Below are 55,918 nucleotides of genomic sequence, written 5' to 3' on the forward strand. Positions count from 1 at the left end.
CGGCTCGCCACCGTGACCGTCGCGGCCCGTGAGCCGCTCGAAGGGCGCGGCCAGCACGGCCCGTCGCACGTCGGGGTTGCGGGCCATGCCCGCGACGGCCGACGCGGTGCCGACGATCCGTGCGGCGCGACGACGGACTGACTTCTTCTCATTCGTGCCCATGGCAACTTTCCGTACGATCGGACTGTTTGTGTCGTGAGCAGTCTGGTCGAGGCCCGGCGGTCTGGCAAGGTGTGGGTCATGCCCGACAGGACCGTGCGCCGATCGCAGCACGAGCGCACCGCCGCCACCCGGGCCCGCGTGCTCGACGCGACGGTCGCCTCGCTCGTCGAGGACGGGTACGCCGCGACGACGATCTCGCGCATCCAGGAGCGGGCCGGCGTCGCGCGCGGCACCCTGCTGCACCACTTCCCGCACCGCGCCGGCCTGCTCGTCGCGGTCGTCGAGGACGTCGCCGCCCGGCGCCTGCACGTGCTCGAGGACGACGCCGGCCGGCGTGGGTCCGGCCGGTGGGACGACGCCGTCGACCTCGTGTGGGCCGATCTGCAGAGCCCGGTCTTCCTCGCCGTCCTCGAGCTGTGGGTCGCCGCCCGCACCGACGACGACCTGCGGGCGGCGCTCGTACCGGTCGAGCGGACGGTGTTCGACGCCGTGCACCGCGCCGTCTCCGCCCTCGTCGACGACGACGACCCGCGCGTGCCGACGCTCGTGCAGTTCACGATCGACCTGCTGACCGGCTCGACCATGACGACCCTGCTGGTCGACGAGCGGCGGGCGCAGCAGGTGCTCCTCGACCGCTGGCGCCGGGCGATCCCCGTGCTGCTCGGACGGGCCGAGGCGTCCGACTGGGCCTAGCGTGGGCCCATGGCGACACCAGCGGTCGAGATCGAGGTCGGCGGCCGGACGGTGCGCGTCTCCAACCCCGATCGCGTGTACTTCCCCGAGCACGGCTGGACCAAGCTCGACCTCGTCGAGTACTACCTCGCGGTCGGCGAGCCGCTCGTCAACGCGCTGTACGAGCGGCCGTGCATGCTGCACAGGTTCCCCAAGGGCGTCGGTGGCGAGAAGGTGCACCAGAAGAAGGTGCCGAACGGCGCTCCCCCGTGGCTCGAGACCGTCAGCATCCACTTCCCGCGGTTCGACCGCGACGTCGACGAGGTGTGCGTCACCGAGGTCGCGGCCGTCATCTGGGCCGTGCAGATGTCGACCGTCGAGTTCCACCCGTGGAACAGCCGGCGCGGGCACGTCGAGCAGCCCGACGAGTGGCGCATCGACCTCGACCCCGGGCCGGAGGGTGACTTCGCGACGGTGCAGCGCGTCGCGCACGTCGTCCACGAGGTGCTCGACGAGCTGGGGGCGACGGGCTTCCCGAAGACGTCCGGCGGCTCGGGGATGCACGTCTACGTGCGCATCCCGCCCGAGCACGGCTTCGACGACGTCCGCCGGGCGGCACTCGCGTTCGCGCACGAGGTCGAGCGACGCACCGACGAGGTGACGACCGCGTGGTGGCGCAAGGACCGCGACCCGGCGAAGCTGTTCGTCGACTACAACCAGAACGCGCGCGACCACACGATCGCCGCCGCGTACTCGGTGCGGGGCTTCGCCGACGGGCGCGTGTCGGCGCCGGTGCGGTGGGAGGAGATCGACGACCTCGACCCCCACGACTTCACGATCGCGACGATGCCGGAGCGACTCGCGCGCATCGGCGACCTGCACGCGGCGATCGACGACGCGCCGTTCGACATCCGGCCGCTGCTGGAGTGGGCCGACCGCGACGGGGCCGGCGAACCGGCCCCGTGACGGGCGTCAGGCGACCTCGACCTCGAGCTTCACGTCGACGTTGCCGCGCGTGGCGTTCGAGTACGGGCACACCTGGTGCGCGACCTCGACGGCCTTCTCGGCGTCCTCCTGCGACACGCCGCCACCCAGCTCGACGTGCAGCGTGATGTCGAGCTCGAAGCCGCCCTTGCCGTCGGGGCCGATGCCGACCTCGGCGGTCACGGCGGAGTCGACGATCTGGACGCCGTGCACCTTGCTGCTGGCCTTGAGCGCCGAGTGGAAGCACGCGGCGTAGCCCGCGGCGAACAGCTGCTCGGGGTTGGTCGCGCCGCCGGCGCCGCCCATCTCCTTGGGGGTGCGGACGTCCGCGTCGATCAGCCCGTCGTTCGAGCGGACGTGGCCGTTGCGGCCGTCACCGTCGGACGTGGCGACAGCGGTGTAGGCGATGGACTCGGGCATGGCAGGCTCCTTGATGTAGACTGACTAGTACGTCTACATCATGGCACGGCGCTCCCAGCCGCCCGCCGCCGCCACTCCCACACCCCCTCCCGCCCAGGAGCAGCATGAGCGTCATCGAGATGAAGCCCGTCCGCGACCGCATCCTCGACGCGGCCGTCGAGCACTACTACGCCGAGGGCATCCGCGCCGTCAGCGCCGACAAGCTCATCGCCGCGGCACACGTCTCGAAGGTCACGTTCTACCGCCACTTCCCGAGCAAGAACGACCTCATCGCCGCCTACCTCGAGGTGCGGGCAGAGGACGAGAGGGCGTCGGTGACGGCCAAGCGCGCCGAGCTCGACGGCGACCCGGCCGCCGTCCTCGAGTGGTACGCCCAGGTGGTGGGCACCGCGAGCTGCACGCCGGGCTTCCGCGGCTGCCCCTTCATCAACGCCGCGGCCGAGATCGCCGACGTCGACCACCCGGGCCACGCGATCATCACGCGCCACCGCGCCTGGCTGACCGAGCAGGCGCGCCAGCTGCTCGACGAGCTCGGCGTCGCGCACGCCGCCGCCCGCGCCGAGCAGGTCATGATGCTGCGCGACGGCGCGATGGTCTCGGGCTACATCGGCAACGACGCGGCCCAGGTCGCCGCCGACCTCACCCGGGGAGCCCGGGCGATCATCGGCCGCTGACGGGCGCCGTCAGACCTGCTTCTGCGAGCGGTCACGACTGGGGTCGTAGAGGTACGACTCCGATCCGCGCACGTCCGGCGCGAGGGCCCGGCCGACCATGATCACGGCGGCCTGGCGCAGGCCCGCGGCCTCGACCTGGTCGGCGATGTCGGCGAGCGTGCCGCGCAGCACGACCTGGCCGGGCCGGCTCGCGTCGGCCACGACGGCCACGGGGCAGTCGTCGCCGTACGACTCGGCGAGCTCGGCCGCGAGCACGCGGGTGCGGGTGATGGCCAGGTGCAGCACGAGCGTCGCCCCGGACGCGGCGAAGTGCGACAACGACTCGCCCTCGGGCATCGCCGTCGAACGCGCCTGCGTGCGCGTCAGCACGACCGACTGGACGACCTCGGGCACCGTCAGCTCGGCCCCCAGCAGCGCGGCCGCGGCGGCGTACGCCGGCACGCCGGGGGTGACGTCCCACGGCACGCCGTGGGCGTCGAGCCGCCGGGTCATCTCGTGGATCGCCGAGTAGATCGACGGGTCACCCGAGCACAGCCGGACGACGTCGAGCCCGGCCGCGTGGGCGTCGACCAGCCGGGCCGTGATCTGGTCGAGGTCCAGGTGCTGCGTGTCGACGAGCTCGACGCCGTCGCGGCAGTGGCCCAGCACGGCCTCGTCGAGGTACGTGCCGGCGTAGACGCACACGTCCGTCGCGGCGAGCATCGCGACGGCCCTCAGCGTCAGCAGGTCGGCCGCACCCGGGCCCGCACCGACGAAGTGGACGGTCACGCTTCCTCGTCCTTCGTGACGGCCCACTGCATGATGGCGCGCGAGGGCGTCCAGCCCGTGAAGGTGCCGATCGGCGCCGCGTGCTCGACGTGCAGGCGGGTCAGCTCGCCACCGAGCTCGGCGTAGCGGTGGGCCAGCACCGCCTCCGTCTCGAGCGTCACGCCGTGGACGACGAGGCGTCCCCCGGGCCGCAGCGCGTCCCAGCAGGCGTCGACCAGCCCCTCCTCGGTGGCACCGCCGCCGACGAAGATCGCGTCGGGACGCTCGAGGCCCTCGAGCGCCTCGGGCGCCCGCCCCGTCACGACCTGCAGCACCGGCACGCCGAGCGTCGAGGCGTTGCGCGCGATCCGGGCGGCGCGGTCCTCGCGCGCCTCGATCGCGACGGCGCGGCACGTGGGGTGGGCGCGGAGCCACTCGATGCCGACCGAGCCGGCACCGGCGCCGACGTCCCACAGCGTCTGGCCGGGCACGGGCGCCAGGCGCGCCAGGGCGGACGCGCGGACGTCGCGCTTGGTGATCTGGCCGTCGTGCTCGAACGCGTCGTCGGGCAGACCGGCCACGAAGCCCAGCGGGCGCGCGCCCGAGCTGGCCAGCTCGACCGCGACGACGTTGAGGGCCGGCACGGCCTGGTCGCGCCACGACGCGGCGACCCCGTCGATGCGGGCCTCCTCGGGCGCGCCGAGGTCGGACAGCACCGTCATGGGGCTCGCGCCGTAGCCGGCCGCCGTCAGCAGGGCCGCGACCTCCGCGGGCGTCGAGCCGTCCGACGACAGCACGAGCAGGCGCAGACCGGGGGCCAGCGACCGGGCGACGAGGTGGGGGTCGCGACCGACGAGCGTCACGACCTCGGTCGACTCGGCCGACCAGCGCAGGCGGGCCCGGGCCAGGGCGACCGACGACAGCGCCGGCACGACCGTCACGGCGTCCTTGCCGAGCATCTCGACCAGCGTCGTCGCGATGCCCGACACGAGGGGGTCGCCCGAGGCGAGGGCCACGACCTCGTAGCCGTCGAACGTCGCGAGCAGGCTCGGCAGCTGCTCGAGCAACGGCGACGGCCAGGCCTGACGGATCTGCTCGGGCACGTCGGGCAGCATCGCGAGGTGCCGCTCACCGCCGAGGACGACCGCGGCGCCGTCGACCATCTCGCGCGCCGCCTCGCTCAGACCCGTCCAGCCGTCCGCGCCGATGCCGACGACCGTCACCCGTGTGCTCACGAGCGTCGACGATATCCCGCCTCCCCCGACCCGGCCCCGCGAGTGGTGCGGTGTGGTCTTTCCGGGACGGCGTGTCTGACCGGGGCGCACCACTGGGGGACGGGTTCGCACCGCTCGGCGCACCGCCAGGCCCTAGCCTGCTCGGATGCAGCCGAACAGGGCCACCACCCACTGGGGCGCGATGGCGACGGTCGTGACGATCGCACTGGTCCTCGCGACGATCGTCGTGGCACTCGGCCTGCTGTCCCTCACGAGCCTCGACGGCGGGACGGACGACGGCGCGCTGGAGGATCATGCCTGCGTCACGGTCGACCGGGCTTCGCCCGCCGACGACGACTTCGCCGAGGACGGCCAGCTCCGGCGCGCGACGGTGCGCGAGGTCGTCTGCCGTCCACACGACGAGCTCGACCGCCCCCTCGCCGTGCAGGCCCTCGTCGACCTGCGGGCGCTGCCCATCGTCCTGGCGGTGCTCGGCAGCCTGGTCGCCGTGCACCGGGTCATCGAGCGCACGCGCGACGACGGCCCCTTCAGCAACGAGGCCGTCCGCCTGATCAGGCGGCTGCGCTGGTGGGCGGCCGCCTTCGTGCTCGTCGGCGTGACCGCCTCGTGGGTTCTCACCGGCGTCGCGAACGACCTCGTGGCGAACGAGAGCTGGCCCGAGTACGGAGCCTTCTGGCCGGTCGTCGGCACCTTCGTCGGTCTGTCGGTCGCGGCGGGCCTGTGCGAGTTCGGCACGACGCAGCGCATGACGGCGTACGAGCGCGGCGCGGCAGCCGCGGAGGACGCCTGACGCCGACGCAGGAGGTGTCGTGACGCATCGACCAGCGGCGCCCCGACCACGACCGTTACCCTAGGCAGGAGAAGGCTCGAGGTGCCCCGCGAGGGGAGAATCGGGAAGCCGGTGAGAATCCGGCACAGGGCCCGCTGCGGTGACCCGGACGCTCCGAGAGGGGCTGGGCCGGGAAGTCCGAAGACCGGCCTCGCGCCTGACCGACGGACGCAACCGCGTCCGGCGGACGTCGGCAGACGAGCGGGAGCCCCACATGCCACAGCACTACCCCTTCAGCGCCGTCGTCGGATCCGACGACATGGCGCTGGCCCTGACCCTCTCCACGATCTCGCCGGCGATCGGCGGCGTCCTCGTGCGCGGCGAGAAGGGCACCGCGAAGTCGACGATGGTGCGCGCCCTCGCCTCGATCCTCCCGCCGATCGACGTCGTCGCGGGCGACCGCTTCTCGTCCGACCCGCGCGAGGCCAGACCCCTGTCGCCCGACGGTCCCTTCGCCCCCGACGCCGACGTCGAGACGCGGGCCGTGCGGCTCGTCGAGCTGCCGGTCGGTGCGACGGAGGACCGCGTGCTGGGCTCGCTGCACCTCGAGAAGGCGCTCTCGGAGGGCGTCACCGAGTACGAGCCCGGCCTGCTGGCCCGCGCGCACCGCGGAATCCTCTACGTCGACGAGGTCAACCTGCTGCACGACCACCTCGTCGACCTGCTGCTCGACGCCGCGGCGATGGGACGCTCGACGGTCGAGCGCGACGGCGTCTCGATCGAGCACGCCGCCCGCTTCGTGCTCGTCGGCACGATGAACCCCGAGGAGGGCGAGCTGCGTCCGCAGCTGCTCGACCGGTTCGGCCTGACGGTCGAGGTCGCCGCGCCGCGCGACCCGGCCACGCGCGTCGAGGTCGTCCGCCGGCGCCTGGCCTACGAGACCGACCCCGAGGGGTTCGCGGCGCGGTTCGCCGACGACGAGGCCTCGCTGACCGATCGCATCCAGGCGGCGCAGAAGCTCGTCGAGCAGGTCGACCTCAGCGACTGGGCCCTGCTCAAGATCGCCGAGGTGTGTGCCGCCTTCGAGGTCGACGGCATGCGCGCCGACATCGTCACGGCCCGCGCTGCGGCGGCGCACGCGGCGTGGAACGGGCGCACGGGCGTCGGGCGCGACGACATCCGCGCCGCGGCCCGCCTCGCGCTGCCGCACCGCCGTCGGCGCAACCCGTTCGACGCCCCGGGCATCGACGAGGACCTGCTCGACCAGATCCTCGGCGACGACGAACCCGAGCCCGAGCCGCCGACGCCCGACCAGCTCGGCGACGACGACGGTGACGGTGACTCCGGTGACTCGGACGGCACCGACGCTCCGGAGCAGTCCGGGGGCGCCGACGGCGACTCGTCGCAGGGCGGGAGTGACTCGTCAGCGGGCCAGAGTGACTCGTCGGCGGGCCAGAGTGACTCGTCGCAGGGCGGGAGTGACTCGTCGGCGGGTGGGGGTGAGGTGACGGTCGCGTCGCCGCAGCAGCCCTACCGGCCCAGGCTGTTCACGGTCGGCGGCACGGGCGCGGGCGAGTCCGGACGTCGGTCGCGCGCCATCACCGAGACCGGCCGCCGCATCGGCGCGGCCCCCCGGGCCGGCCAGGGCGGCTCGATCCACCTCACCGAGACGATCCGTGCCGCGGCGCCGCACCAGCTCGCCCGCGGACGCGCGACGGGTGACGCCGGCCTGTCGTTCCGCGCGTCCGACCTGCGCCTCGCGATCAAGGAGGGCCACGAGTCCAACCTGATCCTGTTCTGCGTCGACGCGTCCGGCTCGATGGCCGCCCGCCGGCGCATGGAGCAGGTCAAGACCGCGATCCTGTCGCTGCTGATGGACGCCTACCAGCGCCGCGACAAGGTCGGCCTGATCACGTTCCGCGCCGACGGGGCCGAGCTCGCGCTGCCGCCGACCGGCTCGATCGACATCGCCGCGGCCCGGCTCTCCGACCTGCCCGCGGGCGGGCGCACCCCCTTGGCCGAGGCCCTGCTCAAGACCGCGGACGTCCTGCGGCTCGAGCGCGTCCGCGACCCCCGCCGTCGCCCCCTGCTCGTCGTCATCACCGACGGCCGCGCGACCCACGGCGACCGCGCGCTCGACCGCGCGCACCAGGTCGCGGCCCACCTCGGCGCCACCGGCGTGGCGAGCCTCGTGATCGACTGCGAGACCGGCAAGTTCCGGATGGGCCTGGCCCGTCAGCTGGCCGACCACCTGATGGCCGAGTACGTCCCCCTCGGCGAGGTCAGCGCGTCGGCCCTGACCGAGGTCGTCCGTGGCGGCCTGCCCGAGACGGGAGCCGCCTGATGCCCCAAGGCGTCCCCCTCACCGTCCCCGACGACGGACTGACGACCAAGCAGCGCCGCAACCGGCCGCTCGTGATGGTCCACACCGGCGCGGGCAAGGGCAAGTCCACCGCCGCGTTCGGCATGGCGATGCGCGCCTGGAACCAGGGCTGGGACATCGGCGTCTTCCAGTTCGTCAAGTCGGCCAAGTGGCGCATCGGCGAGCAGACCGTGCTCGAGCGCCTCGCCGAGCTGCACGACACGACCGGCGTCGGCGGCCCCGTCGAGTGGCACAAGATGGGCTCGGGCTGGAGCTGGTCGCGCAAGGAGGGCTCCGACGACGACCACGCCGCCGACGCCGCCGAGGGCTGGGCCGAGGTCAAGCGCCGCATCGCCGAGGAGCGCCACGACCTCTACGTGCTCGACGAGTTCACGTACCCCATGAAGTGGGGCTGGGTCGACGTCGACGACGTCGTCGAGACGCTCCGCGACCGCCCCGGACGCCAGTACGTCGTCATCACCGGACGGCACGCCGACCCCAGGCTCGTCGAGATCGCCGACCTCGTGACCGAGATGCAGCACGTCAAGCACCCGTTCGACAACGGCCAGAAGGGTCAGCGAGGCATCGAATGGTGAGCTCGCTGCCCCGCCTCGTCGTCGCCGCCCCCGCCTCGGGGCACGGCAAGACCACGATCGCGACGGGCCTGATGGCCGCGCTGACCCGCGCCGGCCACGACGTCTCGTGCCACAAGGTCGGCCCCGACTACATCGACCCCGGCTACCACGCGCTCGCCACGGGCAAGCCCGGACGCAACCTCGACCCGCACATGGTCGGCGAGCAGCGGCTCGTCCCGCTGCTGCTGCACGGTGCGGGCGTCGGCAGCGACCACCCCGCCGACATCGCGGTCGTCGAGGGCGTCATGGGCCTGTACGACGGGCAGATCGGCGGCAACGGCTTCTCGTCGACGGCGCACGTCGCGACCGTCACCAGGACGCCGGTCGTCCTGGTCGTCGACATCTCGCACGCCTCGCGCTCGATCGCGGCCGTCGTGCAGGGCATGGTCGCGTTCGACCCGTCGGTGCGCATCGTCGGCGTCATCGTCAACAAGGCCGGCTCGGCCCGCCACGCGAACGAGGTCGTCAGCGCCCTCGAGTCGACCGGCGTCCCGGTGCTCGGCGTGCTGCAGCGCGACGACGGCATCGTCGCACCGTCGCGCCACCTCGGCCTCGTGCCCGCCGACGAGCGGGACGACGCGGCCCACGCGCTCGACCGTCTCGCCGACCAGATCGCCGAGCGCATCGACCTCGACCACCTGCTGGCGCTGGCCCGCACGGCGCCCGATCTCGACGAGGAGCCGTGGGACCCGTCGCACGAGGTGCACGCGGCGAGCGAGCGCCGTCCGGTCGTCGCGATGGCGGGCGGCCGCGCGTTCACGTTCCGCTACGCCGAGACCGAAGAGCTGCTGCGCGCCGCGGGCTGCGACGTCGTGACGTTCGACCCGCTCGCCGACGAGTCCCTGCCCGAGGGCACCGCGGGCCTGTACCTGGGCGGCGGGTTCCCCGAGGTGCACGCGGCCGGCCTGGCCGCCAACGCGCCGCTGCGCGAGTCGCTGCGCGCGGCCGTCAGCTCGGGCATGCCGACCGTGGCCGAGTGCGCGGGCCTGCTCTACCTGTGCCGCTCGGTCGACGGCGTCCCGATGGTCGGTGCGGTCGACGCCGACGCCGTCATGAGCCCCCGGCTGACGCTGTCGTACCGCTCGGTGGTCGTGCCGACCGATCAGCTCATGGGCGTCGCCGGCACGCGGGTGACGGGCCACGAGTTCCACCGCACGAAGCTCGTCGACGCCGTCGACCAGGACACCGCGGCGTGGCTGCTGGACGGCGAGGGGCACGGCATCGGCTCCGACTCCCTGCACGCGTCGTACCTGCACACGCACTGGGCGGGCCACCCGCGCATCGCCCAGCGCTTCGCCGACGCCGTCCACGCGTTCGACGGTTTACCACGGGACCGTGGTAAACCCCGTCCGCCCGCGGCAAGCCTCCCCCGGGAGGACGCGGTTCACCACGGGACCGTGGTAAACCGCGTCGCGGACGGTCTTGCGTTCCACGGCGACCGCGAGCTCGGCGACGGGCTCGTCGACTTCGCGGTCAACGTGCACGACGACGTCCGGCCCGCGTGGCTCGACGACGCCCTGCACGCGAGCCTGTCGACGGTCGGCGCCTACCCGGACGCCCGCGACGCCGAGCACGCCGTCGCGCGCCGCCACGGCCGCGCGACCGAGGAGGTGCTGGCGACCGCCGGTGCCGCCGAGGCGTTCAGCCTGGTCGCCCGCATGCGTGCGTGGAAGCGCCCCGTCGTCGTGCACCCGCAGTTCACCGAGCCCGACGCCGCCCTGCTGGCCGCCGGTCACACGCCGCACCACGTGCTGTGCGACCCGTCCAACGGCTTCGCCCTCGACCCGACCCTGGTGCCGAGCGACGCCGACCTCGTCGTGATCGGCAACCCCACCAACCCGACCAGCGTGCTGCACCCCGCGCAGACCATCCGGATGCTGCTGCGCCCCGACCGCGTGGTGGTCGTCGACGAGGCCTTCATGGACTCCGTCCCCGGCGAGCAGCACTCCCTCGCGGGCACGCACCTGCCGGGCCTCCTGGTCGTCCGCAGCCTGACCAAGCTCTGGTCGATCCCGGGCGTCCGGGCCGGCTACGTCCTCGGCCAGCCGCACCTGCTGGCCGAGCTGCGCGCGCACCAGTCGCCGTGGTCGGTGTCGTCGCAGGCCGGCGCGGCGATGGTCGCCACGGCGTCCGAGCAGGCGCTGGCCGAGGCGGCCCGCCGCGTCACGCGCATCGCGCAGCACCGCGCCGTGCTGACCGACGGGCTCACCGAGCTGGGCATCGCCTTCGTCGCGCCCGCGGCGCCCTTCGTGCTGGCCAAGGTGTCGCGCGGCTCGCACGAGCGCCTGCGGTCGGCCGGCTACGCGCTGCGCCGGGCCGACACGTTCCCGGGGCTGGACGACTCGTGGGTGCGCATCGCCGTCCGCCGCCCCGACACCACGCGCAAGCTGCTCGCGACGCTGAGGGTGGAGGGGCCGTGGACCTGAACGTCACCGGCCTGAGCGCGGCCGTGGTGGGCGGCGACATCCGGGCGGCCGCCCACGTCGCGGCCCTGCTCGAGGGCGGAGCCGTCGTCACGGTCCTCGCCCCCGACGTCACCGCGACGATCGACGACCTCGCGGCCCGCGGGCTCGTCACGTGGGCGCCGCGCGACCCCGGGCCCGGCGAGCTCGACGCCTTCGACCTGGTGCTGCGGGGCCACCCCCGCGCAGCCGAGACCGACCGCATCCTCGACACCGGCTCCGTCACGCTCGTCGGCGGCGGTCCCGGCGATCCCGGCCTGGTCACGGTCGCCGGCCGCGCCGCGATCGAGCGGGCCGACGTCATCGTGACCGACCGGCTCGCCCCGCTCGCCGCCCTCGGCTGGGCCCGCGCGGACGTCGAGGTCGTCGACGTCGCCAAGATCCCCGGCGGCCGGTCGACCAGCCAGGACGACATCAACCAGCTGCTCGTCGAGCACGCCAAGGCCGGACGGCACGTCGTCCGCTTCAAGGGCGGCGACAACTTCGTCTTCGGCCGAGGCGGCGAGGAGCTGCTGGCGTGCCACGAGGCCGGCATCGCGACCCACGTCGTCCCGGGCGTCAGCTCGGCGATCGCCGCCCCCGCGCTGGCCGGCATCCCCGTGACGCACCGCGGCCTGACGCAGGGGTTCACCGTCGTGTCGGGGCACGTCCCGCCGGGCCACCCCGACAGCACGCTCGACTACGCGGCGCTGGCCCACGCGGGCACGTCGATCGTGGTGCTGATGGGCGTCCGGACGCTCGAGGCGATCTGCGCGGCGCTCGTCGAGGGCGGCCTCGACCCCACCACGCCCGCCGCGGTCGTCGCCGACGGGAGCCTGCCGAGCCAGCACGTCGTGCGTGCCACGGTGGCCACGATCGCCGGGGCGGCCGCCGACGTGCGGCCGCCCGCCGTCGCGGTGATCGGCGACGTCGCCGACGTCGAGGGCCTCGCATGATCCTGTGGGTGCGCCACGGCCAGTCGACGTGGAACGTCCTCGACCGCCTGCAGGGCCACGAGCTCAGCCCGCCGCTGACCGATCTCGGTCGCGAGCAGGCGCAGCACGCCGCCGAGACGCTCGCCGGCCGGGGCGTCGTCCGGCTGCTGAGCTCCCCGGCGACCCGCGCGCTCGAGACCGCGCAGGTCATCGGCGCCCACCTGGGCCTCGAGGTCGAGGTCGAGCCGATGCTGCTCGAGAAGGGCCTCGACGAGTCGTACCCCGAGCTCCTGACGCGGGTGCAGCACGTCCTCGATCGGCGCGACCCCGACCACACGGTGGCCGTGAGCCACGGCGACACGATCGGCCTGGCCGTGGGCCTGCTGAGCGGACGTCGCCCCGAGCCGGCTGCCAACGGCTCCGTCACGTCCGTCGACCCCTCGACGCGCGAGATCTCGGTCGAGCTGCCCCCTCGGTGACCGGGATCCCTTCGTCCCGGGCGACGGCTGTGCCACACTGAATCAGCTCACGGCAACGGTGCAAGGAACCCGGTGGAACTCCGGGACGGTCGCGCCACTGTGACCGGGTCACCCGACCCGGGAGTCAGAGACTTCTCCGTTGCCTCCACTCATATGGACGCGTCATCCAAGGAGAGTTCGATGCACATCGCCGAAGGCTTCCTGCCCCCGGTCCATGCTGCGGCGTGGACCGTCGCGGCAGCCCCGTTCGTCATCCACGGCGGTCGATCCGTCGTCCGACAGGTGCGAGACCACCCCGAGACCAAGCTGCTGCTCGGCGCCTCGGGCGCGTTCACCTTCGTCCTGTCGGCCATCAAGCTGCCGTCCGTCACGGGCAGCTCCAGCCACCCCACCGGCACCGGCCTCGGCGCGGTGCTGTTCCGCCCGCCGGTCATGGCCTTCCTCGGCACGGTCGTGCTGCTGTTCCAGGCGCTGCTGCTGGCGCACGGTGGCATCACGACGCTGGGCGCCAACGCCTTCTCGATGGCCATCGTCGGCCCGTGGGTCGGGTACGCCGCCTACCGCGTCGTCGGACGTCTCGGCGGGGGGATCTCGCTGTCGGTGTTCTTCGCCATGGCGCTGGCCGACCTGTCGACGTACTGCGTCACCTCGATGCAGCTCGCCCTCGCCTTCCCCGACCCCAGCAGCGGCGTCGTCGGGGCGGCCTCGAAGTTCCTCTCGATCTTCGCGGTGACGCAGATCCCCCTGGCGATCGCCGAGGGCCTGCTCGGCGTCCTGGTGTTCCGGGTGCTGCGCGACGTCGCGGCCCCCGAGCTGATCCGCCTGGGCGTCCTGCCCGATCCCACGCCCGACCCGCCCCACCGGGCACCGTCCGGCACGCCCACCGAGACGACGGAGGCCTGACGTGCGCAAGTCAGCCATCACGATGCTCCTGGTCGCCGGGATCGTCGCCATCGTCGGCGTCGCCCTGGTCGTCGACTCGCACCGCACGACCGACGGCGAGCGGTTCGTCGGCACCGACAGTGCCGCCACCTCCCAGATCGAGCGCGACAACCCCGACTACGAGCCGTGGTTCAGCTCGATCTACGCCCCGACGTCCGGCGAGGTCGAGTCCGGTCTCTTCGCCCTGCAGGCCGCGCTCGGCGGTCTCGTGCTGGGCTACTGCATCGGCGCCCTGCGGGGACGCCGGCGCCACGACCCGGCACCGGGCGTCACCCCGGCACCGGCGCCCGACCACGCATGAGGGGGCTCGCGATCGACGACGCCGCGTGGTCGAGCCGCTGGCGCGACCACGCGGTGCGCGACAAGGCGTGCCTGAGCCTCGGCCTGCTGCTGGCCGCGGCGCTGCTCCCGCCGTGGCCGACCAGCGCGGTCGTCGCCGTGGTGGCCCTCGGGCTGCTGGTGGGCCGGGCCGGCACGTCCCCGGCGCTCGTCGCGCGCGCCGTGCGGGGTCCGCTGGCGTTCGTCGCGATCGGCTCCGTCTCGGTCGCGGTGGTCGTCTCGACGTCGGGCGGGCCGTTCCTCTCGGTGACGCCCGACAGCGCCGCGCGCGCGGCGGGCGTCGCCGGGCACGCCGTCGCGGGCTGCTCGGCGATGCTGCTGCTCGCGATGACCACGCCGATGGTCGACCTGCTGGCGGGGCTGCGACGCCTCCGCCTGCCCGCGGCGTGCGTCGAGGTCGCGGGCCTGGTCTACCGGATGCTGTTCGTCCTGCTCGAGTCGGTCGGCACGATCCGCGAGTCGCAGGCGGCGCGCCTCGGCTACAGCTCGCCGTCCCGGTCGCTGCGGTCGGCCGGCATGCTGACGGCCGCGACGCTGACGCGGTCGTGGTCGCGCGCGCGCCGGCTCGAGCAGGGACTCGCCGGCCGCGAGCTCACCGGCTCGTTGCAGACCCTCGACGAGCCCGTGCCGGGGTCCACGGCCTTCCTGGCCGCCACCGTGTCGGCCCTGGTCGCGATCGTCGCGGTGGCCGCGCTCAGCGCGGGGGTCCTCCCATGAGCCATCGCAGCCTGCGCGCCGACGGCCTGACCGTCACCTACACCGGCGGTCCCCCCGTCCTCGAGGGCGCGAGCATCGAGGTCGCCCCCGCCACCCGGCTGGCGGTGCTCGGCGCCAACGGCTCGGGCAAGACCACGCTCCTGCGGTGCCTGGCCGGCAGCCTGGTGCCGACGTCCGGCCACGTCCTGCTCGACGACGTGCCGATCCGTCACGACCGCAAGGGTCTGCGGCGCCACCGCCAGGAGGTGCAGCTCGTCCTGCAGGACCCGGACGACCAACTGTTCTCCGCCGACGTCTTCCAGGACGTGTCGTTCGGGCCGGTCAACCTCGGCCTCGACGTCGCCGAGGTGCGCGCGCGGGTCGACGAGGCCCTGGCGCTGCTGGGCATCGAGCACCTGCGCCGCCGACCGACGCACCAGCTGTCGTACGGCGAGCGCAAGCGGGTCGCGACGGCCGGTGCCGTCGCGATGCGTCCGTGCGTCCTGCTGCTCGACGAGCCCACGGCGGGTCTCGACCCCGTCGCGGTCGACGAGCTGATGGCGGCGCTGACGCGTCTGGAGGAGCACGAGACGACCGTCGTCCTCTCGACGCACGACGTCTCCCTGGCCCTGTCGTGGGCCGACTCCGTCGCCGTGGCGCACGACCGGGTCGTCGTGCAGGGCGATCCGGTCGACCTGCTCGGCGACGCGGCCCTGCTCGCGGCCGCGCGCCTGCGCCTGCCGTGGTCGCTCGACCTCAGCCGGCGGCTGGCGGCCGACGGCCTCGTCGCCGACGGCACCCGGGCGAGATCGCTCGACGAGATCCACCGCGCCCTGCGCGACCACACCACCGACCGACCGTTCGTCAAGGAGAACGCATGAACCGGCCCGTCCCCGTCCCCGTGCCCGTGCCCGCCCCGTCCCCCACCGTCCGCGCCGACGCCGAGGCGCGGCTCGCGGGGCTCGCGACGCCTCCCGGGGCCCTCGGACGCCTGGGAGACCTCGCCGTGCACCTCGCCGCGATGCAGGGGCAGGTGCCGCCCGCACCGCTCGCGAACGTCCGCGCCGTGATCTTCGCGGGTGACCACGGCGTCTCCGACCACGGCGTCTCGGCCTTCCCGAAGGCGATCACACCGGCCATGGTGCGCACGTTCCTCGCCGGAAGCGCCGGCGTCTCGGTGCTCGCGGCCCAGCACGACGTGTCGGTGCGCGTGCTCGACCTCGGCGTCGACGACGACCTCGACGGCGTGCCCGCCGAGGTCACGGCCTTCAAGGTGCGCCGCGGCTCCGGCGCGATCCACCTCGAGGACGCGCTGACGTCCGACGAGACCGCCCGCGCGATCGCCGCGGGCGAGGCCGTGGCCGCCGAGGAGATCGCGGCCGGCGCGCAGCTGCTCATCAGCGGCGACATGGGCATCGGCAACACGACGCCCGCCGCCGCGCTCGTCGCGGCGTCGTTCGGCCTGCCGGCGTCCGAGGTCACCGGACGCGGCACCGGCATCGACGAGGCCGCGCTCGACCACAAGACCGCGGTGGTGCAGCAGGCCGTCGACCGGGCCGGTGAGCGCGCCGCCGACCCCGTCGAGACGCTCGCGGCACTCGGCAGCGCCGACCTCGCGGCGTCCGCCGGCTTCATGGCCGCCGCGGCGCGGGCCGGCGTCCCGGTGCTGCTCGACGGCGTCATCTCGGTGGCGGCCGCGGTCATGGCCGACCGTCTGGCGCCCGGCGCCTCGGCCTGGTTCGTCGCGGGCCACCGCTCGACCGAGCCCGCCCAGTCGCTCGCGCTCGACAAGCTCGGCCTCGAGCCGCTGCTCGACCTGGGCATGCGCCTGGGCGAGGGCAGCGGCGCCGTCGCGGCCGTGCCGGTCGTCCGCTCGGCCGCCCTGCTGCTGTCCGGGGTCGCCCTGCTGTCCGACCTCGGGTGATGCTCGACGCCTGGCGCCTGGCGGTCGGCACCCTGACGGCGCTGCGCGTCGGGCACCCGTCGCGGGTCGACCGGCGCACGGCCGGTGGCGCGATGCTGCTGGCGCCGCTCGCCGTGGTGCCGCTCGGCGTGCTGGTCGGCCTGATCGGCTGGGCCGGGCGCGAGCTCGAACTGGCGCCGCTGGCCGTCGCGTTCGTCGCGGTCGGCGCCCTGGCCATGGGCAGCCGCGCCCTGCACCTCGACGGGCTGTCGGACGTCGCCGACGCGCTGACCGTCTCGTACGACCGCGAGCGCTCCCTCGACGTCATGAAGGGCGGCACGTCAGGGCCGGCCGGCTCGGCGGCGCTGGTGCTGGTGCTGGGCCTGCAGGTCGCCGCGCTCGCGTCGGTGCTGTCGACGCCGCGCGGACCCGTCGTGGCCGCGGTGCTGGTGTGCGTCTCGCGCGCGACTCTGACCGTCACCTGCGCACGCGGCGTCCCGGCAGCCCGCGACGGTGGGCTCGCCGCCTCGTACGTCGGCACGGTCGCGCCCGTCGCGGTCGTCGCCACCTGGGTCGCGGCGGCCGCCGTCACGTACGGGGTGCTCGACTGGGCCGGCCACGACTGGTGGCACGGGCCGCTGGTCGCGGCCGCGGGCCTCGCGGTCGGCACCGCCCTGACCCTGCGCTGCGTGCGCCGCCTCGGCGGCGTGACGGGCGACGTCTTCGGCGCGGCCATCGAGGTCACGCTCGCCACACTGCTCCTGGGGGCCTCGTGAACACCGCACCACCCGACACGTCCGCACCGACCGTCCTCGTCGAGCGGCGGGGCCGCCTCGGCGTCGTGACGCTCAACCGTCCGCGCGCCATCAACGCGCTCGACCTCGCCATGGTGCGGATCGCGCAGGCGGCCCTCGACGGGTGGGCGGCCGACGGCTCGGTGGCGACGGTCCTCGTGACGGGTGCCGGTGACCGCGGGCTGTGCGCCGGCGGCGACCTGCAGGGCATGTACCGCTCGGCGCGCGACGGCACCGACGAGTCGGTGGAGTTCTGGCGCGAGGAGTACCGGCTCGACCACACGATCGCGACGTACCCCAAGCCCGTCGTGGCGCTGATGGACGGGATCGTGCTGGGCGGCGGGGTCGGCGTCTCGGCGCACGCCTCGCACCGGGTCGTCACCGAGCGCACGTCGGTCGGCATGCCCGAGACGCGCATCGGCTTCGTGCCCGACGTCGGCGGGCCGTGGCTGCTGTCGCGGGCGCCCGGCGAGCTCGGCACGCACCTCACGCTCACCGCGTCGAACGCCGACGGGTCCGACACGATCGCGCTGGGCATGGCCGACGTCCTCGTGCCGAGCGAGCGGCTGCCCGAGCTCGAGACGGCCCTCGAGACCGAGGCGCCGGACGACGTCCTGGCCCGCCTGTCGGTCGCGCCGCCCGCGTCAGCGCTGCTGGCCCGGCGGGCGTGGGTCGACGAGGCCTACGCCGGCGACGACGTGCTGGCGATCGTCGCGCGGCTGCGCGGCTCGGACGTCGACGAGGCCCGGGCGGCCGCCGACGAGATCGAGGCGCGCTCGCCGACGGCCGTGACGATGACGCTCGCCGCGCTGCGCCGGGCCGCGTCGCTGCCCGACCTGCGCGCGGCGCTCGACCAGGACCTCGCGATCTCGACGCACCTGCTGGGCGTCCCCGACATGGCCGAGGGCATCCGGGCCCAGGTCATCGACAAGGACCGCTCCCCGCGCTGGGCCCCGGCCCGTCTCGCCGACGTCGACCCGTCCCCCTGGGCCCACCTGCTCACCTGACCCCGGGTTCGCAGTTTCCCAGGTTCACCTGGGTTTCTTGCGGCGCCGATTCACAGGTGAACCTGGGAATCCGACAGCGTCCCGTGGGAATCCGACGTCGCACAGGAATCCGGCACCTCACCCCGGTCGCGAACAGGGTGAGGTGCCGGTTTCCCGGGTTCATCCCGGAAGTTTCCGAGGTGAACCTGGGAAACCGCAGCAGCAGGAGTCAGAGGCGCAGGACGCGGCCGGCGACGACGAGCAGGACGTCGTCGCACTCCTGCGCGATGCGCTGGTTGACGACGCCCAGCAGGTCGCGGAACACGCGGCCCGACCGGTGCTCCGGCACGACGCTCATGCCGACCTCGTTGGTCACCGCGACGACCGTGCCGGCGTGCTCGGAGATCGCCGCCGAGGTGTCGGCCAGGCGGTCGAGCAGGATCGGCTCCCAGTCGTCGCGCAGCTGGTCCCACCCGTCGAGCTCGTCGATGACCGACGTCAGCCACGTGCCGAGGCAGTCGATCAGCACGGCTCCCTCGGCGCCGCGCACCGCCGCCGCGAGGTCGTGCGTCTCGATCGTGCCCCAGTGGTCGGGGCGCCGGGCGCGGTGCACCGCGACCCGCGCGGCCCACTCCGGATCGGCGTCGATGTCGGCCTCCGGCCCGGGCGCGACGTACGTGACGTGCGGCTCCGCGACCAGCAGCGACTCCGCGTGGAACGACTTGCCCGAGCGCACCCCGCCCGTGACCAGAACCTTCATGGCACCTCGCTACTCTCGGGATCACTGTACTCAGAGGACCGGGAGCCCCCACCATGCGCGCACGCGCGATCGGCCTCGCGGTGGGCTTCGTCGCCGACCGCGTGCTGGGCGACCCCGCCCGTCTGCACCCCGTCGCGGGCTTCGGGCGCTTGGCCGGCGCCCTCGAGCGGCGCACGTGGGCGGACGACCGTGCGACCGGAGCCGCGTACTGCGCCGTGCTGGTCGGCGGCACGGGAGCCGTCGGCGTCCTCGCCGACCGGGCGACCCGGCAGCACCCCGTGGCCAGGGTCCTGCTGACCGCCGCCACCACGTGGGCCGTCGTGGGCGGACGCTCGCTGGGCCGCGAGGCCGCCCGGGTGCACGCCCACCTCGAGCGCGACGACCTGCCCGCGGCGCGCGAGCAGCTGACGCACCTCGTCGGCCGCGACCCGTCCCAGCTCGACGCCGCCGAGATCTCGCGCGCGACGGTCGAGTCGGTCGCCGAGAACACCTCCGACGCCGTCGTCGCCCCCCTCCTGGCCGGCGCGTTCGGTGGGGTCGGCGGGCTCGTCGCGTACCGCGCCGCCAACACGCTCGACGCGATGGTCGGCCACCGCAGCGAGCGGTACGAGCGGTTCGGCTGGGCGTCGGCCCGGCTCGACGACGTCCTCAACCTGGCCCCGGCCCGCCTCTCGGCCCTGCTCGCCGCGACCCTCGCACCCCTCGTGGGCGGGGCCCGCCGCGACGCGTTCGAGGCGTGGACGCGCGATGCCCGCCGCCACCCGAGCCCCAATGCCGGCCCGGTCGAGGCCGCGTTCGCGGGTGCGCTCGGCGTGCAGCTGGGCGGCACCAACGTCTACGGCACCCGGGTCGAGCACCGTCCGACGCTGGGGCGGGGTCGCGCCGTCGCGGTCGCCGACATCGACCGGTCGGTGCGACTGGCGGACGCCGTGTCGATCGGCGCCGCGGTCGTCAGCGCGTCGATCGCCGCGCGACCCATGCCGCGGCGGCCTCGGCGTCGCTGACGGTCTCGACCCCCGGCGCGGGGGGCTTGCGCCGCACGACCACCACGGGGATGCCGAGCTCGTCGGCGACCTGCATCTTGGGCCACGTGTGCGAGCCGCCGGAGTCCTTCGTGACGAGCACGTCGAGCGGCGCCATCAGCGCCCGCTCCCCCTCGACGTCGTAGGGCCCGCGGCTCTGCAGCAACGTCCACGGCGCGGGCAGCTCGAACGTCGGGGGGTCGACGACCCGGACGACGGCGTGCGCTGCGGCGAGCGGGCCGACGAACCGGTCGAGCGACTGACGTCCGACCGTCAGGAACGGACGCGTGCCGAGCGTCGCGGTCAGCGCGGCCGCCTCGTCGTGCCCGTCGACCCAGTGCCAGCGGTCGGCTCCCGGCGCGTCGGCCCAGCCCGGCCGCTCGAGGCGCAGCAGGGGGACGCCGTCGGCGTGGCACGCCTCGGCGGCGTTGGCGCTCATGCCGGCCGCGAAGGGGTGCGTCGCGTCGACCACGGCCGTGACCCGGTGCTCGCCGAGGTAGGCCCTCAGCCCCCGCACGCCGCCGAAGCCGCCGATCTGCACCGCGCCGACCGGCAGTCGGGGACGGGCCACGCGGCCGGCCAGGGTCGACACGAACCGCTCGCCCGCCGCGTCGAGCAGGACGGCGAGCGCGCGCGCCTCGGACGTGCCGCCGAGCACGACGATCACGCGCCGACCGCCGCGACGTCGGGGCCGGGAGGCAGCACCGCGAGCCCCGAGGGCGCCCCATCCTCGACGAGCCCCAGCAGCGCCTCGACGTCGAGCTTCTGCTCGACCAGGTCGCCCAGCAGGTCGAGCCGCGCGTCGCGCCGCTCGGCGAAGCTGACGTCGGACGGCTCGTAGGGGCGGCCGAGGACCGCCGACGCCTCGGCGAGGAAGGCACGGCGCAGGCCGTCGGACTCGAGGCTGCCGTGCCACATCGTGCCGAAGACGTGCCCCGCACGGGCCCCGCCGAGGAACTCCTCGTCGTCTCCGCGCGCGATGCGCCCGTGGTGGATCTCGTAGCCCGACGCCTGTGCCCCCAGCGCCTCGCCGACCGGCAGCCGCAGCACCTTGTCGGCGTCGAACGTCGTCGTGACGTCGAGCAGCCCCAGCCCCTCGACCTCGGCCCCCGCGTCGCCCTCGACGCCGTGCGGGTCGCTGACGGTGCGCCCCAGCATCTGGAAGCCCCCGCAGATGCCCAGCAGCGGACGTCCGGCGGCGGCGTGGTCGAGGATCGCCCGGTCGAGACCGCGCGACCGCAGCCACCGCAGGTCGGAGATCGTGGCCCGCGTGCCCGGCAGGACGACGACGTCGGCGTCGGTCACGTCGCGGGGGTCGCTCGCGAACGTCACGTCGACCCCGGGCTCGAGCCCCAGGGCGTCGACGTCGGTGAAGTTGCTGATGCGCGGCAGCCGGACGACCGCGACCCGCAGCGCCGCGTCGCGGTCGTCGGCGCGGCGGCCGTCGAGGTCGAGCGCGTCCTCGGAGTCGAGCCACAGGTCGGAGCTCCACGGCAGGACGCCGAAGACCCGGCGCCCGGTGAGCCGCTCGAGCTGCTGCAGCCCGGGCGCGAGCAGGCCCTCGTCACCGCGGAACTTGTTGACGACGAAGCCCGCGACGAGCCGCTGGTCGGCCGGCTCGAGCAGCGCGACGGTGCCGAACATCGCGGCGAACACGCCTCCGCGGTCGATGTCGCCGACGACGACGGTCGGGATGTCGGCGTGGCGGGCCAGGCCCATGTTGACGTAGTCGCCGGCCCGCAGGTTGATCTCGGCGGGGCTGCCGGCGCCCTCGCACACCACGACGTCGTAGCGCGAGGCCAGGTCGTCGTACGCGGCGTGCGCCGCAGCGGCCAGGTGCGTGCGCCCGCCGATGAACTCCGCCGACGTGATCTCGCCGGCCGGCCGGCCCATCACGACGACGTGGCTCGCGCGGTCGCCGCCGGGCTTCAGCAGCACGGGGTTCATGGCCGCCTCGGGCGTCGCGCGGGCCGCCATCGCCTGGATCCACTGCGCGCGGCCGATCTCGGCGCCCACGCCGTCGGGCCCCAGGCACACCATCGAGTTGTTCGACATGTTCTGCGCCTTGTAGGGCGCGACCGACAGCCCGCGCCGCGCGAACGCGCGGCACAGCCCCGTCGTGAGGATGCTCTTGCCGGCGTCCGACGTCGTGCCCGCGACCAGCAGGGCGCCGGTCATCGCGCGCTCCTGGTCGCGTGGAGCCAGGGGGCGAGCAGGCGGGTCACCCACGGCAGGAAGACGTACGTCATGAGCGGCGTCATGACGCAGACCGTCAGCAGCACGCGCGCCGGCAGCCACCAGTCGCTCAGGTAGATGCGGCCCAGCTCGTTGGCCGCGAGGCTCAGTGGGAAGAACACGAGGAAGATCGAGCACATCTGCTTCCAGCGCGGCGGGGCCGGGACCCTTGGCCGCAGGTCCTGCACGTCGACGCGGGACGGCTCGTCGAACCAGCCCTCGATGCCGGTGCGGTGCTCGCGCGACGACTCGGCGACGAATCCCTGGGCCGAGTCGAGCCACCACCGGCGCTGCGCCGACAGCTCCCACGCCTCGAGCGCCTGGGGCGACGCGAAGCGGTACAGCATGTGCCACTCCGACGACCCCTCCGTCGGACGGATCCAGCCCGAGCCGAGGAAGCCCGCGAAGCGCTCGGCCAGCTCGGTGCCGGCCCGCAGCCACGCGAGCATCTGGTCCTCCTGCGACGGATCGACACGTCGGGTGATGGAGACGGTCACGGGTCCGGTCATGACCCCCACTCTAGGAGCGCACGACAGCGCCCCCGGAGCCGAGGCTCCGGGGGCGCTGTGCTGATCTGGGGCTGAGTCGGGCTCAGCTCATCTCAGAGAAGATCAGAGGGGACGGATGTTCGTCGCCTGCAGACCCTTCTGGCCCTGCTCGACGTCGAACTCGACCTTCTGGTTCTCGTCCAGCGAGCGGTAGCCGCTCGAGGCGATGGCCGAGAAGTGCGCGAACACGTCCTCGCTGCCGTCGTCGGGGGCGATGAATCCGAAGCCCTTGTCAGCGTTGAACCACTTGACAGTTCCAGTAGCCATGATGTTTCTCCTTCATGCGAATTGCCACTCACGCCTTTCGCGAGCGGCCGTCGCGACACACATCCAACCGAGAAGAAATCAACACCAGTGAAGGAACATCATTCGTTCGTACAGCCCAACGTCGTGCAACTGACCTCAACCCTACCGGTCATCGGTCCACAAAGCGACACCCGTCCGTCGGCGCCGGCCCGTGGCGGTGCTCAGGCGTGGATCGGGGCGGCCGCGACGACGACGCCGTTCGCGTCGGCGTAGACCCACTCGCCCGGCTCGATCGTCACGCCGCCGAACGTCACCGCGACGTCGACGTCGCCCACGCCGAGCTTCTCGGTCTTGAGGGGCGTGGCGGCCAGGGCCTGGACGCCCAGGTCGATCGTGCGCAGGATCTCGACGTCGCGCACGGCGCCGTGGACGACCAGGCCCGACCAGCCGTTGTCGGCGGCCGTCTGCGCCAGGACGTCGCCCAGCAGGGCCTTGGCGGTCGAGCCGTCGCCGTCGACGACGATGATCCGTCCCTCACCCGGCGTGCCCACGAGGTCCTTGACCTTCGAGTTGTCCTCGAAGCAGCGCACCGTGACGGCAGGGCCGCAGAACGCCTCGCGTCCGCCGAACGTCCGCAGCTGCGGCTGGAGCACGCGGACCTCGTCGGGGTGGTCGTCGCACAGGTCGGGGGTCGTGAACACGGTGGTCCTCTCGGTCGGTGCCGTCCACGCTATCGACCTGCCGTGCGGGGCCCGCGCCGGTACCGTTGGGTCATGACGCTCAGCGACGAACTCCGCATCTCCCTCGACGGCAAGTGGCGCCACGTCCGCGAGCAGTCCCGCAAGGAGCTGGCGACGTTCGACCTCGCCTACGACCACGACCTGACGCTCGACGAGGCGCGCGACCGCGTCCTCGGGCAGATGAGGAAGCTCGTCGCCACGGGCATCCCCGCCGCGGGGTTCAAGGTGTCGAGCGGTGGCACGGGCGACCCCGGCGCGTCGGTCACGGGCATCGAGATGCTGGCGCAGTTCGACCTGTCGCTGATGGTCAAGGCCGGCGTGCAGTGGGGGCTGTTCGGCGGCGCGGTCGAGAACCTCGGCACCGAGAAGCACCACCGTGAGTACATCCCCGGCATCATCAACCTCGACGTCCTCGGCTGCTTCGCGATGACCGAGACCGGCCACGGCAGCGACGTCCAGAGCCTCGAGACCACCGCGACGTACGACCCCGCGACCGAGGAGTTCGTGATCCACTCGCCGACCCCGTCGGCGCGCAAGGACTACATCGGCGGCGCCGCGGCCCACGCCCGCGTCGCAGCGGTGTTCGCGCAGCTCGTCACGAAGGGCGAGTCGTACGGCGTGCACTGCTTCCTCGTGCCGATCCGCGACGAGGACGGCAACGACCTGCCGGGCGTCACGACGTCCGACGACAAGCACAAGGGCGGTCTGGGCGCGGTCGACAACGGACGCCTCGTGTTCGACCACGTGCGTATCCCCCGCGACAACCTGCTCAACAAGTACGGCCAGGTCGACGCCGGCGGCACGTACTCCTCGCCGATCGAGAGCTCCAACGCCCGCTTCTTCACGATGCTCGGCACCCTGATCCGCGGACGCATCAGCGTCGGCGGGTCGGCCAGCGCCGCGACCGAGGTCGCACTCAGCATCGCGGGCCGCTACGCGCTGAAGCGCCGCCAGTTCGGCCCCGACGCCGATCACGAGGTGCTGCTGATGGACTACCGCATGCACCAGCGGCGTCTGCTGCCGCTCATCGCGAAGTCGTACGCCATGCGGTTCGCGCAGAACCAGCTGGTGGCCCGCATGGACCGCGTGCAGAGCTCGGAGGAGCCGCCCCCGCCGCACCAGCAGCGCGAGCTCGAGAGCCGCGCCGCCGGCCTCAAGGCGGCGCAGACCTGGCACGCGACCACGGCCATCCAGGAGGCGCGCGAGGCGTGCGGCGGCGCCGGCTACCTCGCCGAGAACCGGCTTACCACCCTCAAGGGCGACACCGACGTCTTCACGACGTTCGAGGGCGACAACCACGTGCTGTTCCAGCTCGTCGCCAAGGAGCTGCTGACGTCGTACGCGCAGGAGGTCGGCGGCCTCGACCCCGTCGGCATGGTCAAGTTCGCGGCCGGCACGGTCGCCGACGTCGTCAAGGAGCGCACCGCGGCCTCGCAGCTGATCCAGCGGCTGATCGACGCACGTCCGGGCAGCGGCGACGACGACCACGACCTGCTCGACCGCGGCACGCAGCTCAACCTGTTCGAGGACCGCGAGCAGCACGTGCTCGAGACCGCCGCCCGGCGCCTGCGCCGCGCCGGTGACGACAAGGTCAAGGCCTTCGAGGTGTTCAACGCCGCACAGGACCACGTCATCCGCGCCGGACGCGTGCACATCGAGCGCATCGTGCTCGAGGCGTTCACGGCCGGCATCGCGCGCTGCGACGACCCGGACGCCCAGGAGCTGCTGCGCGACGTCTGCTCGCTCTACGCACTGACCGCGATCGAGGAGGACCTCGCGTGGTTCATGGGCCACAACCGGCTCTCGGACGCCCGCGCGAAGACCGTCACGTCGCTGGTCAACGACCTCCTCGACAAGCTGCGGCCGCACACGCTGACGCTCATCGAGGGGTTCGGCGTGCCCGAGGACACCCTCGGCGCCGCGATGCTGCTCGACTGAGCCGTCCGACGAGACACCGTGTTGCGGAGGGCTCGGCGTCTGATTCAATACGAAGACACCATTTCGTACCCAGGGGGACCCCACTCATGAAGAACCTGTTGCGCTCCGCGGCCATCGCCGTCGCGTCCACCGCTCTCGTCGCCGGAGGTGCGACGGCTGCGACCGCCGCACCCGCCGCCGCCTCGACGACGTCCGTCGCCGCTGCGCCTGCCGGCAGCGTCTCGGCCGCTGCTGCGCCGTACGCGCCCGACGCCAAGTCCAAGATCCGCGTCAAGAAGGTCGGCAAGAAGCTGACGTTCCGCCTGACGGCCCGCTTCCGCGACGACGCCGGCAACCCGGTCGGCATCCGCAAGGCCACGATCCAGGTGCTCAAGGGTCGCAAGTGGAAGACCCTGAAGAACGTCAAGCTCAACTCCAGCGGTCGCGGCACCTACAAGAAGTCGGACGGCAAGAAGCGCAAGTACCGCATGCTCGTCAAGCCGACGAGCCTGTACCAGGGCTTCCGGACGTTCAGCGTCAAGATCTGATCCAGCCCCACGGCTGATCACCGGAGGCCCCCACCCGTCCGGGTGGGGGCCTTCGCGCGTCTGCGGACACGCCTTCTGGGGAGCGCCGTCTGTGCCAGACTGTCGTCACCATCACGACCACGATCCGGGGGGACCTTCCATGCGTACATCCACTCTTGCCCGCGCAGGAGCCGTGCTGACGGCTTCGGCGCTCGCCCTCAGCCTGGGCGCCGGCCCGGTCTCGGCGGCCGAGTCCGAGACCGAGTCGGGGCGCGTCGCGAACGCCGCCCCGTCCGTCCGCGACCTCGGCTCCGACGACTCCGGCATCACCGTCGCCGGCACGATCACGGCGCTCCGACTCGGCTCGGGCGTCATCTCCCAGCGGGCGACGACGCAGTTCGTCGGCACCGTCGCCGGCACCGCGCCCGACAACAACGTGCAGACCGACGTCCGGGTCAACGGCGTGTTCAAGGGTCGCGTGCAGCTCTACCCCGGTCAGGGCAACGGCGGCGTCGAGATCCCGCGCCAGTGGGGATCGGGCAGGGTGCAGGTCGGCCCCACGTACTTCTCCGACGGCACGGTCGCCCCGGCCGTCAGCAACACGTTCTACGCGCGCAAGCTCGTCACGACGACGCGCAGCGACGGCTACGCGCTCAAGATCAACCGTCGCAACAGCGCGATGACGTTCAAGGCCCGCGAGGTCAAGGTCATCAACCCATCCTCCGGCCGGTTCCAGTCGGTCAAGCGGGTCAAGCTGCAGCAGCTCAAGGGCAGCACGTGGAAGACGATCAAGACGATCAAGCTCAGCCGCGGCGGCAACGGCACGTACAAGACGTCGATCAAGAAGAAGTACCGCTACCGCCTGTACTCGACGCGCACGGCGACGCAGGAGAAGTTCTCGACGATCCGGACCGGCAGGATCTGATCCACGTCCGACCGCAGAAGGCCCTCACCCCTCGGGGTGGGGGCCTTCTGCCGGTTCAGGCGAAGTCGCCGGCGGACGAGCGGAGGTGCCGCAGCAGCTCGTACGTCTGGTCCTGCTGCTCGGGGCTCAGGCCCGGCACCGCGAAGTCGATCTCGGTGATCGCGGCGGTCGCGAGCCCCAGCACCCGCTGCCCCTCGTCGGTCAGCTCGGCGAACGTGCGGCGACGGTCCTTCTCGTCGGCGACGCGGCGCACGAGCCCCTGCGACTCGAGCCGGTCCATCGCGTTGGTCACCGACGTCGGGTGCACCATGAGCCGCTCGCCGATCTTGCTGAGCGGGAGCCGACCCGTCGCGCTGAACGACAGCAGCACGAGCACCTCGTAGCGGGCGAACGTGATCCCGAGCGGCTTGAGGACGGCGTCGAGCTCCGCGCTGATGAGCTGCTGGACGCGCATGATCGACGTCGCGAGCCGCATCGACGTCGGGTCGCCGATGTGGCGGGACCAGATCTCCCCCGCCCGCTCGATCGGGTCGAACTCGAGCCTGTGCGCGTCGGACATGGCTTCATCGTAGGGGCTGGGCGACGAGGTCTGGTATTTAGTTGGACATGCGACTATTTTAGCTCCTAGCAATAGTTCTCCCGCCGGACCGCGACGACAGAGGTGCCATGACCACCCACGACCTTCACGTCCCCACGAACCCCGTGCGCCTCGTGACGGCGTCCGCCCTGTTCGACGGGCACGACGCCTCGATCAACATCATGCGGCGGATCTTCCAGTCGCAGGGCGCCGAGGTGATCCACCTCGGGCACAACCGCTCGGTCAAGGAGGTCGTCGACGCCGCGATCGAGGAGGACGTGCAGGGCATCGCGGTGTCGTCGTACCAGGGCGGCCACGTCGAGTACTTCGAGTACCTCGTGGAGTCGCTGCGCGAGCAGGGCGCCGGCCACATCCAGGTCGTCGGCGGCGGGGGCGGCGTCATCGTGCCCGAGGAGATCGCCCGCCTGCGCACGAGCGGCGTCACGATCTTCTCGCCGGAGGACGGCCAGCGCCTCGGCCTCGTCGGCATGATCAACTCGGTCGTCGCCGACTGCGACGTCGACCTGACGGCGCTCGGCGAGCTCGACGTCGACGCGGTCGTCGCCGGCGACCGGTCCGCGATCGCGCGGGCCGTCACGTTCGCCGAGCAGGGCGCGCTGACCGACGGTCAGCTCGAGCGCCTCCGCGCCGCGGCGTCGGCCCACACCTCCCCCGTCCTCGGCATCACGGGCACGGGCGGCTCCGGCAAGTCGTCGCTGACCGACGAGCTCGTGCGGCGGTTCCGGGTCGACCAGCAGGACAAGCTGCGCATCGCCGTCGTCGCGGTCGACCCCACCCGCCGTCGCGGCGGTGGCGCGCTGCTCGGCGACCGCATCCGCATGAACTCCCTCGACGGCGAGCGGGCCTACTTCCGCTCGCTGGCGACCCGCGGCTCCCACGAGCTGCCGGACTCGCTCGCCGACGTCATCACGGTCGTCAAGGCCGCCGGCTTCGACCTCGTGATCGTCGAGACCCCCGGCATCGGGCAGGGCGACGCCGCGATCGTCCCGTACGTCGACACCTCGATGTACGTCATGACGCCGGAGTTCGGCGCCGCCTCGCAGCTCGAGAAGATCGACATGCTCGACTTCGCCGACACCGTCGCGATCAACAAGTTCGAGCGCCGCGGCGCCAAGGACGCGCTGCGCGACGTCGGACGCCAGATGGTGCGCAACCGCGAGGCGTTCGGCAAGAAGCCCGAGGACATGCCGATCTTCGGCACGTCGGCGGCGACGTTCAACGACGACGGCGTGACGGCCCTCTACCAGCACCTGCGCGACACGCTGGCCGAGAAGGGGCTGCCCGTCGCCGAGGGGGTCCTCCCCCACGTCGACGTCCGACACTCCAGCGGCATCCGCCAGGTCGTCCCGTCCGACCGGGTCCGCTACCTGGCAGAGATCACCGAGACGATCCGCGGCTTCCACGCCGACACCGAGAAGCTCGCCGGTGCCGCGAGCCGGGCCCAGCGGCTCGGGCTGGTGGCCGCCGAGCTGGCCGACGCCGACCTCGACGGCGCGAGCGTCGACGAGCTGCTGACCGAGGCGCGCAAGGCCGTCCCGGCCGAGATCAGCGACCAGATCGAGGCATGGCCGTCGGTCGTCGAGTCGTACTCCGGCGACGAGATGGTCGTGACGGTGCGCGATCGTGAAATCCGCACGCAGCTGACGCGCGAGTCGCTCTCGGGCCTGAAGATCCCGCGCGTCTCGCTGCCCCGCACCACCGACCACGGCGAGCTCGTGCGGTTCTGGCGCAAGGAGAACCTGCCGGGCTCCTACCCGTTCACGGCAGGCGTCTTCAGCTTCAAGCGCGACGGCGAGGACCCCGCCCGGATGTTCGCCGGCGAGGGCGACCCGTTCCGCACCAACCGCCGGTTCAAGCTGCTGTCGGGCGACGGCGACGCGACCCGGCTGTCGACGGCGTTCGACTCCGTGACGCTGTACGGCCGCGACCCCGACCCGCGCCCCGACGTCTACGGCAAGGTCGGCACGTCCGGCGTCTCGATCGCGACCCTGGAGGACATGAAGGCGCTGTACGACGGCTTCGACCTCGTCGCGCCGTCGACGTCGGTCTCGATGACGATCAACGGGCCCGCGCCGACCGTGCTGGCGTTCTTCCTGAACACCGTGATCGACCAGCAGGTCGACGCGTTCCGCGAGCGCGAGGGACGCGAGCCGTCCGACGCCGAGCACGCCGAGCTGCGGTCGTACGCGCTGAAGAACGTCCGCGGCACGGTGCAGGCCGACATCCTCAAGGAGGACCAGGGGCAGAACACGTGCCTGTTCTCGACCGAGTTCAGCCTGCGCATGATGGGCGACATCCAGCAGTACTTCATCGACGAGGGCGTGCGGAACTTCTACTCCGTCAGCATCTCGGGCTACCACATCGCCGAGGCCGGGGCGAACCCCATCAGCCAGCTCGCGTTCACGCTGTCGAACGGGTTCACGTACGTCGAGTCGTACCTCGCCCGCGGCATGGACATCGACGACTTCGCGCCCAACCTGTCGTTCTTCTTCTCCAACGGCATGGACCCCGAGTACTCCGTGCTGGGCCGCGTCGCCCGCCGCATCTGGGCCGTCGCGATGAAGGAGAAGTACGGCGCCAACGAGCGCTCGCAGAAGATGAAGTACCACGTGCAGACGTCGGGGCGTTCGCTGCACGCGCAGGAGATGGACTTCAACGACATCCGCACGACCCTGCAGGCGCTCATCGCGATCTACGACAACGCCAGCAGCCTGCACACCAACGCGTACGACGAGGCCGTCACGACCCCGTCGGAGGAGTCGGTGCGCCGGGCCCTCGCGATCCAGATGATCATCAACAAGGAGTGGGGCCTCGCGATGAACGAGAACCCCACGCAGGGCGCGTTCATCACCGACGAGCTGACCGACCTGGTCGAGAAGGCCGTCCTGGCCGAGTTCGACGCGATCAACGAGCGCGGCGGCGTGCTGGGCGCGATGGAGACGGGCTACCAGCGCGGACGCATCCAGGACGAGTCGATGCTCTACGAGCACCGCAAGCACGACGGCTCGCTGCCGATCATCGGCGTCAACACGTTCCGCAAGCCGCACGTCGAGGGCGAGGAGCCGCCGACCGTCGAGCTGGCCCGGGCGACCGAGGCGGAGAAGGAGTCGCAGCTCTCGCGCGTCCGCTCGTGGCAGGAGTCGCACACGCGCGAGGCCGCCGAGGCCCTCGAGCGCCTGCGCCTCGCCGCGATCCACGACGAGAACGTGTTCGCGGTGCTGATGGACGCCGCGCGCGTCTGCTCGCTGCAGCAGGTCACCGAGGCGTTCTTCGAGGTCGGCGGGCAGTACCGGCGCAACGTCTGAGCCGGTACCGCCCGCGCGGCGTCACATCCCGATGCTGCGGCCGCTGCGCTGCCACACCGCGACGACCGACGGACGCGGCACCCGGCCGGCCCCGTCGGGCCACGTCGACGCGGGTGCCGTCGCGGTGGCGCCGTCCTTCTCGCCGGGGTGCTGCACGGCCACCAGCACGCGATCGCGCTCGATGACCGGGCCGCAGGTCTCGGCGCCGGTCGGCACCGTGAGGAACTGACGGGTCGCGCCCCGCTCGGGGCCCTCCACCGCGACGCCGAACAGGCCGTCGTGGGAGCCCAGCGCGTTGCCGTCGGTCGAGATCCAGAGGTTGCCGTAGCGGTCGAACGCGAGGTTGTCGGGGCACGAGATGGGCGAGACGTCCTTCGCCGCGTAGCCGCCGAAGTACGTGCTCGGGTCGGCCGGGTCGCCGCACAGCAGCAGGATGTTCCACGCGAAGCGGGTGGCACCCGCGTCACCGCGCCGTTCGACGAGCTCGATGACGTGGCCGTTCTTGTTGGCCTTGCGCGGGTTGGCCTCGTCGGGGCCCGCCGCGCCGGCGGCACCGCGGTTGGAGTTGTTGGTCAGCGCGATGTAGACCGCACCCGTGCGCGGGCTCGGCTCGACGTCCTCGGGACGGTCCATCTTGGTCGCCCCGACGATGTCGGCGGCCAGCCGCGTGAACAGCAGCACCTCCTCGGCGGTCATGCCGGGGACGAACGAGCGTCGGCCGCTGACCAGCGGGATCCACTCCCCCGACCCGTCGAACTGACCGTCGGCGGGGAGCCGGCCGGTGCCGTCGATCTCGATGGCCGGCGAGTCGCCCGTGAACCTCGCGACGTACAGCGTGCCATCGTCGAGCAGGTCGGCGTTGTGGCGGCGGGCCGACGCCGACGAGCCCTTGCGGACCGTCTTGGCCGAGACGAACTTGTAGAAGTAGTCGAAGCGCTCGTCGTCGCCCATGTAGACCGCGACGTGCCCGTCGTCGGTGATGCGCGGCTGCGCCGCCTCGTGCTTGAACCGGCCCAGAGCGGTGCGCTTGCGCGGCGTCGACGTGGGGTCGTAGGGGTCGATCTCGACGACCCAGCCGAACCGGTTGGCCTCGTTGGGCTCCTTGGCGATGTCGAAGCGGTCGTCGAAGCGCTCCCACTTGCGCTCGGTCGCGGTGCCCGCGATGCCGTAGCGCGCGAGCCGCTTGGCCGTCACGGGATCGGCGACCGTCGCGGCGTTGGCGAAGTACTGGTTGATGTTCTCCTCGGCGGTCAGCCACGTGCCCCACGGCGTCAGCCCGCCGGAGCAGTTGTTCAGGGTGCCGAGCGCCGTCCGGCCGGCGGGGTCGGCCGTGGTGCGGACGAGCGGGTGCCCCGCGACGGGACCCGTCAGCTCGAACTCGCTCGTGGTGTGGAACCGCCGGTTGAGCCGGTGACCGACGACGGGCTCGAGCGCCCCGGTGCGCCGGTCCTCCCTCACCGCGACGACGCTCAGGCCGTGCGCCGCCCAGGCCGTCTCGACCTGCTCGCGCGTCGGGTTCGCGGGGTCGTACCCCGGGAACATGAGCGTCTCGCTCGTGTACTCGTGGTTGACGACCATGAGTCGCGTGCGGCCCGCCAGCGGCAGCACACCGACGAAGTCGTTGTTGAAACCGAACTGGCGCTTCTGCCGCTCGGCGGACTGCTGGTTCAGGTCGAACGCGGGCGTGCGCCTGAACAGCGGGTCGCCCCAGCTGATGACGACCTGCTGGTCGTACCCCGGGGGCGTCACGACGGCGTCCTGCACGTTGGGCGCGACCGGGGTGAACCGCAGCCCCTTGGGCGTCCGCGCGCCGTGGTGGCCGGCCGGACCACCGGGACCGGACGGACCTCCCTTCGGCCCGACGGCGGCCGCCGGGCTGCCGGCCAGACCCGCGCCGGCGACCGCCACGGCGCCGACGACGGCACCGGCCCGCAGCACGCTGCGGCGCGAGAGGGCCGACTCCATGACGTCCGCGAACGTCTCGTTCGACGACGCGTTGGGCGCCTCGTGGGCGCAGGCGTCGCCGCACCGGTAGCGGCACGTCAGGGCGGCGCGTCCCGACGAGCACGGCGACGAGGCGCCGGTTCCGATGACGGGCAGCAGTGGGCGGTCGGGTGCGATGCTCATGTGGAAGGTCCCCTCGACGGCTGACCCGGACCGGTCGGCCCGGTGTCGGCTCGACGGTAGGAGGGCTGCGCGAACGCGAGGTGTCCTTCGGGTGAACGCGCCCGGACCGCACTAGCGTGGACGCATGGCGACTCCCGAGTTCATCCTCGCCCTGCGCGAGAAGATCGGCACGACACCCCTGTGGCTCCCGGGCGTCACCGCCGTCGTGATGCGCGACGACGGCGAGCACGGCACCGAGGTGCTGCTCGTCAAGCGCCTCGACACCGGCGAGTGGTCGCCGGTGTGCGGCATCGTCGACCCCGGCGAGGAGCCCTCGGACGCGGCGGTGCGCGAGGTGCTCGAGGAGGCCGACGTCCACGCCGTGGTCGAGCACCTCGCGTGGGTCCACGTGACCGACATGTACACCTACGACAACGGTGACCGGACGCAGTACGTCGACACCGTCTTCCGCCTGCGGTGGGTCTCCGGCACCCCGTTCCCCGCCGACGGCGAGAACACCGACGCCCGGTGGTTCCCGCGCGACGCGCTACCTGCGATGTCGGCCGACATGGGTCGGCGCGTCGCCATCGGTCTCGACGAGCGCGCCGAGGCGCGCTTCGGTCCGGCCGAACCGGGTACGTGAGGCCCATGTCTGACATCCAGTGGTGGGTTTGGGTCCTGATCGCCCTCGTCGTGGTCGCGGTGATCGCGGCCGCCGTCGCGATGTCGCGGACCGCTCGACGCAAGAAGGAGCGGGCGCGCATCGAGCACGACGAGCACCAGCGCGAGAAGGCGGCACTGCTGCGCGAGGACGCCCGGCTGACCAGCGTCGACATCAAGCGCCGTGAGGCCGAGTCGCTCGCTGCCGCGGCCGACGCCGAGGAGGCCCGCCTGGCCGCCGACGAGCTCGAGCGCAAGGCCGCCGAGCACCGTGAGGACGCCGACCGCACCCGCGACGCGGTGGACGACCGACTCCTCGAGGCCGACCGCATCGACCCCGACGTCCAGCCCGACGCCGACGGGGATCGCCGCGCCTGAGCCGCCGACACCGGCGATAGGGTCGCAAGGGTCGCCGACCTGAGAGGTGCTCGATGCCCGAGAACGACCCCATCGCCCGATGGCACGAGATCGTGCGTGCCCAGGACCCCGACCTGATCGACGACCTGCTCGCCGAGTCGGTCGTGTTCCGGTCGCCCGCGGTCCACACGCCGCAGGAGGGCCCGCAGCGCACCAGGGCCTATCTCGCGGCTGCCCTCGTCGTGCTGGGCCCCGGGCTGACGTACCACCGCGAGTGGCGGCGCCCGTCGTCCGCGGTGCTCGAGTTCACCACGACGATCGCCGGCACCGAGGTGCACGGCGTCGACATGATCGAGTGGGACGACGACCAGCGCATCACCGAGTTCACCGTCATGGTGCGTCCCGTCAAGGGACTGCAGGTGCTGATGGAGCACATGGGCGCCGAGCTCGCCAGGGCGGCGTCGTGACCGTGCCCACCTACGAGCAGGTCGACGAGCTGCCGCGCCACCTCGAGCGGGTCGTGCCCCCCGAGTTCATCGACGAGAACGGGCACATGAACATCGGCCGCTACCTCGAGCTCGGCGGCACGGCCCTGTGGCTGCGCTGCCAGCGCGAGCTCGGCATGCCCGACGACTACATCGCGCAGCGGGGGCTGTCGACGTTCACCGCCGAGCACCACCTGACGTACCACTCCGAGGTGCTCGAGGGGCATGACGTCTCGGTGCGGGTGCGTCTCGTCGGACGCTCGGGCAAGGTCCTGCACGCGGTGTGCCTGATCGTCGACGAGACCCACCGGCGTCTGGCGTGCACGATGGAGACGACGATCGTCCACATGGACATGACGTCCCGCCGGCCCGTCGACTTCCCCGACGAGGTCGCCGCCCTGATCGACGCAGCGCTCGAGGCGGACGACGTCTCGTGGCCCGCCCCGGTGTGCGGTGCGATGGGCGTGCGCCGCCGGTGAACGACGACCTCGGCCACCCCGTCGACCTCGCCCGTCCGGCCCGCCGGATCGTGTCGCTGGTGCCGTCGCTGACGGAGGCGATCGCCGCGACCCGTCCGGACGCCCTCGTGGGGGCGACCGACTGGTGCACGCACCCCGCCGATCTCGACGTGGCGCGCGTCCGCGGCACCAAGAACCCCGACCGGTCCGCGATCGCCGCCCTGGCCCCCGACGTCGTCATCGCCAACCGCGAGGAGACCCGCGAGCTCGACGTCACGCGCCTGCGGGCCGCGGGCGTCACGGTCTGGGTCACGGTGATCGAGACGGTCGACCAGGCGTTCTCGTCGATGCGGCGGATGTTCGTCGAGGGGCTCGGCTGGGACGTGCCGACGTGGCTCGACGACGCCGAGCGGGCGTGGGCCGAACCTGCGGCGGACGACGGGCGCCGGGTCGCGATCCCGATCTGGCGCGATCCGTGGATGGTCGTCGGCTCGCGCACGTTCACCGGCGACGTGATCGCGCGGCTCGGGCTCGTCAACGCCTTCGACGACTCCCCCGACCGCTACCCGCACGCGGAGGCGGCCGAGATCGACGCGGCCGCCGATCTCGTGCTGCTGCCCGACGAGCCCTACGTCTTCACCGACGACGACGGGCCCGAGGCGTTCACGTCGCCGACGCGACTCGTGTCGGGTCGCGCCCTCACCTGGTACGGCCCCTCGATGCTGACCGCCCGCAGCGAGCTGGAGCAGGCCCTGCGCTGACACCTAGCCGCCGACCTCCTGGGGCGACTCGCCCTTGACGGCCGCCTCGAGGCGCGGGGTGATCCTGTCGAGCGCGTACATCAGGCTGAGCGGCGTGATGAAGTACAGCGCGCCCGCGAGGGTCCCGTCGGTGTAGACCGCTCGGTTCTGCTGCACCGCCTTCAGGGTGTCGAACGTCGGCATCGCCCTGAGGTTGTCGAGGTTCTTGTCCTCCTCGGTCGCGAAGACGATGACGTCGGCGTCGATGACGTCGAGCTTCTCCTCGGGGATCGCCGCCTGGATGCCCGGCCCCTTGCTGTACTTCTCCAGACCCGGCGTGATCGCGAACCCGAGATAGGTCAGGAACTCGGTGCTCAGACCCTCCTGGTAGGCGTACAGCAGACCGTCGTAGGCCAGCCCCTGTGCGAACGTGGCAGTCTTGCCCGCGAACTCGGGGTGCTCGGCGGCGACCTTCGCGTAGGCCGCCTTGGTGTCCTCGACGATCTGCCGACCCTCGGCCTCCCTGCCGAGGGCCTTGGCCGTCTGGACGGCCTGCTCGTCCCACGGCGAGAAGTACTGGGTGCCGCCCTTGGGCTGGGCGACGGTGGGGGCGATCTTCGCCAGCTGTTGGTACATCTTCTGGTCGAGGCCCGCGTTGACCGCGATGATCAGGTCGGGCCTGAGCGCGGCGATCTGCTCGTACTGGGGGCCGTCGGCGTTGTTCAGGACCGTGGGCTTCGCGGAGCCGAGCAGGTCGTGCGCCCACGGCCAGACGGCGTCGGGCTGCTGGCCGTACCACTCGGTCGTGGCGACCGGCGTGAAGCCGAGCTGCAGGACGGTGTCCTGCTCGGTGAGGCCGGCCACGACGATGCGCTTCGGCTCGGCCGCGACCGTCGTCTCTCCGAACTCGTGCTCGACCGTGACGGGGAACCGGCCGTCGGGGTCGGCCGCTGCCGTGTCGTCTCCGGCGCCTCCACCGCAGGCGGCGAGCGCGGTCATGGCGATCACGGCGACCGCGGTGGTCAGGGTGGTGCGCCAACGATTCGTCGTCACGTTCGAGCATCCTTTCGCTAAGGTTTGCCTAACCTTAGCGATGAGGTGTGGGCGCTCAGCGGCGGGTGAACGCCTCGACCAGACGGCGGGCCTCGTCGCCCGTGACGGCGGCGGCGATCGTGGCCGACTCGTCGGCCCCCTGCTGCGGACCCGGCGTGTCCCAGGAGCTGCGGATCAGACGGCGCGCCTGGCCCAGTGCATGCGGCGCCGACGCGGCCCACCCCGTGGCGATCTCGTCGACGCGCGCCTCGACCGCGTCGTCGTCGACGACGGTCGTCACGAGCCCCCAGTCGAGCGCCTCGTCGGCGCTCAGCACCCGTCCGGTCAGGGCGAGATCGAGGGCCCGCTGCTGCCCGACCGCGCGCGGCAGCAGGTACGAGACGCCGCAGTCGGGCGTCAGGCCGATGCCGGGGTAGGCCATGACGAACTTGGTCGCCCTCGACGCGACGATCACGTCGGCGCTCAGCATGACGGCCAGACCCGCTCCGGCGACGGCACCGCGGACGCCCGCGACCACCGGCGTGGCCAGGGCGGCGAGGTCGCGCAGGGCGCCCTCGAGCACCGTCGCGAGCTCGAGCAGGTACGCGGCCGGGTCGTCCGACGCGAGGAACGACGTGACGTCGCCGCCGGCCGAGAACCGCTTGCCCTCGGCCGTCAGGGCGATGGCCCGGACGTCGTTGGACGAGACCGCCGAGACGGCCTGCGCCATGTCGCGGGCCGTCGGCAGGTCGAACGAGTTGGACTGCTCGGGACGGGCCAGGACGATCCGTCCGACGCCGTCGACGACGTCGTGGGTGATGGCGGGCATGGCCCGCAGCCTACTGGTCGAGCGCGGTGGGCGGGGTCGTCGACTTCTGGCCGGGAGCGTCCTTGGCCGACATGGCACCCACGGGCGCCTTCTTGGCGGCGGTCTTCTTGACCGGGCTCTTCTTGGCCGGCGCCTTCATGTGCGAGCGCGCCTCGACCATGACGGGCTTGAGCGCGACGATCGGCGGCGTCTCGCCCACGATCGCGTTGTGCGTGCCGCCGAGCAGGTACTTGGCCGTCAGGTTGATGAGCGTCGCGAAGCGGTTGCGGTTGCCCAGCAGCGTCGCGATGTGGAGGGCGACCCAGATGATCCAGGCCGGGAAGCCCTTGAGCCGCGGCAGGAACTTGATCTCCGCGATCGCCGAGTTGCGGCCGATCGTGGCCATCGTGCCCTTGTCCTTGTACTTGAACGGCTTGGGCAGCGTCTTGCCCTTGAGCTCGGCGGCGATGACCTTGGCCACGTGCTTGCCACCCTGGATCGCCGGCTGCGCCAGCTGCGGCAGCGGCTCCTCGGGGCTGACCGAGACGTCACCGATCGCGTAGACGTCCTCGACGCCCTTGACGCGCAGGTGCTCGTCGGTCTCGATGCGGCCGCCGCGACCCTGCGGGACGGCCCACTCCTTGACGGTGTCGTGCGCCGTGACGCCCGAGGCCCACACGACCATCGACGACGGCAGGAACTCCTGCTCGCCGTCGTGCTCGACGAGCACGCCGTCGGGGCGGACCTCCTTCACGGCGGTCTCGAGGCGCAGCTCGACGTCGCGCTTCTCGAGCGACTTCTTGGCGTAGTCGCGCAGCGACGGGTGGAACGGCCCGAGCACGTGCGGCAGCATCTCGACGAGCGTGATGTGGACGCGCTTGGTGTCGAGCTCGGGGTACGTCGTCGGCATGTCGTTGTTGCGCAGCTCGGCGAAGGCGCCGGCCGTCTCGACACCCGTCGCGCCACCACCCACGACGATGATGCGCAGGTCGCGGTCCTGGCCGTTGATCGCGGCGTCCTCGAGGTTGGCGAACATCCGGTCGCGCACGGCGAGGGCCTGCGAGCGGCGGTAGAGCGGCATGGAGTGCTCCGCCGCGCCGGGGATGCCGAAGAAGTTCGCCGTCACGCCCACCGCGATCACGAGGCTGTCGTACTTGACGTCGAGCCCGCCGTCGAGGTGCAGCGTCTTGCTGGCGTGGTCCATCGAGGTCACGGTGCCCTTCAGGAAGCGCACGTTGCTCTGCTTGGCGCGGATCGCGCGCAGGAACCAGGTGATGTCGCCGGGGTTCAGGCTGGCGGTCGCGACCTGGTAGAGCAGCGGGTTGAAGGTGTTGTAGTTGTGACGGTCGATGAGGGTCACGTCGACGTCGGCGCGCTTGAGCTTGCGGACGGCGGCGATGCCACCGAACCCACCTCCCACGACGACGACGTGGGGGCGCTTCAGGACGGACGCGGTGGTCTCGGACATACCTTCAGTCTAGTCCTCGGGCCCCCGCCGATGCACATCCGGTGGCCGTGATTGTCCTGACAAACTTTCGCTGTCAGGACGGACCGAACCACGCCTTCGCCTCGGGCTTGCGCAGCTGCAGGAACGCCACGACCGCGAGGACGCCCCACGGCAGTCCGAGGGGGAAGCCGACCCACGAGACGATGAACGTCACGACCGCCATCACGAACAGCGGAGTGCCGCCCGACCGGCGCCTGACGAGGGCCAGGGTCGCCGCCGCGATGCCCGCCAGCCCCAGCACGACGGCGATCGACGACAGCGTCGTGATGAGCGTCATGCCGCGGTCGAACTCGCTCTCGGACCCGACCATCTCGGCCCCGAGACCGCCCTGCTCGACCACGGCGTCGTAGTCGATCCCCGTGAGCAGGATCGCCATCAGCATGAGGGCCGAGAGGCCGGCCGCGACGATCGAGCCGATCATCGTCGTCCAGACCGCAATGCTGACGGGCCTCGGCAGCGGCTCGCGCCGCGGCGCGGGGCCGAACCCCGGCGGGTACGGGTAGGTGGGCTGCTGCTGGACCGGCGCCGCGGGGACCGTCACCGCCGGGGCCGGGGTCGGGGTCGGCATCACCTTCGGGGCCGGCGGCGGGTGCCCCGCGAGCGTGCGGAAGTAGGTGCGGATCTCGCCGGTCCACAGGCGGATCGTGAACACGACCGCGAGCGCGCCCAGCATCGACAGGAAGAAGCTCGTGCCGAGCGCGCCCGCGAACGTCGCGAGACCCACGAGGCCGATCGCGACGGTCATGCCGACGCGGCTGGCGCGGTCGCCCCGCGCGGTGAACACCGCGAAGACCGCGCCGGCCGCGGCCAGCACCGCCAGCACCGTGACGAACGTGCGGTAGGCGGTCTCGGCCCCGTCGGCCCCCACACCGGCGTCGCGCAGGACGCGCAGGGCGAACGAGACGTCGTCCGCACGGCTCTCGGCGTTCCACGACGAGACCACCGTGACGGCACGGATCGACATCACCGCGGAGAGCAGGCCGAGGTAGAGACACGCCCCCGTCAGGATGGGCGGGCGCTTCACGGAGGCGTCACTCATGGGCCTATCGAACCATCCGGCGACAACACGCCGACCCCCGCCGCCGGGCGCCTACGCGGCGCGGACCGTCAGCTCGTCGCCGTCGCGGTCCACCACGACGGTGTCGCCGTCGCGGACCTCGCCGCCCAGCAGGGCACGGGCCAGACGGTCGCCGATCGCCTGCTGCACGAGCCGGCGCAGCGGACGGGCACCGTAGGCCGGGTCGAAGCCCGTCAGCGCGAGCCACTCGCGTGCCGCCGCCGTGACGTCGAGCGTGATGCGCCGCGTCGCCAGCCGCTTCGCCACGGCGTCGACCTGCAGGTCGACGATGTGGGTCAGCTCGTCGGTGCCGAGCGCGTCGAACGTCACGATCTCGTCGAGCCGGTTCAGGAACTCGGGCTTGAACGAGGCCCTCACGACGTCCATCACGGCATCGCGCTTGGCGGCGTCGTCGAGCGTCGGGTCGGTCAGGAACCTCGACCCCAGGTTGGACGTCAGGATCAGGATCACGTTGCGGAAGTCGACCGTGCGGCCCTGGCCGTCGGTCAGGCGCCCGTCGTCGAGCACCTGCAGCAGGATGTCGAAGACCTCGGGGTGCGCCTTCTCGACCTCGTCGAGCAGGACGACCGAGTAGGGGCGCCGCCGCACCGCCTCGGTGAGCTGGCCGCCCTCGTCGTAGCCCACGTACCCCGGGGGGGCACCGACCAGGCGGCTGACGGAGTGCTTCTCGGAGTACTCGCTCATGTCGACGCGGATGATCGCCCGCTCGTCGTCGAACAGGAACTCCGCGAGCGTCTTGGCCAGCTCGGTCTTGCCGACGCCGGTCGGCCCGAGGAACAGGAACGAGCCCGTCGGACGGTCGGGGTCGGAGATGCCTGCCCGCGAGCGGCGCACGGCGTCCGACACGGCGGTCACCGCGGTGCGCTGGCCGATCAGTCGCTTGCCGAGCTCGTCCTCCATGCGCAGGAGCTTGCCGGTCTCGCCCTCGAGCAGACGTCCGGTCGGGATGCCCGTCCACGCCGCGACGACCTCGGCGATGTCGTCGGCGCCGACCTCCTCGTGCACCATCGAGTCCTCGTCGCGGTCGGCCTCGGCGGCCTGGGCCTCGGCGAGCTGGCGCTCCATGCCGGGGATCTCGCTGTAGAGGAGCCGGCTGGACGTCTCGAGGTCGCCCTCGCGCTGCGCCTTCTCGGCGGCGCTGCGCACCTCGTCGATGCGCTTGGTGATCTCGCCGACCGCGTTGAGCGACTGCTTCTCGCGCTCCCACCGCTGCTCCAGACCGCGCAGCGCCTCCTGCTTGTCGGCGAGCTCGACCCGCAGCTTCTCGAGCCGCTCGCGGCTCGCGTCGTCGGACTCCTTGTCGAGGTGCAGCTCCTCCATGCGCAGCCGGTCGACCGAGCGGCGCAGCTCGTCGATCTCGATGGGGCTGGAGTCGATCTCCATGCGCAGGCGGCTGCCGGCCTCGTCGATCAGGTCGATGGCCTTGTCGGGCAGCTGACGGCCCGGGATGTAGCGGTCGGACAGCGTCGCCGCGGCCACGAGGGCGGCGTCGGAGATGCGGACGCCGTGGTGCGCCGAGTAGCGCTCCTTCAGCCCGCGCAGGATCGCGATGGTGTCCTCGGGCGTCGGCTCGTCGACCAGCACCTGCTGGAAGCGGCGCTCGAGCGCGGGGTCCTTCTCGATGCGCTCGCGGTACTCGTCGAGCGTCGTCGCACCGATCATGCGCAGCTCGCCACGGGCCAGCATGGGCTTGAGCATGTTGCCGGCGTCCATCGCGCTGTCGCCACCGGCGCCCGCGCCGACGACGGTGTGCAGCTCGTCGATGAAGGTGATGACCTGGCCGTCCGACTCCTTGATCTCGGTCAGGACGGCCTTCAGACGCTCCTCGAACTCGCCGCGGTACTTGGCGCCCGCGACCATCGCCGCGAGGTCGAGCGAGATGAGACGACGACCGCGCAACGACTCGGGGACGTCTCCGGCGACGATGCGCTGCGCGAGACCCTCGACGACGGCGGTCTTGCCGACGCCGGGCTCGCCGATCAGCACGGGGTTGTTCTTGGTGCGGCGGCTGAGCACCTGCACGACGCGGCGGATCTCGCTGTCGCGGCCGATCACGGGGTCGAGCGATCCCTCGCGCGCGACGGCCGTGAGGTCGACGCCGTACTTCTCGAGCGACTGGTAGGTGTCCTCGGCGTCGGGACTCGTGACCCGCGACGTGCCGCGCACCGCGGCGAAGGCCGCCTGCAGGGCGTCGGCGGTCGCGCCGGCGTCGACGAGCAGGGTGCGGGCCGGCGAGGCGACGGTCGCGACGGCGACCGTGAGGTGCTCGGTCGAGACGAAGTCGTCGCCCAGCTGGTCGGCGAGGTCCTGGGCGCGCTGCAGCACCTCGTGGCTCGAGCGGCTCAGGCCGGGGTTCTGGACGCTGGCCCCCGAGGCGCTCGGCAGCTGCCCGAGGACCGTCGCGAGGCCGGCCGTGATCGTCTGCGGGGCCACGCCCGCGGCCTGGACCAGAGGTGCTGCGGTGCCACCGTCCTGCGTCAGCAGGGCGTGCAGCACGTGGGCCGGCTCGACGGCCGGGTTGCCCGCCGCGGCGGCGGACGAGATCGCGCTGCTCAGCGCCTGCTGGCTGCGCGTCGTGAACTTCGCAAGGTCCATGGGTGCTCCTGTACGTCGGGGAACGGTGTCACCGGGTACAACACCTACGAAGTTGAGTCCATTCCTGTCAACTCTGTCCCACCGTCAGGTCTACCACGCCGCGAGGGCAGGGCCGTTCAGCCCCGGTGCGAACCGTGCTGACGTCGCCGGCTCGCCACGACCAGCCCGGCGCCGAGCAGCACCGCGAGGACGCCGACGGGGGCCAGGTACATCGGCGGTCCTCCGGCGTCCGGGATGCCGGTCGCGCTGGACGACGTCCCGCCGTCCGCGAACGAGTCACCGCCGGCGGCGTCGCTGTCTCCCGCGCCACCGTCCGAGCCGTCGCTGTCGCTGTCCGAGCCGTCGGACGAGCCACCGTCACCGTCGGACGATCCGCCGTCCGACGAGTCCGTGCTCCTGGTCGGGCGCGGCGTCGGACGCGTCGAGGCGGACGGGGCCGGCGTGACGGGCGCCGTCGTGGCCGTGGTGGGCGGCGGGGTCGTCGCCGCGGCGCAGGTCGGGCTCGTGAACGTGTTGCTGTCGAGGGTGATGGCACCGACGTTCGAGAGCAGACGCCCCGCGAACGTGGCCCCCGTCCGGGCGGAGATGTCGTTGCCGGCGAGGATCGTGCCCTGGAAGTCCGTGTTGGTGCCGATGACCGCGTCGTTGCCGATCTGCCAGTACACGTGGCAGGCCTGGGCGCCGCGGGTGAACACTACCTGCGCGCTCGACGCGACGTTGAAGTCCGCGGCGACCTGGATGATGAAGACCGAGCTCGGGTCGTTCTCGCCGTCGAGCGTCAAGGTGCTGGTGAAACCGAGCGATCCTGCGCGCGTGTAGGTGCCTCCCGTGAGCGTCTGACCGCCGATCTCGCCGAGCAGCGGGGTGTTCGGGATGACCGGGGCCGCAGCCGCCTGCCCGTACCCGACCAGGAGGTCGGCCTTCGCGGCCGAGACAGCCAGATTGGCCCCGCGGCGCACGTTGCCGGGCGGGCTGATGGCGCCGTTGTCGGCCACGGTGGTCTGGATGCCGGCCGAGGCCACCAGGCCCACGACCGTCGTCGAGCCCGTGTTGGTCACGCCTTCGCCGGCGAGCACGGAGTAGTCGAGGGCTGTGCCGAGGCCCGGGTCCGGCGGGCCGGCCGCGCGGGCCGGGCCGGCCATCGACACGGCGGTGACGGCGATGACCGCCGCGAGGCCCGTGGCGGCGGTGGCGAGGACGAGGTGGTGGCGAGAGGGGCGCGTCAACGCCGGGACGTGCGAGGCGATCATGGTCGATCCTTCAGGTGCCGCGGCCGGGGCCGGCAGATGGGTCCCCCCTGACGCCGGCGCAGAGCAGCAGGGCACGGCGCACCAAGGGGGCGATGGATCCTCGACGCAGTGGTCAGCCGACCGGTTCCAGGGGTCCGAGGGTGCTGATGCGTTCCGAGCACGCGCCCCACGGTGGGACGCCAGGTGATGTGACCGACGCTCTCCCGGGTCGGTCACATCTCGCGCGGTCGGGACGAGGTCCAGGTCCGGTCTGCCGATTATCGGCCTCCGACAGGAGCGCACAGGGCGCCGTCCGGCGGGGACTCCTCGATCCTAAACGCCGGAACGACGGGCCGCGAGACGAATCTGGACCCTACCGCTCAGTAACCCGAGAAGTAGTCCGTGTGCAGCCCGGCGACGCGTCCGCGCAGCCCCGGACGGACCGCGTTGACCATCGCCGGCGGGCCCGACACGTACGCCCGACGGTCGGCCAGGTCCGGCACGGCCCCGGCGATGACGTCGGCCGACAGGAACGCGGCGTCGACGTGCGTCCAGCCCGCGGGGAGCTCGCCGGGACGTCCGGGGCACACCAGCACGACGCGAACGCCCGCGAGCTCCTCGACGAAGGGCACCTCGTCGGCCGACGTCGCCCCGTACACGAGGACGGCGTCGCGCGATCCCTCGTGGCGCAGCTGGCTGAGGAACGGCGTGATGCCGATGCCGCCGGCGACCAGCAGCAGCGGCGTGGCCGGATCGGCGGGCAGGACGAAGTCGCCACCGATGCCCGTGCCACGGACGCGCGACCCGGGCTCGAGGTCGAGCAGGGCGCGCTTGAAGCTCGACGACCTCTCGGGCACGCGCAGCGTCAGGGCCAGGCGGTCGTCCTGCGGCGGCGAGCTGATGCTGAACGTCCGGCGTGCGCCGCGGCTGTCCATGCCGCGGTGCGGCACCGACAGCTCGAGGTACTGGCCCGGGACGAACGCGACGCCGCGACGCGACCGGAACGTCAGCTCGTGGACGTCGCCCGCGACCCGGCGCGACGTCTCGAGCTCGAGGTCGAGCCCCGACCGGCGGGCGAACGCGAAGGCCACGAGGTTGCCGACCAGCAGGGCGATCTCGGGCGAGATCGCGAGCACGCCGAGGTCGGGCGGGGAGTCGGTCAGCAGGAGGATCCACGTCGGGTACGCGAAGACGACCGCGGTCACGGCCGCGACCACGAGCTGCTGGCGGCGCCGCGGTGGGAGCGTCAGCGGCTCGCTCAGCATGAAGCCCGCGAGGAAGACGATCGGGTACGAGTACGCCGTGAGCTTCAGGACGTCCAGGAACGACTGGTCGGGCGAGGCCTGGTCGACGAGCCGCACCAAGATCAGCACCGTCGCGACGACCACGAACAGCAGCCCGACCCCGAGGCGTCGGGTGCGCCACAGCACGAGCAGCGCGCCGACCGCGACGAACGGGAAGAGCTTCTCGGTCGCGGCGGTCTGCCACAGGGCGTTGATGCGGGCCTCGCGCCCCACGACCTCCTGCAGCACGACGACGAGGAAGGCGCCGGCGGCGGCGGGGTTGAAGACGTGGCGCCCGCGCCACGCCAGGACGTACTTCGAGGCCTGGGCCAGCACCGCGGCGATGCCCAGCCAGACCAGCTGGCCCGTGTCGACCGGGATGATCGGCACGAACAGGAAGTACAGGAGCAGCGCCGTGATGATCGACGACTCGGCGTGCGGGCGCACGCGGAACGCCAGACCCATCAGGCGGCTGCCGACGTACGAGGCGACGAGCAGGACGGCGAGCGCCATCAGGTTGTCGCCGGTCGACAGGCCCTCGATGACGCCGGTCGCGGTGAAGATCGTGAACACCACGACCAGCAGCGACAGGACGATCGTCACGAGCCGGTACATCGTGACCTTGCCGAGCTGGCGGTCGAGGACGTCTCGGACGGGGGCGAGTGCGGTCATGTGAAGATCTCTCCGGGAAAGTCTGGCGACCACTGGACGCGGCCGTCGGCGTGCATGCGGACGAACTGGTGGTCGAAGCGCTGCATCAGCAGCGCGGGATCGGCGAAGAAGTGGGCGGTCGCGAGGCCGTCGGCCCGCATGCACGACTGCGGCGCGACGACCCAGGTGGCGATGACGTCGGACGTCGGACGTCCGGTGCGGGCGTCGAGCACGTGGTGCAGGCCGTCGCCCCAGGCGCGCCGGTTGGTGGCCGAGGCGCACAGGGCGTCCTCGGGGTCGATCTCGGCGACGCCGATCGCGCGGCCCGCGTCGAGCGGGTGCTCGAGCGCGATCCGGAGCGGGGCGGAGCCACCGTGGTAGAGATCGCCGCTGGCGTCGATCGTGAGCTGGTCGACCTCACGGCCGACGATCCCGGCGACCAGGTCGACCAACAGGCCCTTGCCCGCGGCGCCGACGTCGATCAGCACGGGCTCGGTCGTCGTCAGGACGCCGGCCGACAGGTCGATGCTCGACCACGGCGGGGTGACCGCCGGGTCGTCCGACGCCGTCAGCGAGTAGGACGCGTCGTACCCCAGGTCGGACAGGGTCTGACCGATCAGCGGGTTCACGGCCCCGTCCGTGAGGTCGTCCAGCTCGGTGAAGAGCTCGAACAGCACGCCGGCCTCGTCGGGCACGTGCCACTGGCCCGCGCCGCGCGCGATGTCGGCGACGAGGGAGTCGTCACGGAATCGCGACCAGCTCTCGTCGAAGCGCTCGATGCGCCCGAGGACGGCCGCCCGGACGTCCGGGGCCAGCGGCTCGCGCGTGTCGATCTGCCACGCGGTGCCGATCGCCTCGAACGTCCAGGCGTGCACGTCAGGCGTTCGCTTCGGCCTTGATCTGGTCGATCGCGTCGTTGAAGCCCGTGGCGGTCAGCGAGGATCCGGCCACCTTCGACACGTCGAGGTCGTCGAGGCTCTTGCCGACGACCTGGTCGGCGATGCCGCCGGCGAACTGGGTCTGGTACTGCTTCGACGTGCCGTTGGACGCCTCGGGCGTCACGGTGACGTCGGAGATCGTCCCGTCCGAGAGCGTCAGCTCGACCTTGACGGTCGACTCGCCACCGGGGTTGCTGTAGCTGCCCTCGGCCTCGTACGTGCCGTCGGCGTAGCCGGCCTCCTCGGCTCCGACATCGGGGGTCTCGGACTCCTCGGTCGGCGCGTCGGACGTCGGGGCGGCCGACGTGGCCGCCGGGGTCGACGCTCCGGAGTCGGACTCCTCGCTGGTGCCGCACGCGGCGGTGATCAGCAGGACGGAGGCCGCCGCGGCGGCGGAGAGCATCTTCTTGTGGGCGGGGAGGTTCATCGGTCGGGCTCCTGGGCTCGGCGTGATGGATGAAGGTTCAACAGGTCCAACGGATCATCCCAGCGTTAGGTTCCCCTTCCCGCACCTCACAGTCTCCTGACAGGAGGGGCGCAGGCAAGCGCCTGTGCACGACGTCGTTGACACCACTTGCGGGCTGTCTCTAATGTGCTACCCATTCGTATCGCTACTGATAGGTAGCACTGGCATCCATCGGGGGACACCATGAGAAGAGCCATCTGCACCGTTGCCACCACCGCCCTGCTCGCGATCGTCTGCACAGCCGTGCCGGCCGGCGCGGCCACCGACGACGAGCCGGGCGTCGGATGGAAGCTCGGGCCGGGCCAGAAGACGCTTGCCGACGACCCGCGCGCCATCGCCGAGAAGCCGCTGACCGACGCGCTGGTCGATCTGTACAAGGCGTACGACGAGGTCGAGAAGCCCGGGCTGAGCTCGGCCCAGCTGTCGGCGGCGGCCCGGCGTGCCACGCAGCTACAGGCCAAGGTCGAGAAGCTCAGCGGCGAGCCGTTCGAGAACCTCGCACCCGCGCCTCGCGCCATGACGACGTCGCGGACGGCCAGCGCCGACGCGGTGGCGGCCGCCGCGGTGCCGAGCTCGCACTTGCTGCCCGTCCAGCACTCGACGCAGATCAACGACTACTACTGCGGGCCAGCGTCGACGCTGATGGCCCTGCGCGCCATGGGTGCCAGCGAGCACAGCCAGCTCAACAGCTCGCACACGCTGGGGCAGTCACGATTGGCCAGCAGCACCTACCTCGCCACGTCCTCGAGTGGCGGCACCTACATCTACCGGATGCCCACCACGATGCGTGACTGGGCAGGGGTCTCGTCGAAGGTCTACACGGGCCTGGACCGGGCGGGCCTCAAGTCGGTCGTCCGACGCAGCAACGGGCAGTACAACAAGGCCCTGATCTACGGGACGCACGAGAACGCCGGCACGAGTGCCAACCACTACAACAACCACTACACCAACAAGGCGCTCGACCACTTCGTGATGGGTTACGGCTACTCCGAGAGCGGCGACCGTGTCCACTACGCCGATCCCGTCGGCGGTCGGTGGCCCCAGTCCGACAAGAAGCGCTCCATGACGACCAACGCCATGGCGGGCTTCACCGCGATGTACGGGACCGTCGCTTGACCCGCCGTCCCCTCGTCCTGCTGGCGGTCGTCACGGCTCTCGTGGCGGCTGCCTGCACCGCGGGGTCCGAGGCGCCGTCGCCGCGACGAAGGCCGACGGCGACGGTCGTCACCGTCGGTGCCGGCACGACCGTCCCCGCCATGGTCGAGGGCACCGACTACCGCGTCGTCAGGGACGTGCCGGCAGAGATCGGGGGCGAGACGATGACGTACTACGCCGTCCGCGACGACGGCAGCAGCGCAGTGGCCGTCCGGTACCCCTCCGACAAGGACCAGCAGACGGCAGGGGCGCCATCGCCGGACCGACTCCTCACCGTCGACCTCGAGACCGGTGGGACGAAGGCCCTGTTCACGCGAGACGACGACAGCGAGCTGACCGACATCACCGAGGTGTCACGTGGCAACGGCTACCTGGTCTGGCTGCAGAGCGCTCCCGACAGCTACAGCAGCCTCACCTGGGACCTCTACTCCTACGACCTGGCCACGAAGACCGAGCGGCGGATCGCCTCGTCGGCCGAGCTCGGCATCGACGACCCGCCATGGCCGTCGTTCGAGAGCATCCGACCGCAGATCGTGGGCGACGACGTCTACTGGGCGGCGGTCGAGGCGGTGAAGGGGAACACCCCTGCGACGGCGATCTACCGCGCACCACTCGATGGCGCCGATCCGATGACGAAGGTCATCGACGACGCCACCGACGTCTACGCCGACGGCGGCGACCTGTGGTTCCAGCGCGACGGGCAGATGCTGGCGTGGGACGCCTCGGAGGGTGCCGAGAAGAAGGCCGGCACCGCCGCGGTCCATCAGCCGTGCGGCGGCTACTTCCACGAGGGCACTCTCGTGCAGATCGACTGCGGCGGCAAGGGCTCGCTCGTCGTCACGGAGAAGTCGGGCCGGCGCACGACCCTGCGCGACGTCGACGGGCCGGGCTACCTCAACGCCACCTCACGGTGGGTCGGCTACTCGATCGATGGGCAGGCGTACGTCTACGACCTGTCGCGTCAGCGGCTCATGCGCATGAAGGGGGCACAGGGGTACTCGGCGCAGGACTTCTCCGGCAATCGGATGTTCTACATCCAGCAGCACTCCGGCACCGCGGACGACCCCCACGACGCGACCTACCCCTACATCGCCCTGCTGCCGGAGTAGGTGGGTCAGAGCTCGCGCAGGGCGTGGGTCGCGGCGTTGTAGCCGCCCATGCCGTGCACGCCGCCGCCCGGGGGCGTCGACGCCGAGCAGATGTAGAGCCCCTTGACGCCGAGCGAGTAGGGGTTGGGCGACATGCGCGGCCGCATGACGAGCTGCCACGGATCGTTGGAGCCGCCCGCGATGTCGCCGCCCAGGTAGTTGGCGTTGTGGGCCTCGAGCTGGGCCGGGCCCGACACGGTCTGCGCGACGACGCGGTCGCGGAAGCCCGGCGCGAACCGCTCGATCTGCGCGACGATCGCCTCGGTGACGTCGCCGGTGTAGCCGGTCGGCACGTGCGCGTACGACCACACGGGGTGGACGTCGCCGGCCGAGCGTCCGGGATCGGCGAGGTACTGCTGGCACAGCAGCACGAACGGGCGCTCGGGCATGCGTCCGGCGTGCACGTGGTTCTCGGCCGCGTTGACCTCCTCGAGCGTCCCGCCGACGTGCACCGTGCCGGCCTTGCGGGCCCACTCGTTGGTCCAGGGCACGCCGCCCTCGACCGCGAAGTCGACCTTGAAGATGCCCGGGCCCGTGCGCCACTTCGTGAGGGGCCTCGACACCCGCGACGGGAGCCGGTGGCCCGCGACCTGCAGCACGGTGTGCGGAGACGTGTCGAACATGACGATGTCGGCCTCGGGCAGCTCGGTGACCCGGTGACCGGTCTCGATGCGTCCGCCGTGCTCGGCCAGATCGGCTGCCAGGGCCGCCGAGATGGCCTGCGACCCGCCCTTGGCGACGGGCCACCCGTAGGCGTGCCCCGTCATGCCGAACATCAGGCCGAGCCCGCCCGTCGTGGGGCGCTGCAGCGGCTGGACGGCGTGGGCGGCCATGCCGGCGAACAGCGCGCGGGCCTCGTCGGTCTCCCACCGGCGCGCGATGACCGTGGCCGGCAGCAGGGCGCGCAGGCCGAATCCGGCGAGCAGCAGGGGGTGGCGTGGCACGTGGATGAGGGGGCCGAAGATCTCGGACGTCAGCTCGTCGCAGTGCCGGGCCAGCGGCTCGTAGAGCCGGCGCCACGCGGGGCCGTCGACCCCCAGCGCCTCGACCGTCCGGTCGAGGTCCTGGAAGAGGACGCCGGCCCGTCCGCCGTCGAGCGGGTGCACGGCGTCGACCTCCGGGAACAGCCACTCGAGGCCGTGGCGCTCCAGGCCCAGCGACTGGAAGAACGGCGACGCGACACCCGTCGGGTGCGCCGCCGAGCAGATGTCGTGCAGCACGCCCGGCACGTTGAGCTCGGCCGAGCGGGTGCCGCCGCCGATCTCGTCCTCGGCCTCGAGCACCGTCACGTCGACGCCCGCCCGGGCGAGCACGACGGCGGCGGAGAGGCCGTTGGGACCGGACCCGACGACGACGGCTGAGGTCATGCCCCCAACCTAGTGCGAGGGGCCTCGGGCCGCCGATCGCGCGGACGGCGTGACCCACGTCACCTGCATCGCGTTCGCATTCTGGACGAATTTCCCGCTGCGGGACAGTGCTTTAGGCTTGCCTAAGAGCGTGGCTCCCTCCCAGGGGGCGGCCCTTTTCCAGGAGCATCCATGAGCAGGCAGTTGCGAGTCGCCGTCGTCGGCGCCGGTCCCGCCGGCATCTACGCCGCCGACATCCTCACGAAGTCCGAGTTCGGCGACGACGTCAGTGGCGTCACGATCGACATCCTCGACCGCGACCCCACGCCGTTCGGCCTGATCCGGTACGGCGTCGCGCCGGACCACCCGCGCATCAAGGAGATCGTCAAGGCGCTCAAGCGCGTCCTGTCGAACGACGACATCCGGTTCTTCGGCAACGTCAACTACGGCGCCGACCTCAAGCTCGACCACCTGCAGCAGTTCTACGACGCGGTGATCTTCGCGACGGGCGCCCGCGCCGACCGCGACCTCGACATCCCCGGCATCGACCTCAAGGGCTCGTTCGGCGCGGCCGACTTCGTCTACTGGTACGACGGCCACCCCGACGCCCCCCGCGAGTGGGACTTCCAGCCGCACGCCGAGTCGGTCGCCGTCCTCGGCGTGGGCAACGTGGGCCTCGACGTCGCCCGCATGCTCGCCAAGACCGCCGACGAGCAGCTGGTCACCGAGATCCCGCAGAACGTCTACGACGGGCTCAAGGCCAATGCGGCCAAGGACGTCCACGTGTTCGCCCGCCGCGGCCCGGCGCAGGTCAAGTTCACGCCGATGGAGCTGCGCGAGCTGTCGCACTCCCCCAACGTCGACGTCATCGTCCACCCCGAGGGCTTCGAGCTCGACGAGGGCTCGATGGACTCGATCCGCGCGTCCAAGAGCGTCAAGCTCGTCGTCGACGTGCTGCAGAACTACCTGGCCAAGGAGCCGACCGGCGCCGACCACCGCATCCACATCCACTTCTGTCAGAACCCCGTCGAGGTGCTCGGCGAGGACGGACAGGTCGTGGGGCTGCGCACCGAGGTCACCGAGCTCGACGGCACGGGCAACGTCCGTGGCACCGGCGAGTTCGTCGACTGGCCCGTGCAGGCGGTCTACCGCGCCGTCGGCTACCGGTCGGACAACCTGGCCGGCATCCCGTTCGACAACAACAGCGCGACGGTGCCCAACGACGGCGGCCGCGTGATCGACATCGACGGCGAGCCGCTGCCCGGCGCGTACGTCACGGGCTGGATCAAGCGCGGACCCGTCGGCCTGATCGGCCACACCAAGTCGGACGCCGCCGAGACGATCCGCCTGCTGCTCGAGGACGTCGACCGGCTCGCACCCCCGGCCAACCCCGCCCGCGAGGACGTCGACGCCTACCTCGAGGGCCGCGGCATCGAGTTCACGACCTGGGAGGGCTGGGAGAAGCTCGACCAGCACGAGATCGACCTGGGCGAGGCCGTCGGCCGCACCCGCGTCAAGGTCGTCCCCCGCGACGAGATGGTGCGCATCTCCCGCTCCTGACACGCCGCAACGCAGCGCAAGAATCTGGGTTTGTCCGCGCGGGCGCGGACAAACCCAGATTCTTCCGTGCTCCCACGCCGACTCAGGACGTGGACCGGCGCAGCTGGTCGATCACGACCGCGCGCTGGCGACGGATCGCGTACGAGCTGAACACCAACGTCCGACGACCGTCGATCACAATCTCGTTGAGCCTCTTGAGGTCGCCATCCCACTGCTCGACGTCCATGTGGGGAACGCCATGCACCTCGACGGCGAGGTTCAGCACTTCCCACCACACGTCGAGGTAGTACCGCCCGTCGGCCCGGCGCACGACGGCTTGACGTTGCGGCGACGGCAGGCCGACCTCGCGGCGGATCTCGTCGAATGAGCGCTCGGGCAGCGACTGGATGCCACCGGCAGCATCGAGGCACGACTCCACGATCAGCGCGCGGCGCCGACAGGACCCGCGGCGAGCCAGCGCCTCCCTGAGGGTGCGCGGTACCACGATGCCCTTCTGCGCGGCCGACAAGACGATCTCGCGGGCGCGCTTCTCCTGGTCCTCCCACGACGCCGCGTCGATGACGCTGCGGGCAGGGCGGGTGCGGGGTGGTGTGCGCAGGGGATGGACGTCACGCGTGTCGAGGTGGACCGACCAGTGCAGGTCGAGGTCGTCGTACGCGACAGGCGCGGCGCCCATCGGTGCCACGACGACGGGCCGCCGCGGCGTGAAAGCCGTGAAGCCGTCGTGGCCCAAGGCAGTCAGGCCACCGAGGACGGAGCCGGGCGGCGATGCGAGCAGGGCCACCCAGTCACGCTGGGTGGGGGTGAGTGGACCGGTGTGGTTGACGAACACGCCGCGCGCGGGGCGTGCCCACCGTCCGGACGCCACCAGCCGGTACAGCTGGTGGCGGGTCATGAGGGTCAGCGCCTGGGCGCGAGTCGTGACCCCGTGCTGCTCGGTGATGAACGGCGCTCCTGACGCGACAAGGACAGCGTGCATGCCCCGAGCGTGCGCAGCCGATGCGGACGTCCGCGACCTGCGGCGGGCAGCCTGTGGGCATTCCGGCGCTCGCTCTTGCCTGTGGGCGGACCGACAGGTCAGTCGAGGTCGCGGTTCTGCAGGTTGCACATCAGGTCGTGCATCGCGTCGTCGCCGGGCGCGACGAGCGGCAGGGGCTGCTGGTCGGGACGGGCGCGGAGGCCCTCGACGAACAGGGCGAGGTAGCGGCGCCACAGATCGGGCTGCGCCTTGGTGGTCATCGAGCTGATGACCATGACGTTCATGCCGATGTCGGTCGGCGCGATGTCGCTGCGCAACGTGCCGTCGGCCTGCGCCCGCGTGACCATCCGCTCGAGGATCGGGCCCAGCCGCTCACGACCGATGGCCTGGTGGGCCTCGCCGGAGATCGTGCGCACCATGACCTCCTTGAGGCCCTTGTCGAGGACCTGTCGGGCGATCGCCCACTCGAGGAACGACACGAGACCCTCCCAGGCGTCGGGAAGGGCCGCCGACCGCTCGGCGACCTCGACCAGCTCGGCGATGCGCGACTCGAACAGGGCCTGGATCAGCTCGCTCCGCTGGGGGAAGCGACGGTAGACGGTGCCGACGCCGATGCCGGCACGGCGGGCGATCTCGTCGTATCCGGCCTCGAGCCCGTGCTCGGCGAACACCTCGGCAGCGGTCTCGAGGATCAGCTCGCGGTTGCGCGCGGCATCGGCACGCAGCGGCCGCTCGACCTCGATCGCGTCCACATCGGCTGACATGGGGCCCACCGTAACAGGAACGGAGAAACGTTTCCGGTTAGTGCGGCACATCACACGAGATCCGGAAGAGGTTCTCCGCTTAAGGGTCTACAGTGAAACGGAACTTTCTTTCCGCTTCATAGACCTGGAGATCCCATGGCAGAGACACTGACCGACGACCGGGCGCGCGAACCCGTCGAACCCGGCCCCTCGGACAACCCGCACCACGCGACGCGCTGGATCATCCTCGGCGTCATCGCGCTGGCCCAGCTCATCGTCGTGCTGGACGCGACGATCGTGAACATCGCCCTGCCGTCCGCGCAGGAGGCCCTCGGCTTCTCGAACGACAACCGCCAGTGGATCGTCACCGGCTACGCCCTCGCGTTCGGATCGCTGCTGCTGCTCGGCGGCCGCCTGAGCGACCTGATCGGTCGCCGGCCGATGTTCATCACCGGCCTGATCGGCTTCGCCGCGGCGTCCGCCGTCGGCGGCGCGGCGCACAACTTCGAGCTGCTCGTCGGCGCCCGCGTAGCCCAGGGCGTCTTCGGCGCCCTGCTCGCACCGGCCGCCCTGTCGCTGCTCACCGTCACGTTCACCGACTCCAAGGAGCGGGCCAAGGCGTTCGCGATCTTCGGTGCGATCTCCGGTGGAGGCGGCGCGCTCGGCCTGATCCTCGGCGGCGCCCTCACCGAGTACCTGTCGTGGCGCTGGTGCCTGTACGTCAACGTCCCCCTCGCGGTCATCGCCGTCGTGGGCGCGGTGCTGCTGCTCAAGAAGCAGCCGCGCTCGGAGGACGCCAAGGGCATCGACGTGCCCGGGACCGTCGTCGTCGTGGCCGGCCTGGTCTCGTTCGTCTACGGCCTGGCCAGCGCCGAGTCGGACGGCTGGGGTGCCGCGACGACCCTGATCTGCATCGGCGCCGGACTGGCACTGCTCGCCGCGTTCGCCGTCATCGAGAGCCGCGTCAGCGATCCGCTGCTGCCGCTGCACATCGTGTGGGACCGCACCCGCGGCGCCTCGTTCCTCGTCGTCGCCTTCGTCGGCATCGGCCTGTTCGCGGTGTTCCTGTTCCTGACGTACTACGTCTCGCTGACGCTCGGCTACTCGCCGCTCAAGACGGGCTTCTCGTTCGTCCCGATGATCCTGGGCATCATGGCCACGGCCACCAGCTCGGCCGGTCTCGTCGCGCGCATCGGTCCGAAGATCCCCGTGTTCGTCGGCATGATGCTCGCCGCCGTCGGCATGGTGCTGTTCGCACAGCTCGAGGTCGACAGCTCCTACGCGCTGCACATCCTGCCCGGCCTGATCATCACCGGTCTCGGCATCGGCCTGTCGATCGCGCCGGCGTTCAGCGCCGCCGTGTCGGGCGTCGACGCCGAGCACGCGGGCGTCGCCTCGGCCTCGGTCAACACGTTCCAGCAGATCGGCGGATCCATCGGCACCGCCGTGCTGAGCGCGTTCGCCGCCACCGCGACGACCGACTACCTGAGCGGGCTCGGCCGGGCGCCCTCGGCGCTCGACCAGCAGCTCGCCGCGGTCGACGGCTACACGACGGTCTTCTGGTGGGCCGCCGGCGTCTTCGCCGTCGGTGCCGTG

The 55,918-nt window shown here is 72.2% G+C and carries 54 protein-coding genes and 2 riboswitches (2 of these 56 cut by a window edge); of the genes, 30 read left to right on the forward strand and 24 right to left on the reverse strand.

The window, feature by feature from the left end:
- Nucleotides 1–162, reverse strand: the beginning of a protein-coding gene (locus IFT73_RS11525) for a crotonase/enoyl-CoA hydratase family protein (protein WP_192167725.1). The gene continues 2,826 nt to the left of window position 1, outside the view; the window shows 162 of its 2,988 coding nt (coding positions 1–162); the start codon lies at nucleotides 160–162; the stop codon falls past the left edge of the window.
- A gap of 78 nt (nucleotides 163–240) precedes the next feature.
- On the opposite strand from IFT73_RS11525, the gene IFT73_RS11530 reads away from it, so the two are divergent.
- Entirely contained in the window at nucleotides 241–855 is a 615-nt protein-coding gene (locus IFT73_RS11530) for a TetR/AcrR family transcriptional regulator (protein WP_192167726.1), read from the forward strand.
- Nucleotides 856–864: 9 nt separating this feature from the next.
- Complete coding sequence (gene ligD / locus IFT73_RS11535; protein ID WP_192167727.1) at nucleotides 865–1,800, forward strand: non-homologous end-joining DNA ligase; 936 nt, start codon at nucleotides 865–867, stop codon at nucleotides 1,798–1,800.
- A gap of 6 nt (nucleotides 1,801–1,806) precedes the next feature.
- Here the strand turns inward: ligD and IFT73_RS11540 are convergent, their stop codons facing one another.
- Nucleotides 1,807–2,238 (reverse strand): organic hydroperoxide resistance protein, encoded by a 432-nt coding sequence (locus IFT73_RS11540; protein ID WP_192167728.1) that lies wholly within the window; start codon nucleotides 2,236–2,238, stop codon nucleotides 1,807–1,809.
- Between the two features lie 104 nt (nucleotides 2,239–2,342).
- Between IFT73_RS11540 and IFT73_RS11545 the strand changes: the two genes are divergently transcribed.
- Nucleotides 2,343–2,912, forward strand: coding sequence for a TetR/AcrR family transcriptional regulator (locus IFT73_RS11545; RefSeq protein WP_192167729.1), 570 nt, complete (start codon nucleotides 2,343–2,345; stop codon nucleotides 2,910–2,912).
- Between the two features lie 9 nt (nucleotides 2,913–2,921).
- Here IFT73_RS11545 and cobM read toward each other — a convergent pair whose 3' ends face one another.
- Together cobM and cbiE are read right to left on the reverse strand one after the other, a co-directional pair.
- Complete coding sequence (cobM, locus tag IFT73_RS11550) at nucleotides 2,922–3,680, reverse strand: precorrin-4 C(11)-methyltransferase (RefSeq protein ID WP_192167730.1); 759 nt, start codon at nucleotides 3,678–3,680, stop codon at nucleotides 2,922–2,924.
- A complete protein-coding gene (cbiE, locus tag IFT73_RS11555) occupies nucleotides 3,677–4,894 on the reverse strand; it encodes a precorrin-6y C5,15-methyltransferase (decarboxylating) subunit CbiE (RefSeq protein WP_192167731.1) in 1,218 nt (405 codons plus the stop codon). The genes cobM and cbiE overlap by 4 nt, the downstream gene beginning before the upstream one ends.
- 145 nt (nucleotides 4,895–5,039) lie before the next feature.
- Between cbiE and IFT73_RS11560 the strand changes: the two genes are divergently transcribed.
- The 13 genes from IFT73_RS11560 (at nucleotide 5,040) to IFT73_RS11620 (ending at nucleotide 18,196) form a co-directional block, all read left to right on the forward strand.
- Nucleotides 5,040–5,684, forward strand: a complete 645-nt coding sequence (locus tag IFT73_RS11560; RefSeq protein WP_192167732.1) for a DUF2975 domain-containing protein — start codon at nucleotides 5,040–5,042, stop codon at nucleotides 5,682–5,684.
- Between the two features lie 62 nt (nucleotides 5,685–5,746).
- A riboswitch (cobalamin riboswitch) is annotated at nucleotides 5,747–5,892 on the forward strand.
- 45 nt (nucleotides 5,893–5,937) lie between these two features.
- Nucleotides 5,938–8,007, forward strand: a complete 2,070-nt coding sequence (locus IFT73_RS11565; protein WP_192167733.1) for a VWA domain-containing protein — start codon at nucleotides 5,938–5,940, stop codon at nucleotides 8,005–8,007.
- Complete coding sequence (gene cobO / locus IFT73_RS11570) at nucleotides 8,007–8,621, forward strand: cob(I)yrinic acid a,c-diamide adenosyltransferase (RefSeq protein WP_192167734.1); 615 nt, start codon at nucleotides 8,007–8,009, stop codon at nucleotides 8,619–8,621. The genes IFT73_RS11565 and cobO overlap by 1 nt, the downstream gene beginning before the upstream one ends.
- Nucleotides 8,615–11,086, forward strand: a complete 2,472-nt coding sequence (locus IFT73_RS11575) for a cobyrinate a,c-diamide synthase (protein ID WP_192167735.1) — start codon at nucleotides 8,615–8,617, stop codon at nucleotides 11,084–11,086. Before cobO ends, IFT73_RS11575 begins: the two co-directional genes overlap by 7 nt.
- Nucleotides 11,077–12,057: a uroporphyrinogen-III C-methyltransferase gene (gene cobA, locus IFT73_RS11580; protein WP_192167736.1), complete on the forward strand. Its 981-nt coding sequence runs from the start codon at nucleotides 11,077–11,079 to the stop codon at nucleotides 12,055–12,057. The genes IFT73_RS11575 and cobA overlap by 10 nt, the downstream gene beginning before the upstream one ends.
- Nucleotides 12,054–12,515 carry a histidine phosphatase family protein gene (locus IFT73_RS11585; RefSeq protein WP_192167737.1) on the forward strand — a complete coding sequence of 154 codons (462 nt, stop codon included), beginning with the start codon at nucleotides 12,054–12,056 and terminating at the stop codon, nucleotides 12,513–12,515. The genes cobA and IFT73_RS11585 overlap by 4 nt, the downstream gene beginning before the upstream one ends.
- Before the next feature lie 21 nt (nucleotides 12,516–12,536).
- Nucleotides 12,537–12,670: riboswitch (cobalamin riboswitch) on the forward strand.
- Between the two features lie 25 nt (nucleotides 12,671–12,695).
- A complete protein-coding gene (locus tag IFT73_RS11590; RefSeq protein ID WP_192167738.1) occupies nucleotides 12,696–13,418 on the forward strand; it encodes an energy-coupling factor ABC transporter permease in 723 nt (240 codons plus the stop codon).
- Between the two features lies 1 nt (nucleotide 13,419).
- A complete protein-coding gene (locus IFT73_RS11595; RefSeq protein WP_192167739.1) occupies nucleotides 13,420–13,758 on the forward strand; it encodes an energy-coupling factor ABC transporter substrate-binding protein in 339 nt (112 codons plus the stop codon).
- Nucleotides 13,755–14,513, forward strand: a complete 759-nt coding sequence (cbiQ, locus tag IFT73_RS11600) for a cobalt ECF transporter T component CbiQ (protein WP_192167740.1) — start codon at nucleotides 13,755–13,757, stop codon at nucleotides 14,511–14,513. Before IFT73_RS11595 ends, cbiQ begins: the two co-directional genes overlap by 4 nt.
- Nucleotides 14,510–15,373 carry an energy-coupling factor ABC transporter ATP-binding protein gene (locus tag IFT73_RS11605; RefSeq protein ID WP_192167741.1) on the forward strand — a complete coding sequence of 288 codons (864 nt, stop codon included), beginning with the start codon at nucleotides 14,510–14,512 and terminating at the stop codon, nucleotides 15,371–15,373. The genes cbiQ and IFT73_RS11605 overlap by 4 nt, the downstream gene beginning before the upstream one ends.
- Nucleotides 15,370–16,416 carry a nicotinate-nucleotide--dimethylbenzimidazole phosphoribosyltransferase gene (gene cobT, locus IFT73_RS11610; protein ID WP_192167742.1) on the forward strand — a complete coding sequence of 349 codons (1,047 nt, stop codon included), beginning with the start codon at nucleotides 15,370–15,372 and terminating at the stop codon, nucleotides 16,414–16,416. The genes IFT73_RS11605 and cobT overlap by 4 nt, the downstream gene beginning before the upstream one ends.
- The gene (locus IFT73_RS11615; RefSeq protein WP_192167743.1) at nucleotides 16,416–17,171 is read left to right on the forward strand and encodes an adenosylcobinamide-GDP ribazoletransferase; all 756 of its coding nucleotides are present in this window, start codon (nucleotides 16,416–16,418) and stop codon (nucleotides 17,169–17,171) included. The genes cobT and IFT73_RS11615 overlap by 1 nt, the downstream gene beginning before the upstream one ends.
- Nucleotides 17,168–18,196, forward strand: coding sequence for an enoyl-CoA hydratase/isomerase family protein (locus tag IFT73_RS11620; protein WP_192167744.1), 1,029 nt, complete (start codon nucleotides 17,168–17,170; stop codon nucleotides 18,194–18,196). The genes IFT73_RS11615 and IFT73_RS11620 overlap by 4 nt, the downstream gene beginning before the upstream one ends.
- Nucleotides 18,197–18,404: 208 nt before the next feature.
- Here the strand turns inward: IFT73_RS11620 and IFT73_RS11625 are convergent, their stop codons facing one another.
- Nucleotides 18,405–18,935, reverse strand: coding sequence for a bifunctional adenosylcobinamide kinase/adenosylcobinamide-phosphate guanylyltransferase (locus IFT73_RS11625; protein WP_192167745.1), 531 nt, complete (start codon nucleotides 18,933–18,935; stop codon nucleotides 18,405–18,407).
- Nucleotides 18,936–18,988: 53 nt separating this feature from the next.
- On the opposite strand from IFT73_RS11625, the gene IFT73_RS11630 reads away from it, so the two are divergent.
- On the forward strand, nucleotides 18,989–19,939 hold the full coding sequence (locus tag IFT73_RS11630) for a cobalamin biosynthesis protein (protein WP_192167746.1): 951 nt from the start codon (nucleotides 18,989–18,991) through the stop codon (nucleotides 19,937–19,939).
- On the opposite strand, the gene IFT73_RS11635 is transcribed toward IFT73_RS11630, so the two are convergent.
- The 5 genes from IFT73_RS11635 to rraA all read right to left on the reverse strand — a co-directional run bounded on the left by IFT73_RS11635 (nucleotide 19,887) and on the right by rraA (nucleotide 23,687).
- Nucleotides 19,887–20,624 carry a cobalt-precorrin-6A reductase gene (locus IFT73_RS11635; protein WP_192167747.1) on the reverse strand — a complete coding sequence of 246 codons (738 nt, stop codon included), beginning with the start codon at nucleotides 20,622–20,624 and terminating at the stop codon, nucleotides 19,887–19,889. The two genes, IFT73_RS11630 and IFT73_RS11635, sit on opposite strands and share 53 nt — an antisense overlap.
- Nucleotides 20,621–22,135, reverse strand: a complete 1,515-nt coding sequence (locus IFT73_RS11640) for a cobyric acid synthase (protein ID WP_192167748.1) — start codon at nucleotides 22,133–22,135, stop codon at nucleotides 20,621–20,623. The genes IFT73_RS11635 and IFT73_RS11640 overlap by 4 nt, the downstream gene beginning before the upstream one ends.
- Complete coding sequence (locus IFT73_RS11645; RefSeq protein ID WP_192167749.1) at nucleotides 22,132–22,701, reverse strand: antibiotic biosynthesis monooxygenase; 570 nt, start codon at nucleotides 22,699–22,701, stop codon at nucleotides 22,132–22,134. The genes IFT73_RS11640 and IFT73_RS11645 overlap by 4 nt, the downstream gene beginning before the upstream one ends.
- A gap of 102 nt (nucleotides 22,702–22,803) precedes the next feature.
- Nucleotides 22,804–23,007: a cold-shock protein gene (locus tag IFT73_RS11650; RefSeq protein WP_056605450.1), complete on the reverse strand. Its 204-nt coding sequence runs from the start codon at nucleotides 23,005–23,007 to the stop codon at nucleotides 22,804–22,806.
- A gap of 200 nt (nucleotides 23,008–23,207) precedes the next feature.
- Entirely contained in the window at nucleotides 23,208–23,687 is a 480-nt protein-coding gene (gene rraA, locus IFT73_RS11655; protein ID WP_192167750.1) for a ribonuclease E activity regulator RraA, read from the reverse strand.
- A 72-nt stretch (nucleotides 23,688–23,759) separates the two neighbouring features.
- On the opposite strand from rraA, the gene IFT73_RS11660 reads away from it, so the two are divergent.
- From IFT73_RS11660 to IFT73_RS11670, 3 genes are all read left to right on the forward strand, one after another.
- Nucleotides 23,760–25,664 carry an acyl-CoA dehydrogenase gene (locus IFT73_RS11660; protein ID WP_192167751.1) on the forward strand — a complete coding sequence of 635 codons (1,905 nt, stop codon included), beginning with the start codon at nucleotides 23,760–23,762 and terminating at the stop codon, nucleotides 25,662–25,664.
- 86 nt (nucleotides 25,665–25,750) lie between these two features.
- The gene (locus tag IFT73_RS11665) at nucleotides 25,751–26,191 is read left to right on the forward strand and encodes a hypothetical protein (protein ID WP_192167752.1); all 441 of its coding nucleotides are present in this window, start codon (nucleotides 25,751–25,753) and stop codon (nucleotides 26,189–26,191) included.
- 139 nt (nucleotides 26,192–26,330) lie between these two features.
- The gene (locus IFT73_RS11670) at nucleotides 26,331–27,095 is read left to right on the forward strand and encodes a hypothetical protein (protein WP_192167753.1); all 765 of its coding nucleotides are present in this window, start codon (nucleotides 26,331–26,333) and stop codon (nucleotides 27,093–27,095) included.
- A gap of 55 nt (nucleotides 27,096–27,150) precedes the next feature.
- On the opposite strand, the gene IFT73_RS11675 is transcribed toward IFT73_RS11670, so the two are convergent.
- A complete protein-coding gene (locus tag IFT73_RS11675) occupies nucleotides 27,151–27,654 on the reverse strand; it encodes a MarR family winged helix-turn-helix transcriptional regulator (protein ID WP_056605435.1) in 504 nt (167 codons plus the stop codon).
- A 107-nt stretch (nucleotides 27,655–27,761) separates the two neighbouring features.
- Between IFT73_RS11675 and icmF the strand changes: the two genes are divergently transcribed.
- The gene (icmF, locus tag IFT73_RS11680) at nucleotides 27,762–30,998 is read left to right on the forward strand and encodes a fused isobutyryl-CoA mutase/GTPase IcmF (protein WP_192167754.1); all 3,237 of its coding nucleotides are present in this window, start codon (nucleotides 27,762–27,764) and stop codon (nucleotides 30,996–30,998) included.
- 21 nt (nucleotides 30,999–31,019) lie between these two features.
- On the opposite strand, the gene IFT73_RS11685 is transcribed toward icmF, so the two are convergent.
- Entirely contained in the window at nucleotides 31,020–33,125 is a 2,106-nt protein-coding gene (locus IFT73_RS11685) for a PhoX family phosphatase (protein ID WP_192167755.1), read from the reverse strand.
- 124 nt (nucleotides 33,126–33,249) lie between these two features.
- Between IFT73_RS11685 and IFT73_RS11690 the strand changes: the two genes are divergently transcribed.
- From IFT73_RS11690 to IFT73_RS11710, 5 genes are read left to right on the forward strand one after another with little or no spacing between them, the layout of a single operon-like run.
- Complete coding sequence (locus IFT73_RS11690) at nucleotides 33,250–33,747, forward strand: NUDIX domain-containing protein (protein ID WP_192167756.1); 498 nt, start codon at nucleotides 33,250–33,252, stop codon at nucleotides 33,745–33,747.
- 5 nt (nucleotides 33,748–33,752) lie between these two features.
- Complete coding sequence (locus IFT73_RS11695; protein ID WP_192167757.1) at nucleotides 33,753–34,142, forward strand: hypothetical protein; 390 nt, start codon at nucleotides 33,753–33,755, stop codon at nucleotides 34,140–34,142.
- Between the two features lie 53 nt (nucleotides 34,143–34,195).
- Nucleotides 34,196–34,588: a nuclear transport factor 2 family protein gene (locus tag IFT73_RS11700; protein ID WP_192167758.1), complete on the forward strand. Its 393-nt coding sequence runs from the start codon at nucleotides 34,196–34,198 to the stop codon at nucleotides 34,586–34,588.
- On the forward strand, nucleotides 34,585–35,085 hold the full coding sequence (locus IFT73_RS11705) for a thioesterase family protein (RefSeq protein ID WP_197984016.1): 501 nt from the start codon (nucleotides 34,585–34,587) through the stop codon (nucleotides 35,083–35,085). Before IFT73_RS11700 ends, IFT73_RS11705 begins: the two co-directional genes overlap by 4 nt.
- A complete protein-coding gene (locus IFT73_RS11710; protein ID WP_192167759.1) occupies nucleotides 35,082–35,825 on the forward strand; it encodes a helical backbone metal receptor in 744 nt (247 codons plus the stop codon). The genes IFT73_RS11705 and IFT73_RS11710 overlap by 4 nt, the downstream gene beginning before the upstream one ends.
- Before the next feature lie 3 nt (nucleotides 35,826–35,828).
- Here IFT73_RS11710 and IFT73_RS11715 read toward each other — a convergent pair whose 3' ends face one another.
- The 9 genes from IFT73_RS11715 to IFT73_RS11755 all read right to left on the reverse strand — a co-directional run bounded on the left by IFT73_RS11715 (nucleotide 35,829) and on the right by IFT73_RS11755 (nucleotide 47,352).
- Nucleotides 35,829–36,857: an iron-siderophore ABC transporter substrate-binding protein gene (locus tag IFT73_RS11715; RefSeq protein WP_192167760.1), complete on the reverse strand. Its 1,029-nt coding sequence runs from the start codon at nucleotides 36,855–36,857 to the stop codon at nucleotides 35,829–35,831.
- Between the two features lie 55 nt (nucleotides 36,858–36,912).
- On the reverse strand, nucleotides 36,913–37,665 hold the full coding sequence (locus IFT73_RS11720; protein ID WP_192167761.1) for an enoyl-CoA hydratase/isomerase family protein: 753 nt from the start codon (nucleotides 37,663–37,665) through the stop codon (nucleotides 36,913–36,915).
- 10 nt (nucleotides 37,666–37,675) lie between these two features.
- The gene (locus IFT73_RS11725; protein WP_192167762.1) at nucleotides 37,676–39,112 is read right to left on the reverse strand and encodes an NAD(P)/FAD-dependent oxidoreductase; all 1,437 of its coding nucleotides are present in this window, start codon (nucleotides 39,110–39,112) and stop codon (nucleotides 37,676–37,678) included.
- A 73-nt stretch (nucleotides 39,113–39,185) separates the two neighbouring features.
- Nucleotides 39,186–40,190, reverse strand: a complete 1,005-nt coding sequence (locus IFT73_RS11730) for a hypothetical protein (protein ID WP_192167763.1) — start codon at nucleotides 40,188–40,190, stop codon at nucleotides 39,186–39,188.
- A gap of 51 nt (nucleotides 40,191–40,241) precedes the next feature.
- Nucleotides 40,242–42,824, reverse strand: a complete 2,583-nt coding sequence (gene clpB / locus IFT73_RS11735) for an ATP-dependent chaperone ClpB (RefSeq protein ID WP_192167764.1) — start codon at nucleotides 42,822–42,824, stop codon at nucleotides 40,242–40,244.
- A 116-nt stretch (nucleotides 42,825–42,940) separates the two neighbouring features.
- Nucleotides 42,941–44,074, reverse strand: coding sequence for an ice-binding family protein (locus IFT73_RS11740; RefSeq protein WP_192167765.1), 1,134 nt, complete (start codon nucleotides 44,072–44,074; stop codon nucleotides 42,941–42,943).
- 359 nt (nucleotides 44,075–44,433) lie between these two features.
- Complete coding sequence (locus IFT73_RS11745) at nucleotides 44,434–46,008, reverse strand: ferredoxin--NADP reductase (protein WP_192167766.1); 1,575 nt, start codon at nucleotides 46,006–46,008, stop codon at nucleotides 44,434–44,436.
- Complete coding sequence (locus IFT73_RS11750; RefSeq protein WP_192167767.1) at nucleotides 46,005–46,862, reverse strand: FAD:protein FMN transferase; 858 nt, start codon at nucleotides 46,860–46,862, stop codon at nucleotides 46,005–46,007. Before IFT73_RS11750 ends, IFT73_RS11745 begins: the two co-directional genes overlap by 4 nt.
- 1 nt (nucleotide 46,863) lies before the next feature.
- Complete coding sequence (locus tag IFT73_RS11755) at nucleotides 46,864–47,352, reverse strand: FMN-binding protein (protein WP_056605392.1); 489 nt, start codon at nucleotides 47,350–47,352, stop codon at nucleotides 46,864–46,866.
- Between the two features lie 222 nt (nucleotides 47,353–47,574).
- Here IFT73_RS11755 and IFT73_RS11760 point away from each other — a divergent pair, with 222 nt between their 5' ends.
- Together IFT73_RS11760 and IFT73_RS11765 are read left to right on the forward strand one after the other, a co-directional pair.
- Nucleotides 47,575–48,507, forward strand: coding sequence for a C39 family peptidase (locus tag IFT73_RS11760; RefSeq protein ID WP_192167768.1), 933 nt, complete (start codon nucleotides 47,575–47,577; stop codon nucleotides 48,505–48,507).
- Complete coding sequence (locus IFT73_RS11765) at nucleotides 48,504–49,655, forward strand: hypothetical protein (RefSeq protein WP_192167769.1); 1,152 nt, start codon at nucleotides 48,504–48,506, stop codon at nucleotides 49,653–49,655. Before IFT73_RS11760 ends, IFT73_RS11765 begins: the two co-directional genes overlap by 4 nt.
- A 5-nt stretch (nucleotides 49,656–49,660) precedes the next feature.
- Here the strand turns inward: IFT73_RS11765 and IFT73_RS11770 are convergent, their stop codons facing one another.
- A complete protein-coding gene (locus IFT73_RS11770; protein WP_192167770.1) occupies nucleotides 49,661–51,061 on the reverse strand; it encodes an NAD(P)/FAD-dependent oxidoreductase in 1,401 nt (466 codons plus the stop codon).
- A 171-nt stretch (nucleotides 51,062–51,232) separates the two neighbouring features.
- Here IFT73_RS11770 and IFT73_RS11775 point away from each other — a divergent pair, with 171 nt between their 5' ends.
- Nucleotides 51,233–52,600, forward strand: coding sequence for an FAD-dependent oxidoreductase (locus IFT73_RS11775; RefSeq protein ID WP_192167771.1), 1,368 nt, complete (start codon nucleotides 51,233–51,235; stop codon nucleotides 52,598–52,600).
- Between the two features lie 82 nt (nucleotides 52,601–52,682).
- Here the strand turns inward: IFT73_RS11775 and IFT73_RS11780 are convergent, their stop codons facing one another.
- Nucleotides 52,683–53,579, reverse strand: a complete 897-nt coding sequence (locus IFT73_RS11780; RefSeq protein WP_192167772.1) for a type IV toxin-antitoxin system AbiEi family antitoxin domain-containing protein — start codon at nucleotides 53,577–53,579, stop codon at nucleotides 52,683–52,685.
- Nucleotides 53,580–53,677: 98 nt separating this feature from the next.
- Nucleotides 53,678–54,343, reverse strand: a complete 666-nt coding sequence (locus IFT73_RS11785; RefSeq protein ID WP_192167773.1) for a TetR/AcrR family transcriptional regulator — start codon at nucleotides 54,341–54,343, stop codon at nucleotides 53,678–53,680.
- Between the two features lie 135 nt (nucleotides 54,344–54,478).
- On the opposite strand from IFT73_RS11785, the gene IFT73_RS11790 reads away from it, so the two are divergent.
- A protein-coding gene (locus tag IFT73_RS11790) for an MFS transporter (protein WP_192167774.1) crosses the window boundary here: on the forward strand, nucleotides 54,479–55,918 show its 5' portion. The gene runs 69 nt beyond the window's last position; only the first 1,440 of its 1,509 coding nucleotides appear in the window; its start codon is at nucleotides 54,479–54,481; the stop codon falls past the right edge of the window.

This window comes from Aeromicrobium sp. CFBP 8757 (genome assembly GCF_014841755.1).
GTDB lineage: Bacteria > Actinomycetota > Actinomycetes > Propionibacteriales > Nocardioidaceae > Aeromicrobium.

Coding starts and splice junctions, on each gene's coding strand:
- IFT73_RS11530 (WP_192167726.1), top strand. CDS start 241: ATGCCCGACAGGACCGTGCGCCGATCGCAGCACGAGCGCACCGCCGCC.
- ligD (WP_192167727.1), top strand. CDS start 865: ATGGCGACACCAGCGGTCGAGATCGAGGTCGGCGGCCGGACGGTGCGC.
- IFT73_RS11540 (WP_192167728.1), bottom strand. CDS start 2,238: ATGCCCGAGTCCATCGCCTACACCGCTGTCGCCACGTCCGACGGTGAC.
- IFT73_RS11545 (WP_192167729.1), top strand. CDS start 2,343: ATGAGCGTCATCGAGATGAAGCCCGTCCGCGACCGCATCCTCGACGCG.
- IFT73_RS11560 (WP_192167732.1), top strand. CDS start 5,040: ATGCAGCCGAACAGGGCCACCACCCACTGGGGCGCGATGGCGACGGTC.
- IFT73_RS11565 (WP_192167733.1), top strand. CDS start 5,938: ATGCCACAGCACTACCCCTTCAGCGCCGTCGTCGGATCCGACGACATG.
- cobO (WP_192167734.1), top strand. CDS start 8,007: ATGCCCCAAGGCGTCCCCCTCACCGTCCCCGACGACGGACTGACGACC.
- IFT73_RS11575 (WP_192167735.1), top strand. CDS start 8,615: ATGGTGAGCTCGCTGCCCCGCCTCGTCGTCGCCGCCCCCGCCTCGGGG.
- IFT73_RS11585 (WP_192167737.1), top strand. CDS start 12,054: ATGATCCTGTGGGTGCGCCACGGCCAGTCGACGTGGAACGTCCTCGAC.
- IFT73_RS11590 (WP_192167738.1), top strand. CDS start 12,696: ATGCACATCGCCGAAGGCTTCCTGCCCCCGGTCCATGCTGCGGCGTGG.
- cbiQ (WP_192167740.1), top strand. CDS start 13,755: ATGAGGGGGCTCGCGATCGACGACGCCGCGTGGTCGAGCCGCTGGCGC.
- IFT73_RS11605 (WP_192167741.1), top strand. CDS start 14,510: ATGAGCCATCGCAGCCTGCGCGCCGACGGCCTGACCGTCACCTACACC.
- cobT (WP_192167742.1), top strand. CDS start 15,370: ATGAACCGGCCCGTCCCCGTCCCCGTGCCCGTGCCCGCCCCGTCCCCC.
- IFT73_RS11615 (WP_192167743.1), top strand. CDS start 16,416: ATGCTCGACGCCTGGCGCCTGGCGGTCGGCACCCTGACGGCGCTGCGC.
- IFT73_RS11625 (WP_192167745.1), bottom strand. CDS start 18,935: ATGAAGGTTCTGGTCACGGGCGGGGTGCGCTCGGGCAAGTCGTTCCAC.
- IFT73_RS11630 (WP_192167746.1), top strand. CDS start 18,989: ATGCGCGCACGCGCGATCGGCCTCGCGGTGGGCTTCGTCGCCGACCGC.
- IFT73_RS11640 (WP_192167748.1), bottom strand. CDS start 22,135: ATGACCGGCGCCCTGCTGGTCGCGGGCACGACGTCGGACGCCGGCAAG.
- IFT73_RS11645 (WP_192167749.1), bottom strand. CDS start 22,701: ATGACCGGACCCGTGACCGTCTCCATCACCCGACGTGTCGATCCGTCG.
- IFT73_RS11650 (WP_056605450.1), bottom strand. CDS start 23,007: ATGGCTACTGGAACTGTCAAGTGGTTCAACGCTGACAAGGGCTTCGGA.
- IFT73_RS11660 (WP_192167751.1), top strand. CDS start 23,760: ATGACGCTCAGCGACGAACTCCGCATCTCCCTCGACGGCAAGTGGCGC.
- IFT73_RS11665 (WP_192167752.1), top strand. CDS start 25,751: ATGAAGAACCTGTTGCGCTCCGCGGCCATCGCCGTCGCGTCCACCGCT.
- IFT73_RS11670 (WP_192167753.1), top strand. CDS start 26,331: ATGCGTACATCCACTCTTGCCCGCGCAGGAGCCGTGCTGACGGCTTCG.
- IFT73_RS11675 (WP_056605435.1), bottom strand. CDS start 27,654: ATGTCCGACGCGCACAGGCTCGAGTTCGACCCGATCGAGCGGGCGGGG.
- icmF (WP_192167754.1), top strand. CDS start 27,762: ATGACCACCCACGACCTTCACGTCCCCACGAACCCCGTGCGCCTCGTG.
- IFT73_RS11685 (WP_192167755.1), bottom strand. CDS start 33,125: ATGAGCATCGCACCCGACCGCCCACTGCTGCCCGTCATCGGAACCGGC.
- IFT73_RS11690 (WP_192167756.1), top strand. CDS start 33,250: ATGGCGACTCCCGAGTTCATCCTCGCCCTGCGCGAGAAGATCGGCACG.
- IFT73_RS11695 (WP_192167757.1), top strand. CDS start 33,753: ATGTCTGACATCCAGTGGTGGGTTTGGGTCCTGATCGCCCTCGTCGTG.
- IFT73_RS11700 (WP_192167758.1), top strand. CDS start 34,196: ATGCCCGAGAACGACCCCATCGCCCGATGGCACGAGATCGTGCGTGCC.
- IFT73_RS11720 (WP_192167761.1), bottom strand. CDS start 37,665: ATGCCCGCCATCACCCACGACGTCGTCGACGGCGTCGGACGGATCGTC.
- IFT73_RS11725 (WP_192167762.1), bottom strand. CDS start 39,112: ATGTCCGAGACCACCGCGTCCGTCCTGAAGCGCCCCCACGTCGTCGTC.
- IFT73_RS11730 (WP_192167763.1), bottom strand. CDS start 40,190: ATGAGTGACGCCTCCGTGAAGCGCCCGCCCATCCTGACGGGGGCGTGT.
- clpB (WP_192167764.1), bottom strand. CDS start 42,824: ATGGACCTTGCGAAGTTCACGACGCGCAGCCAGCAGGCGCTGAGCAGC.
- IFT73_RS11740 (WP_192167765.1), bottom strand. CDS start 44,074: ATGATCGCCTCGCACGTCCCGGCGTTGACGCGCCCCTCTCGCCACCAC.
- IFT73_RS11745 (WP_192167766.1), bottom strand. CDS start 46,008: ATGACCGCACTCGCCCCCGTCCGAGACGTCCTCGACCGCCAGCTCGGC.
- IFT73_RS11755 (WP_056605392.1), bottom strand. CDS start 47,352: ATGAACCTCCCCGCCCACAAGAAGATGCTCTCCGCCGCCGCGGCGGCC.
- IFT73_RS11760 (WP_192167768.1), top strand. CDS start 47,575: ATGAGAAGAGCCATCTGCACCGTTGCCACCACCGCCCTGCTCGCGATC.
- IFT73_RS11770 (WP_192167770.1), bottom strand. CDS start 51,061: ATGACCTCAGCCGTCGTCGTCGGGTCCGGTCCCAACGGCCTCTCCGCC.
- IFT73_RS11775 (WP_192167771.1), top strand. CDS start 51,233: ATGAGCAGGCAGTTGCGAGTCGCCGTCGTCGGCGCCGGTCCCGCCGGC.
- IFT73_RS11780 (WP_192167772.1), bottom strand. CDS start 53,579: ATGCACGCTGTCCTTGTCGCGTCAGGAGCGCCGTTCATCACCGAGCAG.
- IFT73_RS11785 (WP_192167773.1), bottom strand. CDS start 54,343: ATGTCAGCCGATGTGGACGCGATCGAGGTCGAGCGGCCGCTGCGTGCC.